This is a genomic window from Streptomyces sp. FIT100 (assembly GCF_024584805.1).
Lineage (GTDB): Bacteria > Actinomycetota > Actinomycetes > Streptomycetales > Streptomycetaceae > Streptomyces.
In genome coordinates, this window is the sequence record NZ_CP075715.1 from 2,697,692 (window position 1) to 2,755,362 (window position 57,671).

Genomic DNA, 57,671 nt, shown 5'->3' on the forward strand with positions numbered 1-57,671 from the left:
CCCGAACGAGACCCCGGCGGCGCGCAGAATCCGTACGGCCTCGGGCGTGGTGGGCATGTTCGCCCCCTCGGACACGGCCTTGACGCCGTTGCGGACCAGGGTCCGCGCGGCGTCGCCGTCCAGTTCGTTCTGGGTCGCCGAGGGGAGGGCCACATCGGCGGGCACATCCCAGACACTGCCGTCGCGGACGTACCGCGCCGAGGCGCCCCGCCGCTCGGCGTAGTCGCCGACCCGGCCGCGCTCGATCTCCTTGACCTGCTTGAGGAGTTCGAGGTCGATGCCCTTCTCGTCCACTACGTATCCGGAGGAGTCGGACACGGTCACCACATGGGCGCCCAGCGCCTGGGCCTTCTCGATGGAGTGGACGGCCACGTTCCCCGAGCCCGAGACGACGACCTGCCGGCCCTCCAGGCCCTCACCCCGCCGCTTGAGCATTTCGGCGGCGAACAGGACGTTGCCGTATCCGGTCGCCTCGGTCCTGCCCGGGGATCCGCCCCAGCCGACGCCCTTGCCCGTCAGGACGCCCGCCTCCCAGCGGTTGGTGATGCGCCGGTACTGTCCGAAGAGGTAGCCGATCTCGCGGCCGCCCACCCCGATGTCCCCGGCGGGGACATCCGTGTGCTCCCCGAGGTGCCGGTGCAGCTCCGTCATGAACGACTGGCAGAACCGCATCACTTCGGCGTCCGAGCGCCCCCGCGGGTCGAAGTCGCTGCCGCCCTTGCCGCCGCCGATACCGAGACCGGTGAGGGCGTTCTTGAAGATCTGCTCGAAGCCGAGAAACTTCACGATCCCGAGATCGACCGACGGATGGAAGCGCAGCCCGCCCTTGTACGGTCCCAGCACGCTGTTGAACTCGACCCGGAAGCCCCGGTTGACCCGGGTGGCTCCGGAGTCGTCCTGCCAGGGGACGCGGAAGATGATCTGGCGCTCGGGTTCGACGATCCTTTCGAGCACACGGGCTTCGAGGAGTTCGGGGCGTGCGGCCAGCACCGGTCCCAGCGATTCCAGGACCTCGCCGAGCGCCTGGTGGAACTCGGGTTCGCCGGGATTGCGCCGCAGCGCTTCCGTGTACAGGGGTTCGAGCACGGACGGCATGCTGTGGGCGGATGACTGACCGGAGAGCGACGGCATGGGTCTCGTTCCTTTTCAGATGCTGGTCGAAGCCGGGGGCTTCGTGACGGACGGCCGGGCACGGGATGTGCCACCCACGGAGTACGCGGGAGCGGCGCGGATCCTTCAGGTTGCGAACGCGGCCGTCCGCGGCGGGGTTACCGGTCCGGAGGCGTGAAGGGCAGGCCACACGGCGGGCCGGGCCTCGACTACGCGAGGGGAGGCGGCGCGAGGGAGTGGCACGGGGCGGCACAAGGGAGGCGCCCCGAGGGAGATGGGACGGAGGGGGAGGCGGCCCGGGGGAAAGGATCCCGTCACGGATCGCCACAGTGTCACCGCCCGCCACAGCGGGTAGTAGCATCCCTGGCTCCGATGGCACGCCGAGGATCGCGTGGGGATCGACCCAGGAGGAACCGCATGGCACCCCCTTCCGATTCGGCCCCCGGCATGTCCGACTCGGCCCGCGGCGTGCTCGCGCGGCTCGCCGAGCTGAGCCAGGATCTCTCCGACGAGCAGGGCGGCGCGCTCTGGCGCCTCGCACAGCGCAGTCGCCAACTCGACGCCAACGTCGTCCGCCTGCCGCCCGACGTCCGTATCGCCGAGCACATCGAGCCGGATCTGGACGTTCTGCTCTACGCCATCGACGGCGGCGGACTGCTCCACGTCGACGGCGTGGAGCAGGACGTCACCGCCGGCTCCGTCGTGTGGCTGCCGCGCGGCAGCCGCCGGGCCCTGCGCGCGGGCCCCGACGGTCTCGTCCAACTCAGCGTCCACCGGCGGCGGCCCGGGCTGGCCATCCGGACCACCGGCGGTGAGCCCGCCTGTCTGCTCGACCGGGTCTGCCCGGAATGCGGCCGCCTCGCGACGGAGCCGGACGCCCGCTTCTGCGCCCGCTGCGGCGAGAGCCTCCCGGACGGCGGCGTCTGAGCCGCCGCGCCGTCACACCACCGCGGCCCAGACGAGCAGCGCGAACGAGGCCAGGATCAGGACGGTACGAACGGCGTGGAGCCGGTTCCACCGCCCTTCGAAGGCCGCGCGGACCTCTGTGTCGGGCGAACTCACGGACGACGCCAGCGCGTTGTTCAGGGGTATGTTCCCGGCGATGGTGACCAGATGGTTGAGCACCGCGCACACGAGCCCGGCAAGGACCAGCCATATCTGCCTGTCCGAACGGTCCTCGCCAGGAACGGCGAGCGCCGCCGCCGGAAACGCGACGACGGCCAGGAAGACCACCAGGAACACGGCCCGCGGCACCGTTTCGTTGATGCGCCGCATGGCCGGGACGAACTGGTCGTCGGAGAGCCGTGCCAGCGCGGGCATGATCCCGGTCTGGAAGATCAGCATGAAGCCGGCATACAGCCCGGTGGAGACAACGGCGAGAGCGAGCAACAGGTGTGCGGCCATGCGTTCATGATGGCCCGAGACAGGGCCCGTGCGCAGCAGGTGCACCGGGCCCTGTGGACAACTCGGCGGATCCTCAGCGGAGCATCCCCTCCGCCTGGCCGATCGACTTCGCCAGCTGGCCGACGGACGCGTCCTCCGTGCGCCGTGCCAGTGCGCCGGTCCGCTCACCGAGTTCGCCCAGTCCGGGTGCGCCCGGGGTCTCGGCCCCGCGCAGCGCCTGCGCGAAGTACGCGGCGGCGGCGCTGACCTGGAGCCCGGGCGCGGTCCCGGCGGACCAGAGGTCGCGGTCGAGAGCGGCCGCCTCGACCACGGCGGACGCCTCGTGCGGGGCGCGGCTGCGCGGGTCGAGCCAGCGCACCGTCGCCGTCGCCACATGCCCGCTCGCCCCCTCGCGCAGTCGCACGGCGTAGAGCGCGGTCACGGTGTGGCCGGGGCCGACCTCGCCGCCGTCCACCCGGTCGTCGCGGAAGTCCTCGTCGGCGACGGCCCTGTTCTCGTACCCGATGAGCCGGAACTCCTCGACGTTCTGCGGGTCGAAGGCGACCTGTGCCTTCGCGTCGCGGGCGCGCAGCTCCACATGGGCGGGGAGCTGGTCGACGAACACCTTGCGGGCCTGCGTCGAGGTCGAGACGTACGTGGTGTGACCGTCGCCGCGGTTGGTGAGACGTTCCATCAGCTGGTCGCCGTACTCGCTGCCGACCCCGACGCCGAAGAGGGTGATGCCGTACTCGCGGCGGGAGCTCGCGATCCGCTCCAGGATGGCGTCGGCGTCGGTCTCGCCGGTGTTGGCGAGGGCGTCCGACAGGAGCACGACCCGGTTGTTGGCGCCGGGCCTGTGGCCCTCGACGGCGACGTCGTAACCGGTCCGCACGCCCGCCGCCACGTTGGTGGAGTCGGTCGGTTCCAGTGAGTCGACGATGTCGTGGATGCGGTTGCGGTTGCCGTCGAGCCGGGTCATCGGCAGCCGGGTCTCGGCCTCGCCGCTGAAGGTGACGAGGGCGAGGGAGTCGTCGTCGCGCAGTTCGTTGGTGAGGATGCCGAGGGACTCCTTGACGAGGTCGAGGCGGCCCGGCTCGTCCATGGACCCCGAGATGTCGATGACGAACGTCAGCGCGGCCGGGGGCCGTTCCGCGCTCTTCGTGGACGCACGGGTCGCCAGGCCCACGCGCATCAGCGACCAGTCCTCGCCTCCCCGCCCGCCCGGGCGGGCACCGTCCACGGTCACCGTGAAGCCGTCGCCCTCCGGCCGCGGATAGTCCTGGCGGAAGCTGTTGACGAACTCCTCCGGCCGTACGGAGTCCGGCTCCGGCAGCCTTCCCTCGGCGAGGGCGCGCCTCGCGTACCCGTACGAGGCCGTGTCCACGTCCAGCGCGAAGGTGGACAGATGGTCGGCGGGCGGCGCATCGCGCTGTGCGTCGCCGTCCTGCTCCCCCTCACGCACGCTCCCGCTGCCGCCGTCGGGCGCGCCACCGCCGTCGGGCGGCATCGGCGCCTGCTGCCTGCCGTCGCCGCTCGATGCGCGGTCGGCCGACCCGCCCCCCGCGCAGCCGGTCAGCAGCACCGCACCGGCCAGCAGCGCGACGAGCGCTCCCCGTGTCCTTGCCGAGACATTCATCTTCCGCCCCCTGGATCCGCTGGATCGTCAGCACTTGTGAATGTGACGTCCGAGACGGCCCGAGGGAGCAGTCGAAGGGGTTGCGGATGGATCTCAATGCGACAACGGCGGCCGGGGCAACCTCCTTACGACACGATGTCCTTGCGGGCGAAGCCCCGGAAGGCGAGGGCGAAGAGGATCAGCGCGTAGGTCACCGACACCGCCGCACCCTTCAGCATCCCGCCCCACTCCAGTTGCGGCTGGAGTGCGTCCGCCCAAGCGAACTGCCAGTGCGCGGGCAGGTACTCGCGCCAGGAGCCGAGCGCCGTCACCGCGTCCAGGACGTTCCCGACGATGGTCAGCCCCACCGCGCCGCCGACCGCGCCCAGCGGTGCGTCGGTCCTGGTCGACAGCCAGAACGCCAACCCGGCGGTGACGAGCTGGGAGACGAAGATGAACGCGACGACCAGCCCGAGCCGCGGCAGGGTGTCCGCGGCCGCCAGGGCCCCTCCGGCGGGCAGCTCCAGCGGCCCCCAGCCGTAGGCCACCGTGCCCGCCGCGAGGGCGACCAGCGGCAGCAGCAGCATCGCCGCCGCACTGAAGCCGAGCGCCACGGCCAGCTTCGACCACAGCAACCGGGCCCGGGGGACCGGTGCGGCCAGCAGGTAGCGCAGCGACGACCAGCTCGCCTCGGACGCCACGGTGTCCCCGCAGAACAGCGCCACCGGCACCACCAGTAGGAACCCGGCCGACACGAACAGGCAGGTGGCGGCGAAGTTCGCGCCGGACGCGGTCGCCGTGTCCATCAGGTTGATGCGGTTGCCGCCGCCTCCCCCGCCGCCTCCGTCGTTCCCGCCCGGTGTGCCGCCGATGGCGAAGGCCACGATCAGCACGAACGGCAGTGCGGCCAGGATCGCGCCCATCACGAGCGTCCGCCGCCGCTTGAGCTGGCGGACGGCCTCCACGCGCAGCGGCAGGGTGTGCCCCGCCCGGTAGCCGTGGGCCACAGTCACCGTACTCATGAGGATGCTCCTCCGATCTCTCCTCCGATGAGGGTGAGGAACGCGTCCTCCAGGCGACGGTGCGGGCCCACGCCGGTCACCGGCACGTCCAGCCGCACGAGTTCGGCGACGAGCGCGGACGCGGTGGCGCCGTCCAGCCGGACGAGCAGAGCGCCGCCGTCGCCGGTGCGGACGGCGGAGCCGATGCCGGGCAGGGCCCCGACCTTCTCCGCCAGCTGCTCCGGCACCTCGCCCGCGGTCGTCACCAGCAGCACCTCGCCGGCGCCGGTGATCTCCGCGACCGGGCCCGCCTGCACGAGCCGCCCGCGGTCCATGACGACGAGGTCGGTGCAGGACTGCTCGACCTCCGAGAGGAGGTGGCTGGAGACGATGACGGTCCGGCCACCGGCCGCGTACCGGATCATCACGTCCCGCATCTCGCGGATCTGCGGCGGGTCGAGTCCGTTGGTCGGCTCGTCGAGGATGAGCAGGTCCGGCAGTCCGAGCATGGCCTGCGCGATGGCGAGGCGCTGGCGCATGCCCTGCGAGTACGTGCGGACCGCGCGCGCGAGGGCGTCGCCGAGGCCGGCGATCTCCAGGGCCTCTTCGATCTGGGAGTCCTCGGCGGGGCGGCCGGTGGCCCGCCAGTACAGTTCGAGGTTCTCGCGCCCCGAGAGATGCGGAAGGAAGCCCGCGCCCTCGACGAACGCGCCGACCCTGGAGAGGACGGGCGCGCCCGGCCTGACGGCGTGTCCGAAGACCCGGATCTCGCCGTCGTCGGGCGTGATCAGGCCCATCAGCATGCGCAGGGTCGTGGTCTTGCCCGCACCGTTCGGTCCGAGGAGCCCGAGCACCTGGCCCTTCTCGACGCGGAAGGACAGGTCCTGCACGGCGTACCGGTCGCCGGACTTCGCGTACCGCTTGGTCAGCCCGGTGATCTGGAGGGGTACGTCGGCCAGTTCCGGGTCGGGCGCGGGGGCGATGGTGCGCCGGCGGGCGGTGAGCAGCAGCGCGGCGGCGATCACGGCCCCGGCCGCGGGCAGGCCCCACACCCACCAGGGGAGGGCGGCCGCCTGGGTGGTGACGGCGGGCGCGGTCGGGACCGTCAGCTGTCCGGCGAGGCCGACGGTGTAGGAGGCGGGGGCGGCCGGGGAGGCGTAGCCGAGGTCGGTGGCGGCGAGGACGAGGCTGAGCCGGTGGCCTGCCTCGATCTCGTGGTCCACGGCGGGCAGGGTCAGTTCGACGGTCTTGGCGGTCTCGGCGCCCTCGATCCGCACGGGGGCGACGAGCTGGGCGGGCAGGACCTGTCCGCGGCCGTCGGGCCCGACGTCGTACACCTTGCCGAAGAGGACCGCTTCGCCGCTGTCGGAGGCCACGGTGACGCGGACGGTGGGCGAGCCGGTGATCCGCATCGGCCCGTCCAGCGGCCGGGAGTCGAAGCGGGCGTACTGGCCGGGGAAGTCGAGGGAGAGGCCGAGCCCGAGCGAGGAGAGCTGGGAGAGCCCGCCGCCGACGCCGGGCACGGCGGAGATCCCCGGCGGGTTCGCACCGGCCGGGTTGCGGAAGGACTGGGTCCGGCCGGTGAGTTCGACCGTACGGGCGCCGGCGCGCAGCCCGGGGTAGGCGGCCGCGGTCGCGCCGCGCAGGGTGGCCCGGCCGTCGGTGGAGTCGACCCCTCCGGCCCTGCTGACCCGGAAGGCGGGGCCGGTACCGGCCGCCTCGTCCCCGTTCAGATAGCGGTCGAACCAGGCGGAGACCCGGCCCTGGATCCGCTCGGCCTCGGGGTCCCCGCCGTCGTGGCCGCCCGCGATCCAGTCCACGGCGACGGGCGCGCCGTTGCCCTTGATCGCCTCGGCCATCGCGTCGGCGTGCGAGAGCGGGAACAGCGAGTCGGACTGCCCCTGCACGATGAGCGCGGGCACCTTGATGCGGTCGGCGACGGCGGACGGGCTGCGCGCCTCCAGCAGTGCGCGGGCCTCGGCGTCGGGCCTGCCGCTGGTGGCGACGCGCTCGTACATGGCGCAGAGGGTGGGCTGGAACCGTCCGCACGCGGATGCTTCGGGCCCGGCGGCGGCGTTCCGGCCCGGTGCCCCGGTCATGGGTCCTGCGGTGCTCGCCGAACCGGTCGTGAAGAAGATCCCGGCCCAGAGCTTCTTGAAGACCCCGTCGGGGAAGAGCGCGTCCGCGAGGTTCCAGTACGTGATCTCGGGGGCGATCGCGTCGACCCGGCTGTCGTGGCCCGCCGCGAGCAGGGAGATCGCGCCGCCGTACGACGCGCCGCTCACGCCCACGCGCGGATCGCCGTCCGCGTCAAGCCGTACCTCCGGACGCCCGGCCAGCCAGTCGATCAGCCGACTGACGTCCTTGACCTCGTGGGCGGGGTCGTTGAGGCCGATCTGCCCGGTCGACGCACCGAAGCCGCGTGCGGACCAGGTCAGGACCGCGTACCCGTCGCGCGCGAGCGCTTCCGCCTGGGTGCGGACCGACTCCTTGCTGCCGCCGAAGCCATGGGCGAGCAGCACGGCCGGCCGGCGCCCGGTGCCACCGCCGGAGATGAAGTACGAGGTGTCGATCCGCGCCCCGGGCATCGTCAGCGCCCGGTCCTCGCGGTGCACCGCGGGCACGTCGTCCGAAGCGGCGGCCGTCCAGGTGCCGGCGCCGGCGAGCACGGCGAGCGCGGCGAGGCCCGCGAGCCATCGCCCGCGGCGCCGGGACACGGCGGCCCGCCCGGGAAGTCGGATCTTCATGCTTGAAACCTTAAGCGAGTGGTCGCTCCCGCCGCGGCTGCCACCGGTCGGAACTCACCGACCTCCTGGGGTATTACGCGGCGCCGCCCGCGTACACCAGCCGCGGTACGCGGGGCGTGCGGCGCGGGTGGCGAGGCGCGCGCCGCGGGTGGCGAGGCGTGCGCCGCGGGTGGCCGGCCCTGTGCGCCGCAGGTGGCGGGCCGTGTGCGGGGCCACTGTCCGCGATGTCCGCCAAATTCCGCATCCCGTCCGGGCCTTGATCTGAAACCAGCGGTAACACCCCCTTGTGCCGCCCGATCAGCGCACGAGACGCTGTCCCGCACATCCGCACCGCCAGGCGGATGTTTTTGTCGTGTTCCGATCACAGAGAGAGGTCAGGTGCACGAGATGAGATTCACTGCCCGCCGCTCCATACGTCTGGGCGCGCTGCTCCCCGCAGTCGCCCTCGCGGCCGGTCTCCAGTTCGCCGTCACCCCCACCGCGCAGAGCGCGTCACTCGGCGATCTCCGTCTCGCCCCCACTGCAACCGCTATAGAGAACAGCTGGATCGTCGTCCTCAAGGACGGCAGTACCCGTGCCACCGATCTCGCCGCAGACCAAGGCGTGACTCCCAAGCACACCTTCCGCTCGGTCCTCAAGGGCTTCTCCGCGTCGATGTCCCGGGCGAAGGCCCAGCGGCTCGCCGCGGATCCGCGCGTCGCGTACGTCGAGCAGAACAGCGTCGTCCGGGTCAATGACACCCAGGCGAACGCGACCTGGGGCCTCGACCGCGTCGACCAGCGCGATCTGCCGCTGTCGACGACGTACACGTACGACACCGCCGCGTCGAACGTGAACGCGTACATCATCGACACCGGCATCCGCACCTCGCACAGCGAGTTCGGCGGCCGCGCGAGGGTCGGCTTCGACGCCGTCGACGACGGCCAGAACGGGCAGGACTGCCAGGGCCACGGCACCCATGTCGCGGGCACGGTCGGCGGCGAGACGTACGGCGTCGCCAAGGGCGTCAACCTGATCGCCGTACGCGTCCTGGGCTGCGACGGCTCCGGTACGACGGTCGGCGTCATCGCCGGCGTCGACTGGGTCACGGCCAACGCCGCCAAGCCCGCCGTCGCCAACATGAGCCTCGGCGGCAGCGCCAGTACCACCCTGGACAACGCGGTGAAGCGGTCCATCGCGGCGGGCGTCAGCTACTCGGTCGCGGCGGGCAACGGGCTCCCCATCATCGGCCTCCCCGCCAACGCCTGCAACTACTCGCCGGCCCGCGTCCCCGAGGCGATCACGGTCGGCGCGACGGACAACACGGACCGGCGCGCGTCGTTCTCCAACTACGGCAGCTGCCTCGACCTCTTCGCCCCGGGCGTGGACATCACGTCGGCGTGGATGGGCAGCGACAGCGCGACGAACACCATCTCCGGTACGTCGATGGCCACCCCCCACACCGCGGGCGTCGCCGCGCTCTACCTGGCGGACCATCCCTCGGCCACCCCGGCCCAGGTGCGCGACGCCCTGGTGAACAACGCGACGAACGGCAAGGTCACGAACCCGCTCTCGGGCTCCCCGAACAAGCTGCTGCACTCGCTGTTCTGACCCCGTCGGACACCCGGACACCCGGATGCCCGGTTGCCCGAGGAGCCCCTACCCCACCGGGTAGGGGCTCCTCGGGCATCAGCCTGCTCGTGTCGCCCTCCATCGGTCAGGCGACCGTCCATTAGGCTCGCTTCGCCCATAAAAGCCCCGATCGCCATGAAGGGCAGGACGACGGGTATCAATCGAGAACGCCTCGTCAGAACACTGACGTTCTGGCTGCGGCCCGCCTTCGCGTTGCGGGTGGTCAACCGGTTCCAGAAGATCGTGGGTTTCGACCGTTCGATGGCCCTCGCGTCCAGCGCCCTGACGGCATTGGTCCCGCTCTCCATCCTTCTTGCCGCCGTCTTCGCGCAGTACGACGCCGCAGAGCGGATCATCAGGCGCTACCACCTCACCGGAGCAGGCGCCACGGCAGTCAGTTCGCTGTTCTCACCCGCCGAAGGGACCAGTGTCAGCTTCGGCATCTTCGGGGTCGTGTTCCTGACGATCTCGGTGCTGAGTTTCGCGCGAGCCGCGCAGCGACTCTTCGAACAGACATGGGAACTCAAGCCCCTCAGCGTGCGCAACACGCGCAACGGCATGTGGTGGATCCTCACGCTCGCCGGCTACGCGGCGGTCACCGCATTGCTCTCCGCCCTCCTCGGCGGTTACGCGCTGGGCCTGGTCGCCCTGGCGTGCGAGGTGCCGGTGACCGCCGCATTCCTCGTCTGGAGCGGCTGGATCCTGTCGGCGAAGCGCATCAGCCGGCCGGACCTGCTCCCCTTCGGCGTCACCGGCGCCGTTCTGACGGCGGCCTATTCAGTGGGCGCAACCATCTGGATGCCGCGGCTCTTCGACTCCTCCGCAGCACGCTACGGGGTGGTCGGTGCCGTCTTCGCGATGATCTCCGCGCTCTTCGCAGCCATGTTCGTCCTGGTGGCATCGGCGGCGCTGGGACGAGAAGTCCGGGACGAACTCAGCCGGATCCGTGTGGGCCGCCGCCCCTCCGACCGCGAGGTCCGCCGACAGTGGGACAAGGTGGTCGAGCAGACCCGGTCACAGTGGCGCACGGCACGGGAACAGATCTCTCACCGTCAGACCAAGGGCTCGAACCACTGACGGGCCCCGGCCGGAGCCTTCGACGGCGGTCCGGGCCGTCCGGCCACGACCGCGTCGCGGTCCCGCAGCCGCCGTTGGTCATGTCGCGCTTGTAGCGGGCGAGACCTTCCCCGGGGGGCGGGAGCGGACGCTGCGAGCACGAGCGCGCGGCCCGTACGGAGCCTTCTCCGTACGGGCCGCGTGCTTCGGCCGAGGGCGGTCGGCGTCAGTGGTTGCGGGGGAAGCCGAGGTCGACGCCGGCGGGGGCCTCGGAGGGGTCGGGCCAGCGGGTGGTGACGACCTTGCCCCGGGTGTAGAACTGCACGCCGTCGTTGCCGTAGATGTGCAGGTCGCCGAAGAGCGAGTCCTTCCAGCCGCCGAAGGAGTGGTAGCCCACCGGCACCGGGATCGGCACGTTCACACCGACCATGCCGGCCTGGATCTCCATCTGGAAGCGGCGGGCGGCGCCGCCGTCGCGGGTGAAGATCGCGGTGCCGTTGCCGAACGGCGAGGCGTTGATGAGCGCGACGCCCTCCTCGTAGGTCTCGGCGCGCAGCACGCACAGCACGGGGCCGAAGATCTCGTCCCGGTAGGCGTCGGAGTCGGTGGAGACGTTGTCGAGCAGGGACAGGCCGATCCAGTGGCCGTCCTCGAAGCCGTCCACCGTGTAGCCCGTGCCGTCGAGGACGACGTCGGCGCCCTGGTCCGCCGCGCCGTGGACGTAGGAGGCGACCTTGTCGCGGTGGACCTTGGTGATGAGCGGGCCCATCTCGGAGGCCGGGTCGTTGCCGGGGCCGATCTTGATCTTCTCGGCGCGCTCGCGGATCTTGTCCACGAGCTGGTCGCCGATCGCGCCGACGGCGACGACCGCCGAGATCGCCATGCAGCGCTCGCCGGCCGAGCCGTACGCCGCGGAGACCGCGGCGTCCGCGGCCGCGTCCAGGTCCGCGTCCGGCAGCACCAGCATGTGGTTCTTGGCGCCGCCGAGCGCCTGGACGCGCTTGCCGTTGGCGGAGGCGGTGGTGTGGATGTGCCGGGCGATCGGCGTCGAGCCGACGAAGGAGATCGCGGCGACGTCCGGGTGCTCCAGAAGACGGTCGACCGCGACCCTGTCGCCCTGGAGGACGTTGAAGACGCCGTCCGGCAGGCCCGCCTCGGCGAGCAGCTCGGCGAGCTTCAGCGACGCCGACGGGTCCTTCTCGCTCGGCTTGAGGATGAAGGTGTTTCCGCAGGCGATGGCGAGCGGGAACATCCACATCGGCACCATCGCCGGGAAGTTGAACGGCGTGATGCCCGCGACGACGCCGACCGGCTGGCGGATGGCGGCCACGTCCACCCGGTTCGACACCTGGGTGGACAGCTCGCCCTTCAGCTGGGTGGTGATACCGCAGGCCAGGTCCACGATCTCCAGACCGCGGGCCACCTCGCCGAGCGCGTCCGAGTGGACCTTGCCGTGCTCGGCGGTGATCAGCTCGGCGATCGCGTCGCGGTTGGCGTCCAGCAGCGCGCGGAAGCGGAAGAGGATCGTGGTGCGCTGGGCGAGGGACGCCGTGCCCCAGGTCTCGTACGCGGCCTTCGCGGCGGCGACCGCCGCGTCGACCTCGTCGACGGAGGCGAGCGCGACCTGCGTGGTCACGGCCCCGGTCGCCGGGTCGGTGACCGGTCCCCAGTTGCCGGACGCGCCCTCGACGGTCTTGCCACCGATCCAGTGGTTGACGGTCTTCGTCATGACGGAAAGCTCCTTCGGGTCCCTCAGAGATGGCGGCGTCGGGCTGCGACTTGCCGGTCGTACTCCCCCCGTGCCTTGACCGCCGACGGGCGGGTCGCGGTCTCGGCCACAGGAACATCCCACCACGCCTGTGCCGGGGGCGCGCCCGACACAGTGTCTGCCGTTTCGGTCTCGGTGTAGACACATGTGGGGCCGTCCGCGGTGCGCGCCTCGGCGAGGGCTTCACGCAGGTCACGCACGGTCCTGGCGCGGATCACGTGCATTCCGAGGGACGCGGCGTTGGCCGCGAGGTCGACCGGCAGCGGGGGTCCCGTGTACGTGCCGCCGGCCTCCCGGTAGCGGTAGGCCGTGCCGAACCGCTCGCCGCCGACCGACTCAGACAGACCGCCGATCGACGCGTACCCGTGGTTCTGGAGGACGACCACCTTGATCGGGATGTTCTCCTGTACCGCCGTGACGATTTCGGTGGGATTCATCAGGTACGTACCGTCACCGACCAGTGCCCATACGGGACGGCCGGGCGCGGCCATCGCGACGCCGATCGCCGCCGGGATCTCGTATCCCATGCAGGAGTACCCGTACTCGACGTGGTACTGGTCGTGGGAGCGGGCCCGCCACAGCTTGTGGAGATCGCCGGGGAGGGAGCCCGCCGCGTTGATCACGATGTCGTCGTCGCCGACCACCGCGTCGAGTGCGCCGACGACCTGCGGCTGGGTGGGGCGTCCGTCCTCGTCGGACGCCCTGAACGCCGCCTCGACCCGACGCTCCCAGCTCTCCTTGCCTCGCGTGTACTCCACCTCGTAGCCATGGTCCACGTGGTGGCCGCGAAGGGCCGCGGTGAGGGCTTCGAGGCCGGACCGGGCGTCGGCCACCAGGGGGAGCGCGGCGAGCTTGTGGGCGTCGAAGGCGGTGATGTTGAGGTTGAGGAAGCGGACGTCGGGGCGGGTGAAGAGGGTGCCGGACGCGGTGGTGAAGTCGGTGTAGCGGGTGCCGACGCCGATGACCAGATCGGCGGCCCGGGCGAGTTCGTCCGCGGCCGCGGTGCCGGTGTGGCCGATGCCCCCGACGTCCGCGGGATGGTCGTGGCGCAGGGCGCCCTTGCCCGCCTGGGTCGAGGCGACGGGGACACCGGTCGCGTCGGCGAAGGACTTCAGGGCGGCCTCCGCAGCGCTGTGGTGCACGCCGCCGCCCGCGACGACCAGTGGCCGCCGTGCCGACCGCACCGCCCGCACCGCCGCGGCCAGCTCGTCCGGGTCGGGCTGCGGCCTGCGTACGTGCCAGACGCGCTCGGCGAAGAACTCCTCCGGCCAGTCGTACGCCTCCGCCTGCACGTCCTGCGGGAGCGCGAGCGTGACCGCGCCGGTGTCGGCGGGGTCGGTGAGCACCCGCATGGCGGCGAGGACGGCCGGGACGAGGGCTTCGGGGCGGGTGATCCGGTCGAAGTACCTCGACACCGGGCGCAGGCAGTCGTTGACGGAGACGTCCCCCGCGTAGGGGACTTCGAGCTGCTGGAGGACGGGGTCGGCGGGGCGGCCCGCGAAGGTGTCGCCCGGCAGGAGGAGGACGGGGAGCCGGTTGATGGTCGCGAGGGCGGCGCCGGTGACGAGGTTGGTGGCGCCGGGGCCGATGGAGGTGGTGACGGCGTGGGTGGAGAGACGCCCGGACTGGCGGGCGTGGCCGACGGCCGCGTGGACCATCGCCTGTTCGTTGCGCCCTTGGTAGTACGGCATGTCGGGGCCGCTCTCCAGCAGCGCCTGGCCGATCCCGGCGACGTTTCCGTGGCCGAAGATGCCCCAGGTCGCGCCGATCAGCCGCTGCCGCCGGCCGTCGCGCTCGGTGTACTGGCGGGCGAGGAAGGCGATGAGGGCCTGTGCGGTGGTGAGGCGGCGGGCGCCGCGGCGCAAGTCCGGCGTCGTGCCCGGTCCTGTGCCGGGCGCCGTGCCCGGCGTCGTGCCCGGTCCGGTGCTCATCGGTAGCCCTCCGTGTGGTCGGGGTGGAAGCAGATGCGCCATTCCCGCTCGGGGCCCGGGCCCGCCATGACGTTCAGGTAGTACATGTCGTGGCCGGGCGCGGCGATGGACGGGCCGTGCCAGCCGTCCGGGACGAGGACGGCGTCTCCGCTGCGGACCTCGGCGAGCAGGTCGGTACCGCCGGGGCGGGACGGCGAGACCCGCTGGTAGCCGAAGCCGTGGTCGCCGTCGATCTCGAAGTAGTAGATCTCCTCCAGCCTGGCCTCCTCGCCGGGCCGGTGCTCGTCGTGCTTGTGCGGCGGGTACGACGACCAGTTGCCGCCGGGCGTGAGCACCTCGACGGCGATCAGGCGGTCGCAGTCGAAGGTGCCCGCGGCGGCGAAGTTGTGCACCCGGCGGGCGCAGCTGCCCGTGCCGCGATGCTCGACCGGGACCTCCGGCGCGGGACCGTAGCGAGCGGGGAGTCGTCGCTCGCACTTCGCTCCTGCCAGGGCGAAGCGGCCTCCTGCGCCGGAGGCGATCTGCGCGTGGGCGTCGCGCGGCACGTACGCGAAGTCGGTGACTCCGGCGAACACGCTTTCCCTGCCCCGCAGTTCGATGACCTCGCCGTCGCTCTGCACCGTACAGCCGCCGCTGAGCGGAAGCACGATCCACTCACTGTCCCCGGCGCCCAGCAGATGGGAGCCGCCCGGGCGCAGCTCCAGGATCCGGAGCGCGGAGTAGCCCCAGCCGGCCGTCTTGGGGTCGATGTCGAGCGTGTACGGCCCGTCGGAGGCCGTGCCCGCCCGTAGATGCCTGTGGTCGTCCATGAGTTCTCCGTACCCGCTAGAGGAGTCCTACGGCCGTGTCGACCGCTCCCGCGACATCGCCGTCGACCGGATAGAGCAGTGAACGCCCTACCACCAGACCCTGGACGGTGGGAAGTTGCAGGGCGCCGCGCCACTTCTCGTACGCGCGCGCCGTTTCCTCGGCGGAGGCTCCGACCTCGCCCCCGAGCAGGACGGCGGGGAGCGTGGAGGTCTCCATGACACGGGGCATGTCGTCCGGGTCGTCGGTCACCGGGATCTTCAGCCAGGTGTACGCCGAGGTGCCCGCGAGCCCGGAGGCGATGGCGATGGAGCGGGTGACGGCTTCGGCGGACAGGTCGGTGACGAGCCGTCCGCCGGCGCGGCGGCAGATGAACGGCTCGACGAAGACCGGCAGCCGGTGCGCGGCCATGTCGTCGATGGCCCGGGCGGTGGCGTGGAGGGTGTCGAGGGAGCCCGGGTCGTCGTAGTCGATACGGAGCAGCAGCTTGCCGGCGTCGAAGCCGAGCCTTGCCAGGTCCTGTGCCCGGTGCCCGGTGAAGCGGTCGTCGAGCTCGAAGGCGGCCCCGGCGAGTCCGCCCCGGTTCATGGAGCCCATGACGACCTTGTCGTCGAGGACGCCGAGGAGGAGCAGGTCCTCCAGAATGTCCGCGGTGGCCAGGACCCCGTCGACGCCGGGCCGTTCGAGCGCGACGCAGAGCCGCTCCAGCAGATCGATGCGGTTGGCCATGGCGAGCCGCTGGTCGCCGACCGCGAGGGCGCCGCGGGCGGGATGGTCGGCGGCGATGATCATCAGACGGCCGCGGTCGTCGACCAGGGGCCGCCTGCGGCGCCCGGCGGCGGCTTCCGCGACGGCCTCGGGACGGCGGGTCCTGACCCTGACGAGGTCGGCGACATCGACGCGGGTCATGACGCCGCTCCGGGCGCCCGGCCGTCCAGCAGCGCTTCCACCTCGGCGGGGTAGGGCATGGCGGAGGAGCAGGCGAGGCGGGCGGCGACGATCGCACCCGCCGCGTTCGCGAACCGCATGACCCGCTCAAGCTCCCAGCCGGCCAGCAGTCCGTGCACCATCGCCCCGCCGAACGCGTCCCCCGCGCCGAGCCCGTTGACCACCTCGACCTCCACCGGCGGGACTTCGGCGGTGGTGCCGCCGCGGTCCATGGCCAGCACCCCCTTGGGGCCCTGCTTGACCACGGCCAGTTCGACCCCGGCGCCGAGCAGCGCGCGGGCGGCGGCGTACGGTTCGCGCTCCCCCGTCGCGATCTCGCACTCGTCGAGGTTGCCGACCGCGACGGTGGCACGGGTGAGGGCCTGCGCGTAGAGGGACCGTGCCTGGCCGGGGTCGCCCCAGAACATCGGCCGCCAGTCCAGGTCGAAGACCGTGGTCCCGGACTTCGCCCGGTGCTCCAGGGCCGCGAGCGTCGCGCTTCTGCTCGGTTCCGCGCACAGCCCCGTTCCGGTCGTCCAGAAGACCCGTGTCGCGGCGATCGCGGCCAAGTCCAGTTCGTCCGTATGCAGTTCGAGATCGGGGGCCTTCGGCTGCCGGTAGAAGTACAGCGGGAAGTGGTCCGGCGGGAAGATCTCGCAGAAGGTCACCGGCGTGGGCAGCTCCGGCACGGCCGTGACCCAGCGGTCGTCGACCTCGAACTCCCGCAGCGCCTCGTGGAGATACTCCCCGAATGCGTCCTGCCCGGTGCGGGTGATCACCGCGGCGCGCTGGCCCAGCCGGGCCGCCGCGACCGCCACATTGCTGGCGGAGCCGCCGAGGAACTTCCCGAAGGTCTCCACCCTCGCCAGCGGAACCCCGGTCTGCAGCGGGTACAGGTCCACCCCGATCCGGCCCATCGTGATCACGTCGTACCGCTGGGACGGCCGAGACAGCGGCTCGGACGGCCGAGACGGCGGGGATGGCTGAGACGGCGGCTCAGACGGCGGGGATGGCGGGGATGGCGGGGATGGCGGGGATGGTTGGGACGACTGAGACGGCTGAGGCATACGTGTCCTTTCGGTTCCACGCCCGGCTGTTCCCTGGTCTAGCCCGCCCACCTGAACACTGTCAACGTTTTGTCCTTACATTCGGACGAAAGCTTGACACCTTTCTCGGGCGGCCGGAAAGCTGGCCGCCATGACCTCCTCCACACCCTTGCTCGACCGCATCCGGATCGGGTCGGCCCCCGACTCCTGGGGCGTGTGGTTCCCCGACGACCCGCAGCAGGTCCCCTGGCAGCGCTTCCTCGACGAGGTCGCACGGGCGGGATACGAGTGGATCGAACTCGGCCCGTACGGCTACCTCCCGACCGACCCCGCCCGGCTCACCGAGGAGACCGCGGCCCGCGGGCTGAAGGTCTCGGCCGGAACGGTCTTCACCGCACTGCACCACGGACCCGCCGTCTGGGAGAAGACCTGGGCCCATGTCGCCGACATCGCCGCGCTCACCCGGGCGATGGGCGCGGACCACCTCGTCGTCATCCCCTCGTTCTGGCGCGACGACAAGACGGGCGAGGTGCTGGAGGACCGCACACTCACGGCCGAGCAGTGGAGCCACCTCACCACCCAGACCGAGCGCCTCGGCCGGGAGGTCGGCGACCGGTTCGGGCTGCGGATCGTCGTCCATCCGCACGCGGACACCCACATCGACAGCGAGGCGAACGTCGGCCGCTTCCTCGACGCGACCGACCCGGCCCTGGTCTCGCTCTGCCTGGACACCGGGCACTACGCCTACTGCGGCGGCGACAGCGTCAAACTCATCGAGACCTACGGCGAGCGGATCGGCTATCTCCACCTCAAGCAGGTCGATCCGGAGATCCTCGCCGAAGTGGTCGCGGACGAGGTGCCGTTCGGCCCTGCCGTGGCACGCGGTGTGATGTGCGAGCCGCCCGCAGGCGTACCCGCGCTGGAGCCGGTGCTGGCCGCGGCACAGAGACTGGACGCCGAGCTCTTCGCCATCGTCGAGCAGGACATGTATCCGTGCCCTCCGGACAGGCCCTTCCCGATCGCCGAACGCACCCGCCGGTTCCTCCGCTCCTGCGGGGCGTGACGGACCGCCAGGCCGCCGGCGCCCCGGAGGGCCGGCCTCCTCGTCGCCGCCCCTGCGCCGCTCTCCTCACGTGACAGCAGTCGCCTCCCCGTCACACTTGTCACGATTACGCGGGACTTCCGTCACAGGCCCTCGACAGCCCCTCGCTCTCGTCACTCTGCGTCGTTCACCGGACACAGGCTCAGTGATCGCCAGCGTCCGCGCAGCAGCTCCCCCGACGGCCCCCCGGCCGCCGCTGCGGCGCGCGCAGGGAGGTGCCACGGATGACGGACAGAAGGCTCTGGTCGTACAAGGACATCGCCGCACACATCAGGGTGCAGCCGGACACGGTCAGGTCCTATCGCAAGCACGGCCTCCTTCCCCCGCCCGACCACGTGGAGGCAGGAAAGCCCTACTGGTACGCCGACACGATCCGCCGCTGGGTGGCCAACCGCCCGAGCAACAGGGGGCGCAGGGAATGAGACCGGCCGCCCCGGCATCCAGGCGGGTACGGGTCGCGGCGCCCGCACCGTGGACCTGCCGCCGGGCCCGGCCGGCGCCCGGGAACGCTCAGCCGCGGGCCGGCTCGACACCGCGGGCCGGCTCGATGATCGTCACGCCCGCACCCGGCGCGGTACCCATGGCCGCGAGGGCGGCCGGGGCGGCGTCCAGCGGGATCACCGACGTCACCAGCAGGTCGGGCCTCAGCACTCCGGCGCGGACCATGTCCAGCATCGGACCGTAGGCGTGGGCGGGCATCCCGTGGCTGCCGAGGATCTCCAACTCCTCCCCGATGACACGCCCCATGGGCACCACGGGGTCTCCCGCGGCCGTGGGCAGGAGGCCCACCTGCACATGCCGTCCCCGGCGGCGCAGGCTCTGCACCGAGGAGGCGCAGGTGGCCGGGGAACCGAGCGCGTCGAGCGAGAGATGGGCGCCGCCGCCCGTCAGTTCGCGCACCGCCCCGGCGACATCGCCGCCCGTGTCTGTCAGCCCGCCGGCGTCGACGCACTCCGCCGCGCCGAACTTCCGTGCCAGCTCCAGCGCCTGCGGTGAGACGTCGACCGCGACCACCCGCGCTCCGCAGGCCGCCGCGATCATCACCGCCGACAGCCCGACCCCGCCGCAGCCGTGCACCGCGACCCACTCCCCGGGCGCCAGCCGCCCCTGGGCCACCACGGCCCGGAAGGCGGTCGCGAACCGGCATCCGAGCCCCGCCGCAGTCGCGAACGACAGCTCTTCGGGCACGGCCACCAGATTCACGTCGGCGTGCTCCAGCGCCACGTACTCGGCGAAGGAGCCCCAGTGGGTGAACCCCGGCTGGGTCTGGTGCTCGCAGACCTGCTGGTCCCCGGCCGCGCAGGCGGCGCAGCGGCCGCAGGCGCAGACGAAGGGGACGGTGACCCGGTCCCCGGGCCGCCAGTTGGCGACGCCCGGGCCGACCGCCTCGACGACTCCGGCGAGCTCGTGCCCGGGAACGTGCGGAAGGCTGATGTCCGGGTCGTGGCCCATCCAGCCGTGCCAGTCGCTGCGGCACAGTCCGGTGGCCTCGACGCGCACGACCACGCCGTGCTCGGACGGCACGGGGTCACGGACCTCGCGCACCTCGGCGACCCGCCCGTACCCCTCGAACACCACGGCCCTCATCGTCCCGCCTCTCCCCGCCCGGCCGGTTTCCCCGGCCGCCCTGGCTGCCCCGGCCCCCGGCTGCCCCGACTCCCGCTGGGGTCGGGTCGGGTCGGGGCTCGAACCTATCCGCCCGCGGCGGGGCCTGTCGCGATCCGGCCCTCAGCCATCGGCCTGACCTCCCCGACACGCCACTCCAGACTGGAGTTCATACCCCCTAGGGGTATAACCTGGCGAGAGTGGAGCAGTCCCGGTGTTCCCAGGACTCTCCTGCTGTATCACGAGTACGTTCCGCGAAGTGACCGCGAAGCGCAGCGCCACACGCCCCGAAGTGGAGAATCGCCATGACCACCGAGACGAAGACCGAGATCCCCCAGGCCACCGGAGCCTGCTGCTCCCCCTCCGGCTCCTGCCACGGCGGCGGCGCGGCCGACGTGCAGCTGGGCGGCGCCACGGCGGTGTACGAGGTGAAGGGCATGACCTGCGGTCACTGCGAGGGCGCGGTGACGAGCGAGATCGCCGCGATCGCGGGCGTCACCTCCGTCACGGCGGTCGCCGCCACCGGACAGGTCACCGTGGTCTCCGACGCCCCGCTGGACGAGGCGACCGTGCGCGCCGCGATCGACGAGGCGGGCTACGAGCTCGTCACGCGAGCCTGACAACCCGGTCACGCGAGCCTGACACACCCGCTTCCGGCCGGGCCGCACCCCACACGGCCGACGGCCCGGCCCTCGGTCCCGCCCCCCTGCCCTGCCCTGCCCCGTCCCGTCCCGTACCGTCCCCGGCCGGCCCTGCCCGCCCCGCTCCTGGAACCTGCCCCATGACCACCACCGCCACCGAGTCCCCGGACGCCGACGCCTCCCGTATCGAGCTCCTGATCGGCGGAATGACCTGCGCCGCGTGCGCGGCCCGCGTCGAGAAGAAGCTCAACCGCATGGACGGGGTCACGGCGACCGTGAACTACGCGACCGAGAAGGCCCGTGTCGTCCATGGCGCGGGCACGGACGTCGCCGACCTCATCGCCGTGGTGGAGAAGACGGGGTACACGGCAAGCCGTCCGCCGAGCGGAGCGGCCGCCGCCTCCCAGGGCGCCCACGACGCGGCTGCCGGCGCGAGTGCTGCCCCCGCACCACTGAGCGCCCCCGCACCGCGCCCCGGGAGCAGTCTCCCGCCCCGTACCGGCTCCGAGCCCGAGCCCCGCACCGCCACGGTGCCCGAGGCCAGGACCGAGCCCGAGCCCGAAGCCGAGACCGCAGCGCGGACCGGGACCGGGACCGAGGCGGCGGCGGGGACCGGCTCCGGGGCGGAGCAGCCGATTCGCCCCGACCCCGTGGCCGGGCTGCGCCGACGGCTGGCCGTCTCCGCGGTGCTCACCGCCCCCGTCGTACTGCCGGCCATGATCCCGGCGCTCCAGTTCGAGAACTGGCAGTGGCTCTCCCTCGCCCTCACCACGCCCGTCGTGCTCTGGGGCGGGCTGCCCTTCCACCGCGCCACGTGGACCAACCTCCGGCACGGCGCGGCCACCATGGACACCCTCGTCTCACTGGGCACTCTGGCCGCCTTCGGCTGGTCCCTGTGGGCCCTGTTCTTCGGGCACGCCGGTACGGCAGGCATGCGTCACGGCTTCGCCTTCACCGTCGACCCCGTGGCCGCCCGCGCCGACGGCGCCTCCGCCATCTACCTCGAGGTCGCCGCAGGCGTCATCACCTTCCTCCTTCTCGGCCGCTGCCTGGAGGCGCACGCCAAGCGGAAGGCGGGCGCCGCCCTGCGCACCCTGCTGGAGCTGGGCGCCAAGGACGTGGCCGTCCTCAGAGGCGGCACGGAGGTACGCGTTCCGGCCGCCCGGCTCTCCGTCGGCGACGTCTTCGTCGTGCGCCCCGGGGAGAAGATCGCCACCGACGGCACCGTCATCGAGGGCGCCTCCGCCGTGGACGCGTCGATGCTGACCGGCGAGTCCGTACCCGTGGACGTGACCCCCGGCGACAGCGTCACCGGGGCGACCGTCAACACGACGGGCAGGCTGGTGGTGGAGGCGACCCGGGTCGGCGCCGGCACCCAGCTGGCCCGGATGGCCCGGATGGTCGAGGACGCCCAGAACGGAAAGGCCCGGGCGCAGCGCCTGGCGGACCGCATCTCGGCCGTCTTCGTCCCCGTCGTCCTGCTGGTCGCACTCGGCACGCTGACCACCTGGCTGCTGGTCACGGGGGACGCGACCGCCGCGTTCACCGCGGCCGTCGCAGTGCTGATCGTGGCCTGCCCGTGCGCGCTGGGCCTGGCCACCCCGACCGCCCTTCTGGTGGGTACGGGACGCGGTGCGCAGCTCGGCATCCTCATCAAGGGCCCCGAGGTCCTGGAGTCGACCCGGAGAGTCGACACCGTCGTCCTCGACAAGACCGGGACGGTCACCACGGGCCGGATGCGCCTGCAGGACGTGTACGTCACCGGCGACACCTCCGAGGAGGAGCTACTGAGGCTCGCGGGCGCCATCGAGCACGCCTCCGAGCACCCTGTCGCCAGGGCCGTCGCGGACGGCGCCGCGGCCAGGGTCGGCCCGCTCCCGGTCCCCGAAGCCTTCGAGAACGTGCCCGGCCTCGGTGTACGCGGCACGGTCGAGGGGCGCACCGTGCTCGTCGGGCGCGCACGCCTGCTGGAGGAGGCCGGTGTGGAGCCGCCGTCCGAGCTCGCGGGGATCCTTGGCCGTACCGCCGTCGCGGTCGCCTGGGACGGCAAGGCGCGTGGCGTGCTGACCGTCGCCGACGCGGTCAAGGAGGGCAGCGCCGAGGCGGTTGCCCGGCTGCGCGGGCTGGGGCTGAGGCCGGTCCTGCTGACGGGTGACGACCGTGCGGTCGCCGAGGCGGTCGCGGCCGAGGTCGGCATCGAGGAGATCCACGCCGGCGTACTGCCGCAGGACAAGGTGGCGACGGTACGGCGGCTTCAGGCCGAGGGCCGCAGGGTCGCCATGGTCGGCGACGGGGTGAACGACGCGGCCGCACTGGCCACCGCCGACCTCGGTCTGGCCATGGGCACCGGCACGGACGCCGCCATCGAGGCCGGGGACCTCACGCTCGTACGGGGCGATCTGCGGGTGGCCGCCGACGCCGTCCGGCTGTCGCGACGGACCCTCGCCATCATCAAGGGGAACCTCTTCTGGGCCTTCGGCTACAACGTCGCGGCCCTGCCGCTGGCCGCCGCGGGACTGCTGAATCCCATGATCGCCGGATTCGCCATGGCTTTCTCATCCGTTTTCGTGGTCAGCAACAGCCTTCGTCTGCGATCCTTCACGTGATACACAGGACCTTCACAAAGAGATCCAGATCACAGATAGTTGTGGGTAACCATTCGGGCTCTTCGCGAGTCTAAGTGGGCGATGCCAGAACGTCTTGGGGGACGTTCACGGGATGTCTTGGGGGACGTCCCAGGCAAGCGTTGGCCGGGGCACGTAGACCGGGGAGCTTTGAGCGGCCCTCCCGTACATACGTACCCCGGCAGACCGCGCGAAGAGGCTGCTGCTGAGTTTCAGCAGACGCCCGGGCCGGATCCCGTGGGGGGAATCCGCACCGGGATATGGGAAGCGCCCCGCTCGCCGACCCGTGGGGGGATCGGCAGCGGGGCGCTTCTCTCTATCGTCTGCGGCGCCTTGCGCCTTGTACATGGCCAGGAGCCTCACGGCCGGGCCCGGGGACGGCACGGAACCCGGCTCCTGACTCCCAGCTCCCGGGCTCGCGGCCCTGGAGGAAGACTCAGCGCGCCTCGACCGGGACGAAGTCCCGGAGCACCTCGCCGGTGTAGATCTGGCGCGGGCGGCCGATGCGGGAACCCGGCTCCTTGATCATCTCGTGCCACTGGGCGATCCAGCCGGGCAGCCGGCCGAGCGCGAAGAGCACGGTGAACATCTCGGTCGGGAAGCCCATGGCCCGGTAGATCAGGCCGGTGTAGAAGTCGACGTTCGGGTAGAGCTTGCGCTCGACGAAGTAGTCGTCCGAGAGCGCGTGCTCCTCCAGCTTGAGGGCGATGTCGAGCAGCTCGTCCGACTTGCCGAGCGCGGAGAGCACATCGTGGGCAGCGGCCTTGATGATCTTGGCGCGCGGGTCGAAGTTCTTGTAGACCCGGTGGCCGAAGCCCATCAGGCGGACGCCGTCCTCCTTGTTCTTCACCTTGCGGATGAAGGTGTCGACGTCGCCGCCGCTGGCCGCGATGCCCTCGAGCATCTCCAGCACCGACTGGTTGGCACCGCCGTGCAGGGGACCCCACAGCGCGGAGATACCGGCCGAGATGGAGGCGAACATGTTCGCCTGCGAGGAGCCGACCAGGCGGACGGTGGAGGTCGAGCAGTTCTGCTCGTGGTCCGCGTGCAGGATGAGCAGCTTGTCGAGGGCGGCGACCACGACCGGGTCGAGCTCGTACTCCTGCGCCGGGACCGAGAAGGTCATCCGCAGGAAGTTCTCCACGTACCCGAGGTCGTTGCGCGGGTAGACGAAGGGGTGGCCGATCGACTTCTTGTACGCGTACGCCGCGATCGTCGGCAGCTTGGCGAGCAGCCGGATGGTGGAGAGGTGGCGCTGCTTCTCGTCGAACGGGTTGTGGCTGTCCTGGTAGAACGTCGACAGGGCGCTGACCACGGACGACAGCATCGCCATCGGGTGCGCGTCGCGCGGGAAGCCGTCGAAGAACCGCTTGACGTCCTCGTGCAGCAGGGTGTGCTGGGTGATCTCGCCCCGGAAGGCGGCCAGCTCGTCGACCGTCGGGAGCTCACCGTTGATCAGCAGGTACGCCACCTCGAGGAAGGAGGAGCGCTCGGCCAGCTGCTCGATCGGGTAGCCGCGGTAACGCAGGATGCCCTGCTCGCCGTCGAGGTAGGTGATCGCGGATTTATAGGCGGCCGTGTTGCCGTAACCACTGTCCAGGGTCACCAGACCGGTCTGCGCCCGGAGCTTCCCGATGTCGAAGCCCTTGTCACCGACGGTGCTCTCGACCACCGGGTAGGTGTATTCACCGTCCGCGTACCGCAGTACTACAGAGTTGTCGCTCACGTCATCCCTCACCGACGTAGTGCCTCTTCTTCGAGGTGCCCTGACTGTCTCTACCATCCCCCATTTGGCTGAGGAGAGTGCACTCGGGGTCGACCATTGGGTCATTTGGCGGCACTCAGTGCCGTCAACCTGCTCATCGTGCCCCCTTCGCCCCGGTTCCGGAAGCCTTAGGTGATCCTTCCCACGATCCCTTCACCTGCCAGCCGGTGGTCAAGTGCGGTAAAGCGCCTGCCTGCGGAAACGGTGCGCACCGCCTGCCCTATGGCCTTGCGGGAACCGACGAGGACGACGAGCCTCTTCGCGCGGGTCACGGCCGTGTAGAGGAGGTTCCGCTGGAGCATCATCCAGGCGCCCGTGGTGACCGGGATCACGACCGCCGGATACTCGCTGCCCTGGGAACGGTGGATCGTCACGGCGTACGCGTGCGCGAGCTCGTCCAGCTCGTCGAAGTCGTACGGCACCTCCTCGTCCTCGTCCGTCAGCACCGTCAGCCGCTGATCGTCCGCGTTCAGTGAGGTCACCACGCCGACCGTGCCGTTGAAGACTCCGTTCTTCCCCTTCTCGTAATTGTTGCGAATCTGGGTGACCTTGTCGCCGACGCGGAAGACCCTTCCGCCGAAGCGCTTCTCCGGAAGATCGGGGCGGGCGGGCGTGATCGCCTGCTGCAGCAGCCCGTTGAGGGTGCCCGCACCGGCCGGCCCCCGGTGCATCGGGGCGAGGACCTGGACGTCCCGCCGCGGGTCCAGGCCGAAGCGGGCGGGGAGCCGCCGGGCCGCGACATCCACGGTGAGCCGCCCCGCCTCCTCGGTGTCGTCCTCGACAAAGAGGAAGAAGTCGTCGAGGCCCTGGGTGAGGGGCTGCGCTCCGGAGTTGATGCGGTGGGCGTTGGTGACGACACCGGACTGCTGGGCCTGGCGGAAGATGCGGGTGAGACGCACGGAGGGGACCGGGCTGCCGTCCGAGAGGAGGTCGCTGAGGACCTCGCCCGCGCCGACGCTCGGCAGCTGGTCCACGTCCCCGACGAGCAGCAGATGCGCGCCGGGCGCGACGGCCTTCACCAGCTTGTTGGCGAGGAGCAGATCGAGCATGGACGCCTCGTCGACGACGACCAGGTCGGCGTCGAGCGGCCGGTCCCGGTCGTAGGCCGCGTCGCCACCGGGCTTGAGCTCCAGCAGCCGGTGCACGGTGGACGCCTCGGCTCCGGTGAGCTCGGCGAGCCGCTTGGCGGCACGCCCCGTCGGCGCGGCGAGCACCACCTTGGCCTTCTTGGCCCGGGCCAGCTCGACGATCGAGCGGACCGTGAAGGACTTGCCGCAGCCCGGTCCGCCGGTGAGGACGGCGACCTTGCGGGTGAGGGCGAGGCGGACGGCCTGCTCCTGCTCGGGCGCCAGCTCCGCGCCCGTACGGTCCGCGAGCCAGGCCAGCGCCTTGTCCCAGGCGACGTCCTGGAACGCCGGCATCCGGTCCTCGTCCGTGCGCAGCAGCCGGGTCAGCTGCGCGGAGAGGGACAGCTCGGCACGGTGGAACGGCACCAGATAGACCGCGGTCAGCGGATCGCCCCCCTCCGGGTCCGGGACCCGCTCCCGTACGACGCCTTCCTCGTCGGCCGCGAGCTCGGCGAGGCAGTCGATGACCAGACCCGTGTCGACCTGGAGGAGCTTCACGGCGTCGGCGATGAGCTTCTCCTGGGGGAGGAAGCAGTGGCCCTGGTCCGTGGACTGCGACAGTGCGTACTGCAGGCCGGCCTTGACCCGGTCGGGGCTGTCGTGGGGGATGCCGACGGCCTGGGCGATGCGGTCGGCGGTGAGGAAGCCGATGCCCCAGACGTCCGCCGCGAGGCGGTACGGCTGGTTCTTCACGACGGAGATCGAGGCGTCCCCGTACTTCTTGTAGATCCGCACGGCGATGGAGGTGGAGACGCCCACTCCCTGGAGGAAGACCATGACCTCCTTGATCGCCTTCTGCTCCTCCCAGGCGGCGCCGATCATCTTCGTCCGCTTCGGGCCGAGGCCGGGGACCTCGATGAGCTTCCTGGGCTCGCGCTCGATGATGTCGAGGGTGTCGGCCCCGAAGTGGTCGACGATCCGCTCGGCGATTCTGGGGCCGATGCCCTTGATCAGGCCGGAGCCGAGATAGCGCCGGATGCCCTGGACGGTGGCGGGGAGGACCGTCGTGTAGTTCTCGACGGTGAACTGCTTGCCGTACTGCGGGTGGGAGCCCCAGCGGCCCTCCATGCGCAGCGATTCGCCCGGCTGCGCGCCGAGGAGGGAGCCGACCACCGTGAGGAGCTCGCCGGCGCCGCGGCCGGTGTCGACGCGGGCGACCGTGTACCCGTTCTCCTCGTTGGCGTAGGTGATCCGCTCCAGGACCCCTTCGAGCACTGCCAGATTGGACATGATCCGACGCTACCGTCCGGCTCGGACAGCCCACCGGGCCTGTGGAGAACTCCGCACGCCGACCGAATCCCGACCGACACCCAGACCGGCCGTCGGCCGCACGCCGACCGGCCGCCGACCGTCGACCGGCCGCCGACCGTCGACCGGCCGTCGACCGGCCGTCGACCGTCCGTCGACCCGACCGCGACCGCCTGCCCAGCCACGCGCCGGACAGCTCAAGGGGCCCGGTCACACGACCGGGCCCCGCTCACTCCCCCACCGGCAGAGCTCCCCGATCCCCCCAGATCCCTCCCCGGGAGCCCTGACGCCACATACGACTCCCCTCACGCCAGAAGGGTTGCGCGATTGCGGGCAGTTATTTTCGCGGAATCTCGAAATGCCGACATACCGGGGCAGCCTTAGCGTTTTCGCCATGAGCGACGATTCGTTTCAGCAGGACGTTCTGAACGAGCTGGGCGACGACCGGCTCACCGAGATCGCCGGACTGCTCGGTACGGATGCGGCCGGGGCCACGACCGTCGTCGACAGCTCGGTCTCGGAGCTGTCCGGCGGACTGCGGGAGGCCGCGGCGACACCGGACCAGGCGGAGGAGGTCCGGCAGGCCGTCGCCGAGGTGTCCGAGCCGCCTCTGGAGGGCGTGGCGACCCTCGGCGGCGGACTGCTGGGCGGCGGCTTGATGGCAAGCGTGCTCTCTCGGCTGGCCCGGCCCGCCGCGACGGCGGTCGCCAAACGGACGGGGCTTCCCGTCGCCACGGTCAGCCGCGTGCTCGAACTGCTGATCCCCGTGGTGGTGACCGTCCTGACGAAGCGTGCAGCAAGGGGCCGCTCCGGCGGCGCCGCCTCCGGGGGTACCCCCGCGACCCGCGGAGGGGCTCCCGGAGCAGCGCCGTCGCCCGGCGCCTCCGGCAGCGGCATGGGCGAGGTGCTCGGCGGACTGCTGGGCGGCGAGCCGAAGAAGCACTGAGCCGCCCCGCAACGCTCGTCCGGGCATCTACAGCACGTGCTGGGCGTAGCGCGCCGCCGTCTCCGACAGCACCTCCACGCCGTCACGCGCCCACAGCGCGTCGTTGAAGAGCTCCACCTCGATGGGGCCGGTGTAGCCCGCCGCGTCGACCCGTTCGCGCCAGGCGCGCAGGTCGACGGCCCCGTCGCCCAGCTGCCCGCGGCCGTTGAGCACGCCGGCCGGCAGCGGGGTGGTCCAGTCGGCCAATTGGAACGAGTGGATCCGCCCGCCCTCCCCCGCGCGTACGACCGCCGCCGGAGCCTGGTCGTCCCACCAGATGTGGTAGGTGTCCACGACGACGCCAACCTGCTCCGCGGGGAAGCGCTCGGCGATGTCGAGGGCCTGGGTGAGCGTGGAGACGGCGCAGCGGTCCGCCGCGTACATCGGGTGCAGCGGTTCGATCGCGAGGCGCACCCCCCGCTCGCCCGCGTACGGGGCGAGTTCACCCAGCGCGTCCGCGATGCGTTCGCGTGCGGCGGGCAGGTCCTTGCTGCCCGCCGGCAAGCCGCCCGAGACGAGGACGAGGGTGTCGGTGCCCAGCGTCACCGCCTCGTCGACGGCCGCGCGATTGTCTGCCAGGGCCTGCGCCCGCTCCACTCTGTCGATGGCGGTGAAGAAGCCGCCACGGCACAGAGTGGTGACCGCGAGCCCCGCGTCCCGTACGAGCTTGGCCGCGGCCTCGGCCCCGTACTCACGCACGGGTTCGCGCCAGAGCCCCACTCCGGGGACGCCGAGCGCCACGCAGGCTTGCGTGAGCTCGGGCAGGGTGAGCTGCTTGACGGTCATCTGGTTGATGCTGAAGCGGGCGAGGTCGTGCGTCACTGGGCCACTCCGTACACCGTGAGCAGGGACTTCATCCTGGCCTCCGCCAGTGCCGGGTCCGGGAACAGCCCGAGACCGTCGGCGAGTTCGTAGGCGCGCGCGAGATGCGGCAGCGACCGCGCGGACTGCAGGCCGCCGACCATCGTGAAGTGCGACTGGTGGCCGGCCAGCCACGCGAGGAACACCACTCCCGTCTTGTAGAAGCGGGTGGGCGCCTCGAACAGATGGCGGGAGAGCGCGACCGTCGGATCGAGGGTCGCGCGGAACCCGTTGGTGTCACCCGTGTCCAGGACGCGCACCGCTTCGGCCGCCAGCGGCCCCAGGGGGTCGAAGATGCCCAGCAGCGCGTGGCTGAAGCCCTGGTCGTCACCCGCGATGAGCTCGGGGTAGTTGAAGTCGTCGCCCGTGTAGCAGCGCACGCCTTCGGGGAGCCGGCGGCGCAGGTCGATCTCGCGCTGGGCGTCCAGCAGCGAGACCTTGATGCCGTCGACCTTGTCGGGGTGTTCGGTGATGACCTTGAGGAAGGTCTCGGTGGCCGCGTCGAGGTCCGTGCTGCCCCAGTAGCCCTCCAGCGCCGGGTCGAACATCGGTCCGAGCCAGTGGAGGATGACGGGCTCGCTCGCCTGCCGCAGCAGCCGGCCGTACACCTCGAAGTAGTCCTCAGGGCCGCGTGCCGCCCCGACGAGCGCCCTGGAGGCCATGAGGATCGCCTGCGCCCCGCAGTCCTCCACGTGCGCGAGCTGCTCCTCATACGCCGCTCCCACGGCTTCGAGGTCCGCCCCGGGCTGCGTGAGCTGGTCGGTGCCGGCACCGCAGGCGATGCGGCCGCCGACAGCCCTCGCCTCCCCGGCCGAGCGGCGGATCAGCTCCGCGGCGCCCGCCCAGTCCAGGCCCATGCCGCGCTGCGCCGTGTCCATGGCCTCGGCCACCCCGAGCCCGTGCGCCCACAGATGACGCCGGAAGGCGAGCGTCGCCTCCCAGTCGACGGCGGCAAGGCCGTCAGGGGTGGTGTCGGCGTACGGGTCGGCGACGACGTGCGCGGCCGAGAAGACCGTGCGGGAGACGAGTGGGGAACCGCCTGCCGGGTGGGCAGTCCCTTCGACCCGCGGTTCGTACGTGCGGAGCGTCCCGCCGACGCCTGGCAGCCGGATCGTCACAGCGTCAGCTCCGGCACGTCGAAGCGGCGTCCCTCGGCCGACGATTTCAGTCCGAGTTCGGCAAGCTGCACCCCGCGCGCGCCCGCGAGCAGGTCCCAGTGGTACGGCTCCCCGAGGGCGACATGGCGCAGGAAGAGCTCCCACTGCGCCTTGAATCCGTTGTCGAACTCCATGTTGTCCGGCACCTCCTGCCACTGGTCGCGGAAGGACTCGGTGGCGGGCAGGTCCGGGTTCCATACGGGCTTCGGCGTGGCGCTGCGGTGCTGTACGCGGCAGCGGCGCAGTCCGGCGACGGCCGAGCCGTGCGTGCCGTCGACCTGGAACTCGACCAGTTCGTCGCGGTTCACACGGACCGCCCAGGAGGAGTTGATCTGGGCGACGGCGCCGCCCTCCAGCTGGAAGACGGCGTACGCGGCGTCGTCCGCGGTGGCCGCGTACGGCTTGCCGCGCTCGTCCCAGCGCTGCGGGACGTGGGTGACGACCTGCGCCTGAACGCTCGTCACCCGGCCGAACAGCTCGTGGAGCACGTACTCCCAGTGCGGGAACATGTCGACGACGATGCCGCCGCCGTCCTCGGAGCGGTAGTTCCAGGAGGGCCGCTGGGCGTCCTGCCAGTCGCCCTCGAAGACCCAGTAGCCGAACTCCCCCCGGACGGAGAGGATCTCCCCGAAGAAGCCGCCGTCGATGAGGCGCTTCAGCTTCAGCAGCCCGGGCAGGAAGATCTTGTCCTGGACGACACCGTGCCGCACACCGGCGGCCTGGGCGAGCCGGGCGAGTTCGAGGGCGCCGTCGAGGTCGGTCGCGGTGGGCTTCTCGGTGTAGATGTGCTTGCCCGCGGCGATCGCCTTCTTGATCGCCTCGACGCGGGCCGACGTGACCTGGGCGTCGAAGTAGAGGTCGACCGTGTCGTCGGCGAGCACGGCGTCGAGGTCCGTGGACCACTCCGTCAGGCCGTGCCGCTCGGCGAGTTCACGCAGGGCGTGCTCACGGCGGCCGATGAGGACCGGCTCCGGCCAGAGGACCTCGCCGTCGCCGAGGTCGAGACCGCCCTGCTCGCGGAGCGCGAGGATGGAGCGCACCAGGTGCTGCCGGTACCCCATCCGTCCGGTGACGCCGTTCATGGCGATCCGCACTGTCCTGCGTGTCACGAAACTGCCTCCATGTTCCCCGGTTCCCCAGTCCCCGCGATTCCCCAGCGCTCTCGCGTCGTCACGTTCCCGCACCTCACGTCCTCGGTCGGCTGCGAAACGGTGACAGCAAGCGCTTTCTATGCGCTATGACGCTAGCCTGCGCACAGTGGCCCTGCAAGAGCTCGGCCCGATCTCCCCGGAGGAAAGCGATGACAGTCACGCTGGCGGATGTGGCGGCCCGCGCCCGGGTGTCTCCTGCGACCGTCTCCCGGGTGCTCAACGGCAACTACCCGGTCGCCGCGACGACTCGGGAGCGCGTGCTGCGCGCCGTCGACGAGCTCGACTACGTACTCAACGGGCCGGCCAGTTCACTCGCCGCCGCCACCTCCGACCTGGTCGGCATCCTCGTCAACGACATCGCCGACCCGTTCTTCGGGATCATGGCCGGGGCGGCGCAGACCGCCATCGGAGAAGGCGCCTCCGGGCGGGCAGGCGGCGAGAAGCTGGCGGTCGTCTGCAACACGGGCGGCTCGCCGGAGCGCGAACTGACCTACCTCACCCTCCTCCAGCGGCAGCGTGCCGCGGCGGTCGTCCTGACCGGAGGGGCCCTGGAGGACCCGGACCACATCGCAGCGATGTCGGCCAAGCTGGCGAGGCTCGCGAATGCGGGGACGACGGTGGTGCTGTGCGGCCGGCCGCCCGTGCCGGGCGATTCCGTCACGGCCACGCTGACCTTCGACAACCGGGGCGGGGGACGGCGGCTCACCGAGCATCTGCTCGCGCTCGGGCACCGCAGGATCGGGTACGTCGCCGGCCCGGCCGAGCGCACGACGACGCGCCACCGCCTGGAAGGCCACCGTGCGGCACTGGCCGCGGCGGGGATCGACGAGGACCAGGAACGGCTCACCGTGCACGGTTCGTACGACCGGCGCTCGGGCTACGACGCGACGCGCGAGCTGCTGCGCCGCGCCCCGGGGCTGACCGCGATCGCGGCAGCCAACGACACGGTGGCGCTCGGCGCCTGCGCGGCACTGCGCGACCAGGGCCTGCGTATCCCCGAGGACGTGTCGGTGGCCGGCTTCGACGATCTGCCGTTCTCGGTGGACGCGGTTCCCGCGCTCACGACGGTACGGCTGCCGCTGCACGAGGCGGGCACGCGCGCGGGGCGGCTCGCGATGGGCAAGGAGACGCCACCGCCGGGGGGTATCGCGACGATCGGCGCGGAGCTGATGGCCCGGGCGTCGACGGCACCGCCGAAGCGGGGGTGAGTCCGGGCTGGGCCTGACCGGATGGACCGGGCCGGGTAGGCCGGGCCGCCCCGGGCCGGGGCCGGGCCGGACCTGACCGGATGGGCGTCGGCGGCCTGATCAGGGGCGTGGGCGAAAGTTGTCCACAGGGCTTGCCGGACGTCGGCGCACGAACCTAGCCTTGACTCAGTCAAAGGAAAGGTCGGTGTGGATCATGGCCGTTCACGAGATCCGCGCTTTCAACCGCTTTTACACGAACCTCATCGGCGCGCTCGACTACAGCAAGCATCTGTACACGCCGTACACGCTGACGGAGTCCCGCGTGCTGTACGAGCTCGCGCATGCCCCGCGCACGGATGCGGCCGACCTCCGGATGGAGCTCTCGCTGGACGCGGGATACCTGAGCCGACTGCTCGGCAAGTTCGAGCGCGACGGGCTGGTCGAGCGGGCGCCGTCGGAGGCGGACTCGCGACGGCAGCGCATCACGCTCACGCAGCGCGGGCGGGAGGCGACCGCACTGCTGGACGAGCGGTCGCGGGAAGCCGTCGGCAAGCTGCTGTCGGCCGTGCCGACGGACGACCGCCCCCGTCTTGCGGACGCGATGCGCACGGTGCGGGACATACTGGGCGAGGCCCGCCCCGACCAGGACAGGCATCATGAGGGACCCGTGCTGCGGGAGCCCGCCCCCGGCGACCTGGGCTGGATAGTCCAGCGCCACGGCGCGCTCTACGCCGCGGAGTTCGGGTGGAACACCGACTTCGAGGGTCTTGTCGCCCGCATCGTCGCGGACTTCGCCCAGGACCACGACCCGCATCTGGAGCGGGTGTGGATGGCCGAGCTGGACGGCCGGCCGGTCGGCTCGGTGATGTGCGTGCGGGACGAGGCGCCGGCCACCGCCCGGCTGCGGCTGCTGCTGGTCGAGACCGATGCGCGCGGGCACGGTCTCGGGGACCGGCTGGTGCGGACCGTCGTGGACTTCGCCCGCGAGGTCGGCTACCGGGAGCTGGTGCTGTGGACCAACGACGTGCTCACCGCCGCCCGCACGATCTACCAGCGCGCCGGGTTCACCCTCGTCGCGGAGAAGCCCCACCGCTCGTACGGTGCCGACCTGGTCGGCCAGGACTGGCGGCTCCCGCTCCAGGAAGGTCCGGCCCGGTGAAGCTCGCGTTCTCAACGCTGGGTGTGCCCAGGATGCCCATGCCGGAGGTGGCCGCCCTCGCCGCATCGGCCGGCTATCGGGGAGTGGAGCTGCGGGCGCACCCCGAGGAGCCGGTCCACCCTGGAATCGGCCGGCGCGAACGGGCTGCGGTGAAGGCGGAGTTCACGGGATCCGGCGTGGAGATCCTCACGGTCGCGGGGTATGCGCGGGTGGCGGCAGCGGGCGCCGACGAGGCCGTCCGCGAGGAGTTCGCCGAACTGCTCACGCTGGCGCACGACTTGGGCGCTCCCTACGTGCGGGTCTTCCCCGGTGGCGGCGACCAGGATCCGGCGGGGGCCGACGCCACGGCCGCCCGCCGGCTGGCCGCGGCCGCGGAGACGGCGGCGGAGCTGGGCGTGCGGATCCTGCTGGAGACCCATGACTCGCACCGCACGGGCGCGGCGGTGTCCCGAGTCCTGGGGCCGGTCGGCCATCGCCATGCGGGCGCGCTGTGGGACGTGATGCACCCCTGGCTGGACGGCGAGCCGCCGGCCGCCACACATGCCGCGCTCGCCCCGTTCCTCGGCTACGTCCAGGTCAAGGACGTCGCCTCGCCGGAGGACCTCACACCTCTGCCCCTCGGTGCCGGTGCTCTGCCCCTCGCCGAGTGCCTGTCGCTCACGGCCGACGAAGGCTGGGTGTGCTGGGAGTACGAGAAGCGCTGGTATCCGGAAGCGGCGGAGCTGCCGGGGCTGCTGGCAGCGGGGAGGGAGCATCTGGAGTCGCTTTGCGCGCCAGTGAGGTGAGGGCGACTCCGCCGACGAGCAGGGCCGCCGTGCACCAGCGCAGCGGGCTGACGGGCTCGCCGAGGAAAAGGGCCGCGGAGGACATGCCGAAGACCGGGACGAGGAGGGAGAAGGGGGCCACGGAGGAGGCCGGGTGGTTGCGCAGCAGCCAGCCCCAGGCGCCGAAGCCGAAGACGGTGGTGACCCACGCGACGTAGACGATGACGCCGGCGCCCGCCCAGTCGAGTCCGCGCAGTGCGGCGAGGTCCTGCTCCGGGCCTTCGATCAGCAGGGAGAGGACGACCAGGGGGAGGACGGGAACGGTCGAGACCCAGACCATGAAGTTGAGGGCGTCGGGTGGTGATGCCTTGCGGGTCAGGACGTTGGAGACGCCCCAGCAGGCGGCCGCGGCGATCACGAGCGCGAAGCCGATCATCGGGCCCGAGCCGCCTTCGTCGATCGCGGCGACCCCGATTCCCGCCAGGGCGATGAGCATGCCGAGCAACCGCACTCGGCCGGGCCGCTCCCCCAGGGCCAGGAAGGCGAAGGCGGCGGTGAACACCGCCTGGATCTGCAGGATCAGCGAGGACAGTCCGGCCGGGGCGCCCTCGTTCATCCCGGTGAAGAGCAGGCTGAACTTGGCGACGCCCAGGACGAGTCCGACGGCGATGATCCACTTCCAGGCCACCTTGGGGCGGCCGACGAAGAACACCGCCGGAAGGGCTGCGACCAGGAAGCGCAGGGCCGAGAAGAGGAGAGGGGGGAAGTGATCGAGCCCGATCTCGATGACGACGAAGTTCACGCCCCACACAGCGGCGACGAGGGCGGCGAGAGCGATGTGAGCGGGGCGCATGACCACAGGTTCGCGGGTGGCCCCTCGTAGCACCAGTGCGGATTTCTACACGGTGACCGGAAGCAACGCTTAAGCGGCACGGTGGCAGCGCACATCACCCCGGCCGCCCCGGCTCCTTCGGCCGCCCGGAGTTGATCCTCCGCCCGAAGGTGATCCTCGGCCGAGGTGATCCTCCGCCCGAAGGTGATCCTCCAGCAGCACGGATGCCGTTCGCACTCCTCGGCGACCACATCCCTTGACTGGCAGTTACTTTCCAGATATCCGTGGCACCTTGGAAGTTTCCTTCATGGGAGGAGCACCAGTGCAGGACCGGACGACCCCCTCCAGACGTACTCTCCTCACCGCAACCGCCGCCGGAGCCGCGGCCGTCGCTCTTGCCGCAGGCCCCGCGAGCGCCCACAGCGACGCCCGGGCCCAGGCCGCCACTCGTGACCGCCTCAAGCGGCTCATCTCCCGGATGAGTCTGGAGGAGAAGGTCGGGCAGCTCTTCGTCATGCGGGTGTACGGCCACTCGGCCACCGCCCCCGACCAGGCCGATATCGACGCCAACCTCACGGAGATCGGCGTCCGGACGGCCGCCGAGCTGATCGAGCGTTACCACGTCGGCGGAATCATCTACTTCGTCTGGGCCCACAACACCCGCGACCCCCACCAGATCGCCGATCTCTCCAACGGCATCCAGCAGGCGGGCCTCGCCCAGCCCACGCCCATCCCCCTGCTGATCTCCACCGACCAGGAGCACGGCATCGTCGCCCGCGTCGGCAAGCCCGCGACCCTCGTGCCCGGTGCGATGGCGCTCGGCGCGGGCGGTTCGCGGTCGGACGCCCGGGAGGCGGCGCGGATCGCCGGTGCCGAGCTCGCCGCGATGGGCATCGTGCAGAACTACGCGCCGGTCGCCGATGTGAACGTGAACCCGGCCAACCCCGTCATCGGCGTACGGTCCTTCGGTGCCGATCCGCAGTCCGTGGCCGGGCTCGTCGCCGCCCAGGTGCGCGGGTACCAGAGCGCGGGCGTCGCCGCGACGTCCAAGCACTTCCCGGGCCACGGCGACACCAAGGACGACAGCCACTACGCCCTCCCCACCATCCACCACACCCGCGAGCAGTGGGGCGAGCTGGACGCACCGCCGTTCCAGGCCGCCATCGCCGCCGGGATCGACTCGATCATGACCGCGCACATCGTGGTCCCCGCGCTCGACCCCAGCGAGGACCCCGCGACCCTCTCCCGCCCCATCCTGACGGGCATACTGCGCGAGCAGCTCGGCTACGACGGGGTCGTGGTCACCGACTCGCTCGGCATGGCGGGCGTGCGGCAGAAGTACGGCGACGAGCGCGTCCCCGTGCTGGCGCTGAAGGCGGGCTGCGACCAGCTGCTCAACCCGCCGAGCCTGCCCCTCGCCTGGAACGCCGTCCTCGATGCCGTCAAGACCGGCGAGCTGACCGAGCAGCGCCTCGAAGAGTCCATCCTGCGCATCCTCCTGCTGAAGACGAAACTCGGGCTGTTCCGCGGCCCGTTCGTCACCCATGAGGGAGTGGACCGCATGGTCGGCACCCGGTCGCATCTGAAGGCCGCGGACCGGATCGCCGAGGAGACGACGACCCTGCTGGCCAACGAGGGCGGCCTGCTGCCGCTTTCCCCCCGCCGGCACGCCGACGTCCTGGTCGTCGGCGCCGATCCGGCCTCGCCCTCCGGGACGACCGGCCCTCCCACCACCACCCTCGCCACGGCCTTCACCGAACTCGGGTTTGCGGCGACCGTGGTGTCCACCGGCATCACCCCGACCGCCGCGAAGATCGACGAGGCGGTGGCGGCCGCGGCCGGTAGGGACGTCGTCGTCGTCGGCACGTACAACGTCTCGGCGACCAGCCCCCAGCGCACGCTGGTGGCCCGGCTCGCCGCGACGGGCGTGCCCGTGGTCACGGTCGCCATCCGCAATCCGTACGACATCGCACAGCTGACGGGCATGGGCGCCGCGGCCTCGCTCGCCGCGTACAGCTGGACGGACGTCGAACTGAGCGCGGCCGTCAGGGTGATCGCGGGCCGCGCCGAGCCGTCGGGGAGGCTCCCCGTGCCGGTGCAGCGGGCGGACGATCCCGCCCAGGTGCTGTACCCGGTGGGATACGGACTGACCTATTAGGTAGTAGCGCGGTGTGGGCCGCGCCGTCGGCGCACCACCCTCACACGGCGCAAAGTCCCTCTGCTCCCCCGGCGTGCACCCGGGCCCGCGGGTCACGCCGGGCGGAGCGATCGGGGGATGCATGCACGCGGGACGTCTGCCGGGCGTGGGCGTGGTCTGCGCACTCATGGTCGCCTGCCATCCGTCACCGGGAGGCGGCAGCCGTGGCGTCACCGGTGCGCGCGAGGCGGCGTGCACGAGCGAGAGGGCGGTGGCCCGAGTTCACGGTGGTGTCCGCCATGGAGGAGCGGGCGCAGTGCCCGTCCTCGGCCGATCCGTACGTCCGGCTGCCGTTCGGGGAAGACCCGGTGGGCTGCGCCCGTCGCCTGTGGCACACGGTCGACGGACGCAGCCCGGGTGATCACGGGCGCAGCGTCGGCTCCCGCTCGATGTCCTGCTTGTCGAGCTTCGCGTCGGGCTTCGTCAGCCGCTTCGCCTTCGCCGGGTCCTCCTGGACCGCGGTCGGGGCGACGCCCGCCCACTCCAGGATCCGCGCAGTGGCCTGCGCCTTCTGGTCGGGGTTCAGACCGGCCACGTTGGCGCCGTGGTTGGCGCCGGGGGCGGTGAAGACATAGCTGTCGCGCGCGCCCTTGCCGAGCCTGAACGGTTCAGCACCCCACGGGTCGTTCTCGCCGTAGACGAAGAGCATCTGCCGGGCATGGTGGCGGACCCAGCCGTCCACGTCGTCCATCACCCACGGCTTGAAGTGCATCGGGATGTCCCGCGGCACGAAGTTCCGCGGCGGCTGGTAGCCGTAGCGGCTCAGTCCCTTGAGGTGCGGCAACGTGATGGTGGGCGCGCCCAGCTCGGTGCCCGCCTGGTAGTAGTACGGGGTGTACGGCTCCAGGCCCTGGTCGGTGTAGAAGGAGAAGCCGGAGATCGCGTCGACGCTGTCCCAGATCTCCTGGTCCGTGGCGGTCGCCGCGACCGGGACCGCGTCGCAGTCGGCGGCCAGGCTGTACTGCCAGAACGCCCAGGTGTAGTCGAGGACGACGGCCTCGAAGGCCCTGTCGAGCGAGCCGACGGTCTTGAAGGTGTAGCCGTTGTCGGCCGCGTACGTGGTGTAGAGGGCCTCCAGCGGCTCACGGCGTACGAGCGCCTCGCGCTGCACCGCGTTCAGCTTGTCGCGGCACTCCTTGGTGCCGACCTTCTCGAAGAACCGGTCGTAGGCCGCGTCCTCCTTGTTGTCCACGTCGTTGGGCGCGACGTACGCGACGACACCGTCCATGTCCCGCGGGTAGAAGCGCTCGTAGTACGTTGCGGTCATGCCGCCCTTCGAGCCGCCGGTGGAGATCCACTTCTTGTCGTAGATCTTCTTCAGCGCGCCGAAGACACGGTGCTGGTCGCTCGCGGCCTGCCAGATGTCGAGCTTGGACCAGTCGGCGGGCTGGGGCCGGGACGGGGTGAAGTAGCGGTACTCCAGGTCGACCTGGTTGCCGTCCACGATCTGGGTGGGCTCGCGGCGGCGGGGGCTCGTGCCCACGTTGTAGCCGCTGGTGTAGAAGACGGTCGGGCGGGCCGTGTCCTTGTGCAGCACGGTGATCCGCTGCTGGAACGTGCCCTTGGAAGGCCGGCGGTGGTCGACCGGCTGGGTGTAGTTCAGGACGAAGTAGCGGTAGCCGGGGTACGGCTTCTCCTCGATCAGGCTCATCCCGGGGATCGCGAGGATCCGGTCCTTGATGTCGGCTTCCGTGCCGGTGTCGGCAACGGTGCCGGCGGACGCTCCCGGTGAGCCCGTGACGGCCGGATCGGCGGCGGTGGCCGCGCTCGCCGTCGCACCTGCCGTGCCTATGAGCACGGTCAGCGACAGCAGCCATCTCAGCGCCTTGCGCATGCAGCACCCTCCCCTTGGTTCACATTGGTCGCGGTGAACCTAGCGGGGGCAACACCCACATCGCCAGACCCAGTTGTCGTGGCGAATTCCGGTCAACGGTGCGTCAGTACAGGATTCGACAACGGAATCGGCAACGGAATCGGCACTGGATTCAGCACAGGATCCAGCCGGTCGAGGCGCTGTGCCCGGCGATGGCGCCCGAGACGCGGACGCAGCGGTTGAGCGCGTGCACGGTGACCGGGCCCGCCTGCCGGGTGAAGCGGCCCCTGTCCACGGCGGCGTGGCCGCCGCGGGGCTGGAGGGACACCGACATCTCCCGCCGGGCGCCGGGCTTTCTGGCGACGGCGAGGGCGCACACGTACTGGCGGGTCTTGTGGATGCGCAGCTCGCCCGTCGCGAACAGCACCGTCTTCGCCGGGCGTCCGGAGCACACGGACACGGCCGCCGCCTGCTGTCTCCCGGAACCGGCCGCGGACAGCGTCATGACGACGGCGAGCACCACGACGGTATGCACCACCAGTCTTCCGAACACCCTTGCTCCCCTCATGCACCAAGCCGTACTGACGTACGACGCAACACGGGCCCGGGCGGTTGCCGAAACCGGCAACTCACCCGGGCCCGCTGGGCGGGGGTTCAGGGCCTCAGGCCGGCGTGGGCGCCTCCTCCGTGGGCGCCTCCTCGCCGATGAACGTCCGCCACAGCCGCGCGTACCGCCCGTCCTCGGCCAGGAGTTCGTCGTGCGTACCGTCCTCGACGACCCGGCCGCGGTCCATGACGACCACCCGGTCGGCGCGGGCGGCGGTGGTCAGCCGGTGGGCGACGACGAGCGTCGTGCGGCGTCCGGTGAGACGGTCGGTGGCCTGGTTGACCTGGGCCTCGGTGGCCAGGTCCAGCGCGGCGGTCGCCTCGTCGAGCAGGAGCACGTCCGGGTCGACGAGCTCCGCCCGGGCGAGCGCGACGAGCTGGCGCTGGCCCGCCGAGAGGTTCCGGCCGCGCTCGGCGACCTCATGCAGATAGCCGCCGTCCAGCATGGCGATCATGTCGTGGGCGCCGACGGCACGGGCCGCCGCCTCCACCTCGGCGTCGGTCGCCTCCGGACGCCCGTACGCGATGGCGTCGCGCACCGTGCCGGGGAAGAGGTACGCCTCCTGCGGGACGACACCGAGCCGGTGCCGGTACGCGGTGAGGTCGAGGTCGCGCAGATCGGCGCCGTCGGCCGTGACCCGCCCGCTGCTCGGGTCGTAGAACCGGGCCACCAGCTTGACCAGCGTCGACTTGCCCGCGCCGGTCTCGCCGACGAAGGCGACCGTCTGCCCGGCCGGGATCCGCAGGTCGACGCCGCTGAGCGCTTCTTCGTCGTCGCCGTAGGCGAACGACACGTCCTCGAAGGCGATCTCGCCGCGCAGCGACAGCACGTCGAGCGGCTCCCGGGCCTCGGCCGTCGACGTCGGCTCGCGCAGCAGCTCCTGGATGCGGCCCAGCGACACGGTCGCCTGCTGATAGCCGTCGAAGACCTGCGACAGCTGCTGCACGGGCGCGAAGAACAGATCGATGTACAGCAGATACGCGACCAGCGCACCCGTCGTGAGCGTGCCCGCCTCGATCCGTCCCGCGCCGACGATCAGCACGGCCGCGGCCGCCACCGACGCCAGCAGCTGGACGAACGGGAAGTACACGGAGATCAGCCACTGGCCGCGCACCCGCGCCTCGCGGTAGCTCTCGCTGCGCTCCACGAACCGCCGGTTCCCGGAGCGCTCGCGGCGGAACGCCTGCACGATCCGCAGCCCGCTGACCGACTCCTGGAGGTCGGCGTTGACGACGCCGATGCGCTCGCGCGCGAGTTCGTACGCCCTCACCGACCGGCGCCGGAAGAAGAAGGTGCCCACGACCAGCACCGGCAGCGTCGCGAAGACCACCAGCGCCAGCTGCACGTCGATCACCACCAGCACGGCCATGATGCCGAAGAAGGTGACGACCGAGACGAAGGCGGTGACCAGACCGGTCTGGAGGAACGTGGACAGGGCATCCACGTCCGTCGTCATCCGGGTCATGATCCGGCCGGTCAGCTCGCGTTCGTAGTAGTCGAGGCCGAGCCGCTGCAACTGCGCGAAGATCTTCAGCCGGAGCGCGTAGAGGATCCGCTCGCCGGTGCGCCCCGTCATCCGGGTCTCGCCGATCTGCGCCGCCCACTGCACGACCACGGTGACGAGCGCCAGCGCGGACGCCGCCCACACCGCGGCCATCGCCGCCTTCTCGACACCGTCGTCGATGCCGTGCCGGATCAGCACCGGCAGCAGCAGGCCCATGCCCGCGTCCATCGCGACCAGCACCAGGCTGAACAGCAGCGGGAGACCGAAACCGCGCAGCAGCCTGCGCAGTCCGTACGACACCTCGGGCGTCACCGCCCGCACCTCGTCGACGTCGGGCGTCTCGGTGGCCGGGGGCAGCGCCGCGACCTGGGCGAGCAGCTCGGGCGTGGCCCCGGTGACCGCGTCCTCCTCCGCCTCCTCCTTGCGCACCCACAGCGGCGGCGTGATGCCCCGCTCGGCGTCGAACCCGGCGTCGAGCTCGGCCAGGACGGTGCGGTCCTCGGGCAGCTCGACGGTGACGGTGTGCCCCGGCGAGACCCCGCCCATCTCGTCCGGGTCGGTGAGCAGCCGCCGGTACAGCGCGGAGCGCTCCTGGAGCTCCTCGTGGGTGCCGATGTCGGCGAGCCGGCCGCCGTCGAGTACGGCGATGCGGTCGGCGAGGCCGAGCGTGGAGCGGCGGTGGGCGATGAGCAGCGTCGTCCGCCCGGCCATCACGCCGCGCAGCGCCTCGTGGATCTCGTGCTCGACACGCGCGTCCACGGCGGAGGTGGCGTCGTCGAGGAGCAGCAGCCGGGGGTCGGCGAGGATCGCGCGGGCGAGGGCGATGCGCTGGCGCTGGCCCCCGGAGAGGGTGAGGCCGTGCTCACCGACCGTGGTGGCGTACCCGTCGGGCAGCTCGTCGATGAAACGGTCCGCCTGCGCCGTGCGCGCGGCCTGGACGATCTCCTCGTCCGTCGCGTCGGGCTTTCCGTACGCGATGTTGGCGCGGACGGTGTCGGAGAAGAGGAAGCTGTCCTCCGGGACGAGGCCGATGGCGGCGCGCAGCGAGTCGAGGGTCAGCTCGCGCACGTCGTGGCCGCCGACGAGGACGGCGCCGTGCGTGACGTCGTAGAAGCGCGGCAGCAGCAGCGAGACGGTGGACTTCCCGCTGCCCGACGAGCCGACGACGGCCACGGTCTCACCGGGCCTGATCTCCAGCGAGAAACCGTCGAGCACGGGCCGCCCCGCCTCGCCGGCGGAGCCGTACGCGAAGCCGACGTCGTCGAACTCGACGGTCGCCGGGGCGTCGGGCGGCAGCTCCTTCGTGCCCTCCTGCAGCGACGGCCGGGTGTCGATCAGCTCCAGCACCCGCTCGACCCCGGCCCGGGCCTGCTGGCCGACGGTGAGCACCATGGCGAGCATCCGCACCGGCCCGACGAGCTGGGCGAGATAGGTCGAGAAGGCGACAAAGGTACCCAGGGTGATCTGGCCGCGGGTCGCCAGCCAGCCACCCAGCGCCAGCATCGCGACCTGTCCGAACGCGGGCACGGCCTGAAGGGCGGGGGTGTAGCGGGCGTTGAGCCGGATCGTGCGCAGCCGGCCCGCGTAGAGCCTGCGGCCGACCTCCCTGAGCTTTCCGGTCTCCTGCTCCTCCTGGCCGAAACCCTTGACGACCCGGACACCGGAGACGGCCCCGTCGACCACGCCGGCGACGTCGGCGGCCTGCTGCTGGGCGTACCAGGTGGCGGGGTGCAGCTTGACCCGGCTGCGCTTGGCGATGAACCAGAGGGCGGGGCCGACGGCGAGCGCGACCAGGGTGAGCGGCAGCGACAGCCAGGCCATGACGGCGAGGGAGATGACGAAGAGGAGGACGTTCCCGATCGTCATCGGGAGCATGAAGAGCAGCCCCTGGATGAGCTGGAGGTCGCTGGTCGCCCGTCCGACGACCTGTCCCGTGGAGAGCTCGTCCTGGCGCCGGCCGTCGAGCCGGGTGATCGTCGCGTACATCTCGGTACGGAGATCGTGCTGGACGTCGAGGGCGAGGCGGCCACCGTAGTAGCGGCGGATGTAGGTGAAGACGTAGACGACGACCGCGGCGCCGATCAGCAGACCGGTCCAGACCGCCAGTGACCGTGTGTGATCGCCGATGACGTCGTCGATGACGACCTTGGTGATCAGGGGGACGACGGCCATCACGGCCATGCCGGCGAGCGAGGACCCGAGGGCGAGCACGACGTTCAGCCGGTACCGCCAGGCGTACCCGGCCAGCCGCCGTGCCCACGAATGCTCTGCCGCCGCCGTCACCAGTGCCTCCCGATGTCCTGTTCTGCCGGAAGGCACCAACACGGGCCGCGGCGGATTTCATCCCGCGGCAACGTGCCGCAACAAAAGTACGGTCCCTGGTCCTAGGACCAGGGACCGTTCCCGGGAGCCGTACGGAGTACATGAGGCAGCCGAACGGGAGAGCGGCTAGGTCGTGTCTGACACATGGCGCCGTCCGCCCGCAGGGCGGCGTGCGCGGCATCCGGTACGTGCCATCGCAAGGCAGAGGACCATCCTCGTACCGGACGCACTCGGATGACTCCGACAACGCAGCGTCGGGGCACCTCCCGTGCCCGAAGGGCTACGGAGGAGTGCGTGCCGGGCATCGCGCACCAGGCGGGACTTGTCAGACACGGCCTAGCGCAGCGCCGGGTCCGCCTGTACGGCGTCCTGCGCCGGGCGGCCCGGAACCGCCGGGACGGCCTCCTCCGGAGTGGCCGTCGGCGTGTAGCCCAGGCGGGTGGGCGCGGTGGGGTTGAGGTCCTTGTGGACCGCGCGCGCGACGGCCTGGATCGTGTTGATGCCGTCGTTCATGGTCTTGTTGTCGTACGTGAGCACGGTGATCTGGTAGTCGTGCCCGCCACCGGTGAAGGCGGCCGTCGAGTGCACCCGCCAGCCGTGCGTGGACCGCGACAGCCAGCCGTTCTTCACGTGGATCCTGGCGGTGGCGGGGGCGCCCGCCGGGGCGCCCCAGCGCTGGGACGAGACGACCTGGTTCATCAGCTGGAGGATGTAGCTGCGCGAGGCATCCGTCAGCAGGCCGTTCTTCACCGTGATCCGCGACAGCAGCTTCTGCTGGTCGTAGGCGGTGATCTGGGTGAGCCCCCAGTAGCCGCCGGAGCCCGGGACGGTCTTGGTCATGCCCGCGGCGCGGAGGAAGTTCTGGATCTTGGTCGGTCCGAGCTGGCGCCACAGCGCGCTGGTCGAGTCGTTGTCCGACTGGGTGATCATGGCCTTGGCGCGGGACTTCTCGGTGGCCGTCAGCGCACGGCCGCTCTTCTGGGCATCCCATAGGAGAGCGGCGAGCACCGTCACCTTGACCACGCTGGCCGAGTCGAACCGCTGCTCGTGGCGCAGGGTGCAGCTCGTCCGGCTGATCCGGTCGTTGACGAAGATCGCCGTCGTCGACGCACGGCCCGCGAGGGCGCCGTTGATGTCCTTGGCCAGCTTGGCGGCCAGGCCCGGGGTGAGCGAGGTGCAGGTCGCGGCGGGTGCAGCGGCAGCGGCCGGCGTGGCGGTCGCCACCGTCGCGACGGCCGGCAGGAGCACGCCGAGCGCGACCGTCGCGCACAGGGCCGCACGTCTGCGGCGGATGATGAGGTGTGGGTTCACGCCTCACTTGACTCGACAGCGGACGAAAGGTTGTACGCGTGAGGCCCTGTCGTTCGACAGGGCCTCACGCGCGGATCCTGCGAGCGGAGCTCAGAGGTGCGTCGGCGCGAACATCCTCAGCAGCGCCGGCAGCACCACCACCGAAGGACCGGGCTCGGCCAGCGACTTGGCCAGGTCCTCGCGGAGCGACTCGGGCGTCGTACGCACCGCGGGCACCCCGAACGACTCGGCGAGCGCGACGAAGTCCGGGCGGGACAGCTCGGTCGCGGTCGCCTCGCCGAAGGCGTCGGTCATGTACTCGCGCAGGATGCCGTAGCCGCCGTCGTCGACGATCAGCCAGGTCACCGGCAGGTTGTACTGCCTCGCCGTCGCCAGCTCCGCGATCGAGTACATCGCGCCGCCGTCGCCGGAGACCGCGAGCACCGGACGGCTCGGCTCCGCGGCGGCCGCGCCGAGCGCGGCGGGGAAGCCGTAGCCGAGGCCGCCTGCGCCCTGGGCGGAGTGCATCGTGTTCGGCTGCCGGGCGTCGAAGGCGGACCAGGCCCAGTACGCCAGGATCGTCATGTCCCAGAAGCTCGGGGAGTCGTCCGGCAGGGCTTCGCGGACCGCGGCGAGCACCTGCTGCTCCAGGGTCAGCTCCTGGTCGGCGATCCGCTCGCGCACCTTCGCCAGCAGGGTGGACACCCGCTCGGCGGCGGCCGGGTCGCGGCGCTCCTCCACGGTCTCCAGCAGTACGGCCAGGGCCGTCCGGGCGTCGGCGTGGATGCCGAGCGCCGGGTGGTTGGACTCCAGCTTGCCGAGGTCCGCCTCGATCTGGATGACGCGGCCGCGCGGGGCGAACGTGTGGTAGTTCGAGGACAGTTCGCCGAGGCCCGAGCCGACGACCAGCAGGACGTCGGCGTCCTCCAGGAAGTCGGTGGTGTGCCGGTCCTCCAGCCAGGACCGCATCGACAGCGGGTGCTCCCACGGGAAGGCGCCCTTGCCGCCGAAGGTCGTGACGACCGGCGCGTCCAGCTTCTCGGCGAGCGCCAGCAGCTTGCCGGACGCGTCGGAGCGTACGACTCCGCCGCCCGCGATGATCGCCGGGCGCTCCGCGTTCCGCAGCAGGTCCGCGGCGACGGCGGTCAGTTCGGGGCGCGGCACGAGGTCGTGCGGGGTCGCGTCCATGGCGGAGACGACCGGCAGGGTCACCTCGGCGAGCAGCACGTCCTGCGGGATCTCCACCCAGACCGGGCCGTGCGGGGCGCTCAGCGCGGACTCCCAGGCGGCGGCGACGGCCGACGGGATCTGGGAGGCGTGGCGGACGGTGTGCACGGACTTGACGATGTCGCGGAACGACGCCTTCTGGTCGCGCAGTTCGTGCAGATAGCCGTGGCGCCCGCCGCCGAGGCCCGCGGTGGGGATCTGGCTGGAGATCGCCAGCACCGGGGCGCTGGCCGCGGCGGCCTCCTGGAGCGCGGCGAGCGAGGTCAGCGCGCCGGGTCCGGTGGACAGCAGCAGCGGCGCGACCTGCCCGGTGACCCGACCGTACGCGTCGGCCGCGAAGCCCGCGTTGTTCTCGACGCGCAGTCCGATGTACGCGAGATCGGAGCGGCGCAGCGCGTCGAACATGCCGAGCGCGTGCTGCCCGGGCAGCCCGAAGACGGTGGTCGCGCCGAGCCCGGCGAGGGTCTCGACGACGAGGTCACCGCCGTTCCGCCGATCAGACACGTGGCGCGTAGCGCCCCCTTGAGGGGTGGTGGCCGGGTGACGGGCGGGAGGGTTGAGCGCGGCCGCGGTCTGCGCCGCGGTGGGGCGCAGTACGAGGTCGTGGTCGTGGGTCACTTGGCGTCCTCTGCGTCGCGGTCGTTCTGCGTCCGGCGCGCCGGTGCTCCGGCCGCCGGGCCCCGGCCGGCCCGGCGCGAGCTCCTGGTGGCGCCGGGGCCGGTCGGGGTGGGGGTCACTTCGCGGCTTCCGCCGCGCCCGCGGCGCGGTTCGCCGCGATCTGGCGGGACATGATCGTGGTCAGCTCGTACGCGGTGTGGGAGGCCGCGACCGAGGTGATCTCGGCGTGGTCGTAGGCCGGGGAGACCTCGACGACGTCGGCGGAGACCAGGTTGCAGGAGGCGAGGCCGCGGAGGATCTCCAGGAGCTCGCGGGAGGTCATGCCGCCGGCCTCGGGGGTGCCGGTGCCGGGGGCGTGCGCCGGGTCGAGGCAGTCGATGTCGATGGAGATGTAGAGCGGGCGGTCGCCGATGCGCTGGCGGAGCTGGTCGGCGACCTCGTCGGCGCCGCGCCGGTAGACGTCGGACGAGGTGACGATGCCGAAGCCCATCTTCTCGTCGTCGGTGAGGTCCTGCTTGCCGTACAGCGGGCCGCGGATGCCGACGTGGGAGAGCGCCTCGGTGTCGAGGATGCCCTCCTCGACGGCACGGCGGAACGGGGTGCCGTGCGTGTACTCGGCGCCGAAGTAGGTGTCCCAGGTGTCCAGGTGCGCGTCGAAGTGCAGCAGCGCCACAGGGCCGTGCTTCTTGGCGACCGAGCGCAGCAGCGGCAGCGCGATGGTGTGGTCGCCGCCGAGGGTCATCATCCGGGCGCCGGTGCCCAGCAGGTCGTCGGCCGCTGCCTCGATGGTCTCGACGGCCTCGTTGATGTTGAACGGGTTGGCGGCGATGTCGCCCGCGTCCGCGACCTGCGCGAGCGCGAAGGGCGAGGCGTCCTGCGCCGGGTTGTACGGCCGCAGGAGCCTCGACGCCTCCCGGATGGCGTTGCCGCCGAAGCGCGCGCCGGGGCGGTACGAGACCCCGGCGTCGAAGGGCACGCCGACGACGGCGACATCGGTGGTACCGACCTCGTCGAGCCGGGGCAGCCGGGCGAACGTCGCGGGTCCGGCGTACCGCGGGATGCGGGACGAGTCGATGGGGCCGCGCGGCGTCTCGTTGCTGCTCATGACCATGCCTATTTCCTACGCTTTTCCTATGGTTCGCAGTCGTATGACTGTAACGGGGTTCAGGGGGTGGCCGGGACGGCCGGCTCCGCGGCCGCCTCCGCGGTGTCCGAGGGGCCGCCGCGGCCCGCGAGGCGCTCGCGCCAGTGGGCCAGGACCGCCGCGTCGGTCGGCGGGGTCGCCAGCGAGACGGCGACGTACGTGGCGAGCGAGGCGAGCAGGCCGTAGTAGACGGGCTCGTTGGCGAGGATGCCGTAGTGCCACATCAGGCCGATGACCGCGAGGCCGCCGACGACGACCGAGGAGAGCGCGCCGTGGACGGTGCCGCGCTTCCACAGCAGACCGCCGAGGATCGGGACCAGGAGTCCGCCGACGAGCAGGTTGTACGCGACCGTGAGCGCCTCGATCACGTTGTTCAGCGCGATGGCGATGACGATCACCGCGACGCCCATGGCCAGGATGAACAGCCGGTTGCCCTTGACCTCGTCGTGCGGTTCGCCGTCGGTGCCCCGGCGGGTGACGGCGCCGCGCAGCCGCTGCCAGATGTCGTTGTTGGCGACGGTGGCGCAGGCGATCAGCGCGCCGGACGAGGTGGACATCACGGCGGCGAGCGCGGCGGCGAGCACCAGGCCCCGCACACCGAGGGGGAGTTCGTCCTTGACGATGGTGGCGAAGGCGTCGTCGGCGTTGGCGAGGTTGGGGTAGAGCACCTTGGCGGCGGTGCCGATGACGGCGCCGGCGAGGGCGTAGACCAGGCAGTACGTGCCGGCGACGGTGCCGCCCCAGCGGGCGACCTTGTCGTTGCGGGCGGTGAAGACGCGCTGCCAGATGTCCTGGCCGATCAGCATGCCGAAGGTGTAGATCAGCACGTAGGTGAAGATCGTCTCGCCGCCGATGCCGAGCGGTGCGAAGTAGTCGGTGGGCAGCTGGGCCTTCATCTCCGCGAAGCCGCCGGCCTTGATCACCGCGATGGGCAGCAGCAGGAGCAGCACACCGATGGTCTTGACGACGAACTGCACCATGTCGGTGAGCGTGATCGACCACATGCCGCCGAGCGTGGAGTAGGCGACGACGATCGAGCCGCCGAGGATGATCGCGAGCGTCCGGTTCATGTCGAAGAGGACGTCGAAGATCGTGGCGTAGGCGATGGTCGAGGTGACCGCGAGCATCAGCGTGTACGCCCACATCACGACGCCGGTGATGAGCCCGGCGCGGCCGCCGTAGCGCAGGTCGAGCATCTCGGAGACGGTGTAGACCTTCAGCCGGGCGATGCGCGCGGAGAAGAAGACCGAGAGGGCGAGGAGGCCGAGGCCGATGGTGAAGACCATCCAGGCGCCGGAGAGCCCGTACTTGTAGCCGAGACCGACGCCGCCGATGGTGGAGGCGCCGCCGAGGACGATGGCGGCCATCGTGCCGGAGTACATCCAGGGGCCGAGCCTGCGGCCCGCCACCAGGAACTCGCTCTTGGACTTGGCGCGGCGCATGCCCCACCAGCCCATGGCCAGCATGCCGGCCAGATAGACGACGATCACTGCGTAGTCGACGGCCATGGGGCCCTCCTTCGCTCACCTCGGTGGCGTGTCGTGCAATGGATGTGAGGGGACGCGGCGGCTCTTGCGCGGGGACATCCGCCCGTACCCGCGGCCGCCGGACACCACGACGGTAAGTGGCCGGTAAGCGACGATGAAGTGTACGTTTCCTCCATTCTCGAAGACGCCGTCGGATGGAACGTCCACCATGCCGGATCCTGCGCCATACCCGTCCGCCCCAGCGGCCCCACCGGCCCCACCGATCCCGCTGGCCGCACTGCTGGCCCGTGAGGACCTGGGGCTGCGGCTCGTCGCGGGCCCCGAGGACGCCGAGATCCAGTGGGTGCACACCTCGGAGATGGCCGATCCGTACCCCTATCTGCTCGGCGGCGAGCTGCTGCTCACGGCGGGCGTGCTGCTGAAGGACCCGGAGACGTACGCCGCCCGGGTCGCCGAGGCGGGCGGCGCGGCGATCGGCTTCGGGGTCGCTCCCGTGTACGACACCGTGCCGCCGGCGCTCGTCGAGGCGTGCGAGCGGCGCGGGCTGCCGCTGGTCGAGGTGCCGCCGCAGACCCCGTTCACGGCGATCGCCCGTGCGGTCTGGCGGCTCATGGCCCAGGTCCGCCACCAGGAGCTCCGCCGGGTCAGCGAGGCCCAGCAGGGCCTGGCCACCGCCGCCGCCCGGCCCGACCCGGTCCTCGCCGTGCTCCAGCAGCTGGCGTCCCGCCTCGGCGGCTGGGCGGTGCTGCTCGCGCCGGACGGCTCCGTCCTCCAGTCGTCGGGGCGTCCGCCGTCGCGCGAGGCACGGGAGGCGCTGGGGCGGCTGGCGCGGGTGGTGAGCCCGGCGGCGGACGACGAGACCGGGTCCGGTTCGGGAGCGGGGCCGGGAACGGGAACGGGGCCGGGATCAAGATCAGGGTCAGGAGCGGGATCGGGGACGGGGACGGGGCCGGGGTCCGGGGACAGCGGCGCCGGGACCGGCGGGCCGGGCGACGGCGCCACACGCCGTGCTCCCGCGTCCGCGACCGACTCCGTCGCGGGCACGCACCTCGCCGCATACGCCCTCGGCGGCGGCGAGGCGCTCGCCCTCGGGATCGCGACCGAGGGGCGCGAGCCCGGCGGCCACACCGTCGCCGGCATGGCCGTCGTCCTGCTGTCGCTGCTCACGGCCCCGCACCAGGGCACCGACGCCACCGGCCGGTCCGCGGCCCTCGTACGGCTGCTGCTGGGTGCCGCGCCCGCCGACGTGGCGCCCACGCTCGGGCCGGGCCCCTGGGCCGTGGTCCACGCCACGCGCCCGGGCGAGCCGCCCGACCGGATCGCGGCGTCGGCGCTCGGTGCGGCGCTGGGCAGCGCGCTGGTGGACGCGGACGGCGCGACCGTACGGATCGTGCTCTCCGGTGAGCGCCGGATCGAGCCGCAGCCGGGCTGGACGCTCGGGGTCAGCGCCCCGGCCGACCCCGCCGAGCTGTCCGCCGCCGACACCGCGGCGGCGCGGGCTCTGCGCCGGGCCGAGGCGACCCGGGAGCCGCTGGCCCGCCAGCGCGACGCGGGCCTCGCGGAGCTGGTCGCCCCGGGCGAGGCCGCCGTCCACGCCCGGGGCCTCCTCGCGCCGATCGCGGGCACCCCGGCGCTCACCGAGACACTGCGCGTCTGGCTCTCGCTGCACGGCAGCTGGGACCGCACGGCGATCGCCCTCGGCGTCCACCGCAACACCGTGCGCCAGCGCATCGCCCGCTGTGCGGCGCTGCTCGGGGCGGACCTGGACGACGCGGACGTGCGGATGGAGCTGTGGTTCGCGCTGCGCTACGTGTGACGGGGCGCGTCACCGCATGCGGCGCGGGACGTGTCACCGCATGCGGGGCGGGGCGCGTCACCGCATGCGGGACTGGGCGCCTCGCCGCACGTGTGACGGGCCGCGTCGCCGCGGTTCCGTGGGAAGCCCACGACTCTCGCGCCCGAAGGCTGTCGGCACGACCCAAGTCCCGTGTGCCACAGCCGTGTTGGAATACGCCCATGGCCTCTCCCGCCGATGGAATCACGACCCTGGACCCGGACGAGCCCGAGCGCCGTCTGCGCACCGAGATCGAGCGGCTGCGGGAGGAGGCGGTGCGCCAGAAGGCACTCGCCCACCGGCGAGCCGAGTTCTGGGCCAAGGCCGATGTCGCCCTCGGCTTCCCCGCGGCCCTCCTCGCCGGCACGGCGGGAGCGGCGGGCCTGGCCACGGCGGACGCGCGGATCCCCGCGGCGCTGCTCGCCCTGGCCTCCGCCGGGTTCGCGGCCGGGGCCGGCTTCCTCCGCAGCGCCACCAGGTGCCGGGCCAACAAGCGCGCCCGCCGCGCATGGGCCGAGGTGGAGGGCAGGGCCGCGGTGAAGCTGACCCTGCACCGCCTGACCCCCGAGGACCTCGGCGAACTCCTCGAACTGCGCCAGGCCGCACTGGACTCCTACGACGGCGAGGACCCGCAGTCGGGAACGCCCACCCTCCCCCAGGGCTGAACGGGGAGGCGCGCGCCTCGACAGCGGACCGATCGGCGGGGGTGCCGCATCTCACTCTGGACAGGCTTGCGAACCGCCGGGTAACTTACCCTGAGCAAGCGCTTAGACATGTCGTACCCAGGGGCACCCCGGGACCAGCACGAGGAGGCGTCCGTGCGTCGGACCGTATTCAACGAGGACCACGAGGCGTTCCGCGAGACGATCCGCGCCTTCATCGAGGCCGAGGTCGTCCCCGTCTACGACGAGTGGTTCGCCGCGGGCCAGGCGCCGCGCGACTTCTACGACAAGCTCGGCGAGCTGGGCATCTTCGGCATCAACGTCCCCGAGGAGTTCGGCGGCGCGGGCCTGGACACCCACAAGTTCGAGGCGGTGCTGTACGAGGAGACCGCGCGCGCGGGCGTCCAGTTCGGCGGCTCCGGAGTGCACGTCCTGCTCGCCCTGCCGTACATCAAGATGCTCGCCGACGACGAGCAGAAGAAGCGCTTCCTGCCGAAGTTCGTCACCGGCGAGGAGATGTGGGCGCTGGCCATGACCGAGCCGGGCACCGGCTCCGACGTCGCCGGCATGAAGACCACCGCCAAACTCTCCGAGGACGGCACGCACTACGTCCTCAACGGCGCCAAGACGTTCATCACCGGTGGCGTGCACGCCGACCGCGTGATCGTGTGCGCCCGCACCTCCGCCCCGCGCGAGGACGACCGCCGCTTCGGCATCTCGCTCTTCGCCGTGGACACCAAGGCGGAGGGCTACTCCATCGGCCGCAAGCTGGACAAGCTCGGCCTGCGCACCTCCGACACGGCCGAGCTGGCCTTCGTCGACGTCAAGGTCCCCGTCGAGGACCTGCTCGGCGAGGAGAACAAGGGCTTCCACTACCTCGGCCAGAACCTGCCCTCCGAGCGCTGGGGCATCGCCTTCGGCGCGTACGCCCAGGCCAAGGCCGCCGTCCGGTTCGCCCAGCAGTACGTGCAGGAGCGCACGGTCTTCGGCAAGACGGTCGCGTCCTTCCAGAACACCAAGTTCGAACTGGCCGCCTGCCAGGCCGAGGTGGACGCCGCCGAGGCCGTCGCCGACCGCGCCCTGGAGGCGCTGGACGCGGGCGAGCTGACCGCCGCCGAGGCCGCCTCCGCGAAGCTCTTCTGCACCGAGGTCGCCCACCGCGTCATCGACCGCTGCCTCCAGCTGCACGGCGGCTACGGCTACATGAACGAGTACCCGATCGCCCGCCTGTACGCCGACAACCGCGTCAACCGCATCTACGGCGGCACCAGCGAGGTCATGAAGTCGATCATCGCCAAGTCGATGGGCCTGTGACCCTGTGAGCGAAGGCGCACAGCCGCTTGACGAACTGCTCGATCTGCTCGACCTGGAGCAGATCGAGCAGGACTTCTTCCGGGGCCGCTCGCGCTCGGCGATCGTGCCCCGCGTCTTCGGCGGTCAGGTCGCGGCCCAGGCGCTGGTCGCCGCGGGCCGCACCGTCCCCGACGACCGCACCGCGCACTCCCTGCACGCGTACTTCCTGCGCCCCGGCGACCCGGGCGCCCCCATCGTCTACACGGTCGACCGGATCCGCGACGGCCGCTCCTTCACGACCCGCCGGGTCGTCGCCGTGCAGCACGGGCAGCCGATCTTCCACCTCTCGGCGTCCTTCCAGACCTACGAGGAAGGGCTCGACCACCAGGCGGCCATGCCTCCGGCGCCGGACCCCGAGACCCTGCCCACGGCCGCCGAGGCGCTGCCCCGCCATCTGCCGCCGCACATCGCCGAGCGCTTGGTCCAGGCGCGTGCGGCGGTCGACCTTCGCTACGTCGGCGCGACGCCGTGGGCCAGCGTCGGAGAGCCGCGCGAACCGCGCTCGCAGGTGTGGTTCCGCACGAACGGCAAGCTCGACGCGTACACGGCCGACCCGCTGCTGCACGTCTGCCTCGCCACGTACGTCTCCGACATGACACTGCTCGACTCCGTCCTGCTCGCACACGGGCGGGGCGGCTGGGCGGTCGGGGACGTCGTCGGCGCCTCGCTGGACCACGCCATGTGGTTCCACCGGCCGTTCCGGGCCGACGAGTGGCTCCTGTACGACCAGGAGTCGCCGAGCGCGCACGGCGGACGGGGGCTCGGCCAGGCCCGTATCTACACGCGGGAGGGGCAGTTGGCGATCTCGGTGATCCAGGAGGGCGTGGTCCGCGTTCCGCGCGACTAGGTCGTGTCTTCACCGGTTGCGCGGTCACTCGCCCCGCAACCAGTCCGGCGCCGCACGGGTCGGACCGCGATGCGGCCGCACAACGGACATACCCTCCCTTCATGGCGAGCGAGGAGATCACGGGCGGAGGCCACGGCTCCGGCGGGCAGGCCGACGAGCCCGTACCGCCCCCGGAGCGCATCGAGCAGGGTGAGACGCCGGAGAGCACCGTCACCGTGATCGTCGCGGCGCTGGCGAACCTCGGCATCGCGGTGGCGAAGGCCGTGGCCGGAGTCATCAGCGGATCGAGCGCGATGCTCTCCGAGGCCGCCCATTCGGTCGCCGACACCGTCACCGAGGTGATGCTGCTCACCGCTCTGCGGCGGAGCGTGAGACCGGCGGACGAGGAGCATCCGCTCGGCTACGGCCCCGAGCGGTACATCTGGGCGATGCTCGCCTCCGTCGCCACCTTCGTCGGCGGCGCCGTCTTCTCCCTGTACGACGGCATCCACACGCTCGCGCACGGCGAGGAGTTGGGCAACCCGCTGCCGTCGTACATCGTGCTCGCCGTCGCCGCCGTGCTGGAGGGCTTCTCACTGCGGACCGGCATCCGCCAGATCCGCGGCGAGGCGGCACGCTTCGGCACGCCCGCCCGCCGCTATCTGCGCTACACCCCCGACACCGCCGTCAAGGCCGTGGTGATGGAGGACTCCGCGGCCCTGAGCGGCCTCCTGCTCGCGGCGGGCGGCCTTGCGGGCGCCCAGCTCACCGGCTCCTCCGTCTGGGACGGCGTCGCCTCGATCCTTATCGGCCTGCTACTGGTGTACGTGGCCTGGGTGCTGGGCCACAGCAACGCCGAGCTGCTGATCGGGCGGCCACTGCCGCCTACGATGCGGGACTCGGTCCACGAGGAGCTCCTCACCGTCCCGCACATCGTCGGCGTGCTGGAACTGACGACACTCATCCAGGGCCCCACCGAGATCCTGATCGCCGCGAAGGTGAACTTCCGGGACGTGGCGTCGGCCGAACAGGTCGAGTGGGCCTGCGAGGACGCCGAGGAGCAACTGCGTCAGCGCTTCCCGGCGATCCGCCGGGTGTACCTGGACCCGACCCCGGGGGTGCATCAGGTGCGGCCGGGCGGCACCGGCCCGACGAGCCCGCGCTGAGGCCCGCAGGTCACCGGCCGGCCGGCCGACCGCCGACCGCCCGGTCAGAGCAGCCCCGACGCCTCCAGCAGATACGCCGTCATCGGCTCGTAGAAGCGCGGGTCCGTGACGTGGTCGTCCAGCGGGACGGTGACCTGGAGCGTGCCCTCGGCCTCGCCGATGAAGAGCGCCGGGTCGTTGCAGTCGGCGTAGCCGACCGCGTCGATCCCGCGCTGACCCGCGCAGCCGGCCCAGCCGTGGTCGGCGACGACGAGATCCGGCAGCGGGCGCCCATCGCGCTCCAGGCCGTCCAGGATCGCGGCCATCGGCTCGGGTGAGTGGGTGTGCCACAGGGTCGCCCCGCGCTCCAGCATCGCCACGTCGGCGAACTGGTAGACCATGCCCTCGTCGGCCATGAGCCCGGACGGGATCCGTACGATCTCGCAGCCGGCGGATCTCAGCGCGTCCGCGGTCTGCCGGTGCACGTCGAGCAGCCCGCCGGGGTGGCCGGTCGCGAAGAGCACCGCTTCCCGTCCGGCGGCGGCCTGCTTCAGCCGGGCGGCCATCCGGTCCAGCGCGTCGACGGTCAGCTCCGGGTCGATGGTGTCCTGCCCGAACCGGTACTGCGGGTCGTCGTTGACGCCGCAGCGCTCCGCCATCACGGCCAGCACGTCCTGCTCGTCGGTCCAGCGGTCGCCGAGCTCCAGGCCCAGCCAGTAGTGGCGGTCTCCGTTGGAGAGCTTGCGGTAGTGGGAGAGGTTGTTGTCGCGGGGGGTGGCGACGGCTCCGGCGATACGCGTGCGGACGAGGTGGTCGACAAGGGCGGCGCGGTTCGGTATCGGCATGCGCCCATTGTGCCGCCAGGTGTGCGGAGCGTGCTTGGCGTCCCGCTGGCTGGACGCCTCCGGCAGGGCCGAGAGCGGCGCCGGGCCGAGAGCGGCGGCGCCGGGCCGACGGCGGCGCCGGGCCGACGGTGGCGGCGTCAGGCCGACAGCGAGGCGAACGCGCCGTGCGCCAGTTTGCGCAGCAGCGCCTCCATGGCGGCGCGGCCGGGCAGTCCGCCCGCGCCCCGGCCGAGGTGCGGGGTGGAGTTCAGCAGGCCGAACACGGCATGGACGGCCGCCCGCGCCTGGCCCTCGGGGATCTCCGGGTGCAGTGTGCGGACCACGTCCACCCACAGCTCGACGTACTGCCGCTGGAGCTGGCGCACCAGCTTGCGGTCGCTGTCGCGGAGCCGGTCCAGCTCGCGGTCGTGGAGGGTGATCAGGGGGCGGTCGTCGAGGGCGAAGTCGATGTGCCCGTCGATCAGCGAGGCCAGCACCTGCTCGGGGACGCCGTCCGCCTCGGCGACCCGGCGCCTGCCGCCGTCCAGCAGCCGGCCGGAGATGCCGACCAGCAGCTCGGCCAGCATCGCGTCCTTGCCCGGGAAGTGGCGGTAGAGGCCGGGGCCGCTGATCCCCACGGCCGCGCCTATCTCGTCGACGCCGACGCCGTGGAACCCGCGCTCGGCGAAGAGGCGTGCGGCCTCCTTGAGGATCTGCTCGCGCCGGGTCAGGGCGTCGGTCCTGGTGGTCATGGCATCGATTCTAGACAAGGCAGTTAGCGCTCGTTAACCTGGAGGACATGGGTTAACGCTCATTAACACGAAGGGAGCCCGCCGGATGCAGCAGGCACCTGTGCTGGCGAGTGCGGCGGATCCCGCATCCGCGGCCTGGCAGGCGAACGAGGAGGCGCACCGCGCCCTCGTCGACACGCTGCGCGCAAAGCTGGCCGCGGCCAGGCTGGGCGGGGGTGAGAAGGCCCGCGCCCGGCACACCGCGCGCGGGAAGCTGCTGCCCCGCGACCGGGTGGACACCCTCCTGGACCCCGGTTCGCCGTTCCTGGAGCTGGCGCCGCTCGCGGCCGAGGGGATGTACGAGGGACAGGCACCGGCCGCCGGGGTGATCGCCGGAATCGGCCGGGTCAGCGGCCGCGAGGTGGTGGTCGTCGCCAACGACGCCACGGTCAAGGGCGGCACCTACTACCCGATGACGGTGAAGAAGCACCTCCGCGCCCAGGAGGTGGCGCTGGAGAACGGGCTGCCGTGCGTCTACCTCGTCGACTCGGGCGGCGCCTTCCTGCCGATGCAGGACGAGGTCTTCCCGGACCGCGAGCACTTCGGCCGGATCTTCTACAACCAGGCGCGGCTGTCCGGCGCCCGCATCCCGCAGATCGCTGCCGTGCTCGGCTCCTGCACGGCCGGCGGGGCGTATGTGCCGGCGATGAGCGACGAGGCCGTGATCGTGCGGGACCAGGGGACGATCTTCCTCGGCGGCCCGCCCCTGGTGAAGGCCGCGACGGGCGAGGTGGTCACGGCCGAGGAGCTCGGCGGCGGCGAGGTGCACTCGCGGGTCTCCGGCGTCACCGACCATCTGGCGGAGGACGACGCGCAC

43 protein-coding genes and 1 pseudogene (2 of these 44 running past the window's edge) are annotated in these 57,671 nt (G+C 71.9%); 18 read left to right on the top strand and 26 right to left on the bottom strand.

The genetic code is table 11. The annotated features are described in order from the left end of the window. On the bottom strand, positions 1–1,095 hold the 5' portion of the coding sequence (gene gdhA, locus KK483_RS11695) for an NADP-specific glutamate dehydrogenase (RefSeq protein ID WP_262009444.1). 246 nt of this gene lie to the left of the window's left edge; only the first 1,095 of its 1,341 coding nucleotides appear in the window; its start codon is at positions 1,093–1,095; the stop codon falls past the left edge of the window. A gap of 432 nt (positions 1,096–1,527) precedes the next feature. Here gdhA and KK483_RS11700 point away from each other — a divergent pair, with 432 nt between their 5' ends. Continuing rightward, positions 1,528–2,037, top strand: a complete 510-nt coding sequence (locus KK483_RS11700; RefSeq protein WP_399013905.1) for a hypothetical protein — start codon at positions 1,528–1,530, stop codon at positions 2,035–2,037. Between the two features lie 12 nt (positions 2,038–2,049). Here the strand turns inward: KK483_RS11700 and KK483_RS11705 are convergent, their stop codons facing one another. From KK483_RS11705 to KK483_RS11720, 4 genes are all read right to left on the bottom strand, one after another. Next, positions 2,050–2,514 (bottom strand): DUF1772 domain-containing protein, encoded by a 465-nt coding sequence (locus tag KK483_RS11705; RefSeq protein ID WP_262005167.1) that lies wholly within the window; start codon positions 2,512–2,514, stop codon positions 2,050–2,052. A 73-nt stretch (positions 2,515–2,587) separates the two neighbouring features. Next, a complete protein-coding gene (locus KK483_RS11710) occupies positions 2,588–4,129 on the bottom strand; it encodes a VWA domain-containing protein (RefSeq protein WP_262005168.1) in 1,542 nt (513 codons plus the stop codon). A 125-nt stretch (positions 4,130–4,254) separates the two neighbouring features. Further along, positions 4,255–5,130 carry an ABC transporter permease gene (locus KK483_RS11715; protein ID WP_262005169.1) on the bottom strand — a complete coding sequence of 292 codons (876 nt, stop codon included), beginning with the start codon at positions 5,128–5,130 and terminating at the stop codon, positions 4,255–4,257. Continuing rightward, the gene (locus KK483_RS11720; protein ID WP_262005170.1) at positions 5,127–7,856 is read right to left on the bottom strand and encodes an alpha/beta fold hydrolase; all 2,730 of its coding nucleotides are present in this window, start codon (positions 7,854–7,856) and stop codon (positions 5,127–5,129) included. The genes KK483_RS11715 and KK483_RS11720 overlap by 4 nt, the downstream gene beginning before the upstream one ends. Positions 7,857–8,243: 387 nt before the next feature. Here KK483_RS11720 and KK483_RS11725 point away from each other — a divergent pair, with 387 nt between their 5' ends. Together KK483_RS11725 and KK483_RS11730 are read left to right on the top strand one after the other, a co-directional pair. Continuing rightward, positions 8,244–9,446 (top strand): S8 family peptidase, encoded by a 1,203-nt coding sequence (locus KK483_RS11725; RefSeq protein ID WP_262005171.1) that lies wholly within the window; start codon positions 8,244–8,246, stop codon positions 9,444–9,446. 156 nt (positions 9,447–9,602) lie between these two features. Then, on the top strand, positions 9,603–10,544 hold the full coding sequence (locus tag KK483_RS11730) for a hypothetical protein (RefSeq protein ID WP_262005172.1): 942 nt from the start codon (positions 9,603–9,605) through the stop codon (positions 10,542–10,544). A gap of 205 nt (positions 10,545–10,749) precedes the next feature. Here the strand turns inward: KK483_RS11730 and mmsA are convergent, their stop codons facing one another. Genes mmsA through iolC form a run of 5 tightly spaced genes read right to left on the bottom strand, consistent with a single transcriptional unit; the run spans position 10,750 to position 16,873 of the window. Next, positions 10,750–12,252, bottom strand: coding sequence for a CoA-acylating methylmalonate-semialdehyde dehydrogenase (mmsA, locus tag KK483_RS11735; protein WP_262005173.1), 1,503 nt, complete (start codon positions 12,250–12,252; stop codon positions 10,750–10,752). A gap of 23 nt (positions 12,253–12,275) precedes the next feature. Then, on the bottom strand, positions 12,276–14,222 hold the full coding sequence (iolD, locus tag KK483_RS11740) for a 3D-(3,5/4)-trihydroxycyclohexane-1,2-dione acylhydrolase (decyclizing) (RefSeq protein WP_262005174.1): 1,947 nt from the start codon (positions 14,220–14,222) through the stop codon (positions 12,276–12,278). Next, positions 14,219–15,031 (bottom strand): 5-deoxy-glucuronate isomerase, encoded by an 813-nt coding sequence (gene iolB, locus KK483_RS11745; RefSeq protein ID WP_262005175.1) that lies wholly within the window; start codon positions 15,029–15,031, stop codon positions 14,219–14,221. The genes iolD and iolB overlap by 4 nt, the downstream gene beginning before the upstream one ends. 16 nt (positions 15,032–15,047) lie before the next feature. Continuing rightward, positions 15,048–15,938: a deoxyribose-phosphate aldolase gene (locus KK483_RS11750; RefSeq protein ID WP_262005176.1), complete on the bottom strand. Its 891-nt coding sequence runs from the start codon at positions 15,936–15,938 to the stop codon at positions 15,048–15,050. Then, the gene (gene iolC, locus KK483_RS11755; protein ID WP_262009446.1) at positions 15,935–16,873 is read right to left on the bottom strand and encodes a 5-dehydro-2-deoxygluconokinase; all 939 of its coding nucleotides are present in this window, start codon (positions 16,871–16,873) and stop codon (positions 15,935–15,937) included. Before iolC ends, KK483_RS11750 begins: the two co-directional genes overlap by 4 nt. Positions 16,874–17,153: 280 nt before the next feature. Between iolC and KK483_RS11760 the strand changes: the two genes are divergently transcribed. Together KK483_RS11760 and KK483_RS11765 are read left to right on the top strand one after the other, a co-directional pair. Beyond that, positions 17,154–18,065: a sugar phosphate isomerase/epimerase gene (locus KK483_RS11760; RefSeq protein WP_262005177.1), complete on the top strand. Its 912-nt coding sequence runs from the start codon at positions 17,154–17,156 to the stop codon at positions 18,063–18,065. A 263-nt stretch (positions 18,066–18,328) separates the two neighbouring features. Next, positions 18,329–18,526 carry an AlpA family transcriptional regulator gene (locus KK483_RS11765; RefSeq protein WP_242336581.1) on the top strand — a complete coding sequence of 66 codons (198 nt, stop codon included), beginning with the start codon at positions 18,329–18,331 and terminating at the stop codon, positions 18,524–18,526. A gap of 88 nt (positions 18,527–18,614) precedes the next feature. Here the strand turns inward: KK483_RS11765 and KK483_RS11770 are convergent, their stop codons facing one another. Then, positions 18,615–19,691 carry a zinc-dependent alcohol dehydrogenase family protein gene (locus KK483_RS11770; protein WP_262005178.1) on the bottom strand — a complete coding sequence of 359 codons (1,077 nt, stop codon included), beginning with the start codon at positions 19,689–19,691 and terminating at the stop codon, positions 18,615–18,617. 323 nt (positions 19,692–20,014) lie between these two features. On the opposite strand from KK483_RS11770, the gene KK483_RS11775 reads away from it, so the two are divergent. Further along, positions 20,015–20,329, top strand: coding sequence for a heavy-metal-associated domain-containing protein (locus tag KK483_RS11775; protein ID WP_262005179.1), 315 nt, complete (start codon positions 20,015–20,017; stop codon positions 20,327–20,329). A gap of 161 nt (positions 20,330–20,490) precedes the next feature. Further along, positions 20,491–22,956, top strand: a complete 2,466-nt coding sequence (locus KK483_RS11780) for a cation-translocating P-type ATPase (RefSeq protein ID WP_262005180.1) — start codon at positions 20,491–20,493, stop codon at positions 22,954–22,956. A 454-nt stretch (positions 22,957–23,410) separates the two neighbouring features. Here KK483_RS11780 and KK483_RS11785 read toward each other — a convergent pair whose 3' ends face one another. Beyond that, positions 23,411–24,700: a citrate synthase gene (locus KK483_RS11785; protein WP_262005181.1), complete on the bottom strand. Its 1,290-nt coding sequence runs from the start codon at positions 24,698–24,700 to the stop codon at positions 23,411–23,413. A 167-nt stretch (positions 24,701–24,867) separates the two neighbouring features. Then, entirely contained in the window at positions 24,868–27,096 is a 2,229-nt protein-coding gene (locus tag KK483_RS11790; protein WP_262005182.1) for an ATP-dependent RecD-like DNA helicase, read from the bottom strand. Positions 27,097–27,508: 412 nt separating this feature from the next. Between KK483_RS11790 and KK483_RS11795 the strand changes: the two genes are divergently transcribed. Beyond that, positions 27,509–28,060 (top strand): DUF937 domain-containing protein, encoded by a 552-nt coding sequence (locus KK483_RS11795; protein ID WP_262005183.1) that lies wholly within the window; start codon positions 27,509–27,511, stop codon positions 28,058–28,060. 27 nt (positions 28,061–28,087) lie between these two features. On the opposite strand, the gene KK483_RS11800 is transcribed toward KK483_RS11795, so the two are convergent. The 3 genes from KK483_RS11800 to KK483_RS11810 are packed head-to-tail and all read right to left on the bottom strand — an operon-like array spanning position 28,088 to position 31,226. Next, positions 28,088–28,885: a sugar phosphate isomerase/epimerase gene (locus KK483_RS11800; RefSeq protein WP_262009448.1), complete on the bottom strand. Its 798-nt coding sequence runs from the start codon at positions 28,883–28,885 to the stop codon at positions 28,088–28,090. Between the two features lie 32 nt (positions 28,886–28,917). After that, positions 28,918–30,078, bottom strand: a complete 1,161-nt coding sequence (locus KK483_RS11805; RefSeq protein WP_262005184.1) for a dihydrodipicolinate synthase family protein — start codon at positions 30,076–30,078, stop codon at positions 28,918–28,920. Beyond that, the gene (locus KK483_RS11810; protein ID WP_262005185.1) at positions 30,075–31,226 is read right to left on the bottom strand and encodes a Gfo/Idh/MocA family protein; all 1,152 of its coding nucleotides are present in this window, start codon (positions 31,224–31,226) and stop codon (positions 30,075–30,077) included. Before KK483_RS11810 ends, KK483_RS11805 begins: the two co-directional genes overlap by 4 nt. 191 nt (positions 31,227–31,417) lie before the next feature. On the opposite strand from KK483_RS11810, the gene KK483_RS11815 reads away from it, so the two are divergent. The 3 genes and pseudogenes from KK483_RS11815 to KK483_RS11825 form a co-directional block, all read left to right on the top strand. Continuing rightward, positions 31,418–32,476, top strand: coding sequence for a LacI family DNA-binding transcriptional regulator (locus tag KK483_RS11815; RefSeq protein ID WP_262005186.1), 1,059 nt, complete (start codon positions 31,418–31,420; stop codon positions 32,474–32,476). 193 nt (positions 32,477–32,669) lie between these two features. Continuing rightward, positions 32,670–33,614 carry a helix-turn-helix domain-containing GNAT family N-acetyltransferase gene (locus KK483_RS11820; protein ID WP_262005187.1) on the top strand — a complete coding sequence of 315 codons (945 nt, stop codon included), beginning with the start codon at positions 32,670–32,672 and terminating at the stop codon, positions 33,612–33,614. Further along, positions 33,611–34,390, top strand: a pseudogene (locus tag KK483_RS11825) (sugar phosphate isomerase/epimerase family protein); the annotation flags it as partial. The gene KK483_RS11820 and the pseudogene KK483_RS11825, both read left to right, overlap by 4 nt. Here KK483_RS11825 and KK483_RS11830 read toward each other — a convergent pair. Continuing rightward, the gene (locus KK483_RS11830) at positions 34,272–35,231 is read right to left on the bottom strand and encodes an EamA family transporter (RefSeq protein ID WP_313878807.1); all 960 of its coding nucleotides are present in this window, start codon (positions 35,229–35,231) and stop codon (positions 34,272–34,274) included. The pseudogene KK483_RS11825 and the gene KK483_RS11830 overlap by 119 nt on opposite strands. Before the next feature lie 286 nt (positions 35,232–35,517). Here KK483_RS11830 and KK483_RS11835 point away from each other — a divergent pair, with 286 nt between their 5' ends. Beyond that, positions 35,518–37,368: a glycoside hydrolase family 3 protein gene (locus KK483_RS11835; protein ID WP_399013914.1), complete on the top strand. Its 1,851-nt coding sequence runs from the start codon at positions 35,518–35,520 to the stop codon at positions 37,366–37,368. A 400-nt stretch (positions 37,369–37,768) separates the two neighbouring features. On the opposite strand, the gene KK483_RS11840 is transcribed toward KK483_RS11835, so the two are convergent. From KK483_RS11840 to KK483_RS11870, 7 genes are all read right to left on the bottom strand, one after another. Beyond that, complete coding sequence (locus KK483_RS11840; RefSeq protein WP_262005190.1) at positions 37,769–39,241, bottom strand: S28 family serine protease; 1,473 nt, start codon at positions 39,239–39,241, stop codon at positions 37,769–37,771. Positions 39,242–39,392: 151 nt separating this feature from the next. Further along, the gene (locus KK483_RS11845) at positions 39,393–39,773 is read right to left on the bottom strand and encodes a hypothetical protein (protein ID WP_399013916.1); all 381 of its coding nucleotides are present in this window, start codon (positions 39,771–39,773) and stop codon (positions 39,393–39,395) included. 109 nt (positions 39,774–39,882) lie between these two features. Next, positions 39,883–43,614, bottom strand: coding sequence for an ABC transporter ATP-binding protein (locus KK483_RS11850; RefSeq protein ID WP_262005191.1), 3,732 nt, complete (start codon positions 43,612–43,614; stop codon positions 39,883–39,885). A gap of 375 nt (positions 43,615–43,989) precedes the next feature. Next, positions 43,990–44,895, bottom strand: coding sequence for a serine hydrolase (locus KK483_RS11855; RefSeq protein WP_399016031.1), 906 nt, complete (start codon positions 44,893–44,895; stop codon positions 43,990–43,992). A gap of 159 nt (positions 44,896–45,054) precedes the next feature. Next, positions 45,055–46,788, bottom strand: coding sequence for a thiamine pyrophosphate-binding protein (locus KK483_RS11860; RefSeq protein WP_262005192.1), 1,734 nt, complete (start codon positions 46,786–46,788; stop codon positions 45,055–45,057). A gap of 115 nt (positions 46,789–46,903) precedes the next feature. Further along, positions 46,904–47,893 (bottom strand): agmatinase, encoded by a 990-nt coding sequence (gene speB, locus KK483_RS11865; RefSeq protein WP_262005193.1) that lies wholly within the window; start codon positions 47,891–47,893, stop codon positions 46,904–46,906. A 59-nt stretch (positions 47,894–47,952) separates the two neighbouring features. After that, the gene (locus tag KK483_RS11870) at positions 47,953–49,440 is read right to left on the bottom strand and encodes a sodium:solute symporter (RefSeq protein ID WP_262005194.1); all 1,488 of its coding nucleotides are present in this window, start codon (positions 49,438–49,440) and stop codon (positions 47,953–47,955) included. A gap of 187 nt (positions 49,441–49,627) precedes the next feature. On the opposite strand from KK483_RS11870, the gene KK483_RS11875 reads away from it, so the two are divergent. The 5 genes from KK483_RS11875 to KK483_RS11895 all read left to right on the top strand — a co-directional run bounded on the left by KK483_RS11875 (position 49,628) and on the right by KK483_RS11895 (position 55,260). Beyond that, entirely contained in the window at positions 49,628–51,235 is a 1,608-nt protein-coding gene (locus tag KK483_RS11875; RefSeq protein WP_262005195.1) for a PucR family transcriptional regulator, read from the top strand. Positions 51,236–51,435: 200 nt separating this feature from the next. Next, positions 51,436–51,918 (top strand): hypothetical protein, encoded by a 483-nt coding sequence (locus KK483_RS11880; protein WP_262005196.1) that lies wholly within the window; start codon positions 51,436–51,438, stop codon positions 51,916–51,918. A 153-nt stretch (positions 51,919–52,071) separates the two neighbouring features. After that, positions 52,072–53,229 (top strand): acyl-CoA dehydrogenase family protein, encoded by a 1,158-nt coding sequence (locus KK483_RS11885; RefSeq protein WP_262005197.1) that lies wholly within the window; start codon positions 52,072–52,074, stop codon positions 53,227–53,229. Between the two features lie 4 nt (positions 53,230–53,233). Beyond that, complete coding sequence (locus tag KK483_RS11890; RefSeq protein ID WP_262005198.1) at positions 53,234–54,115, top strand: acyl-CoA thioesterase II; 882 nt, start codon at positions 53,234–53,236, stop codon at positions 54,113–54,115. A gap of 101 nt (positions 54,116–54,216) precedes the next feature. Further along, positions 54,217–55,260 carry a cation diffusion facilitator family transporter gene (locus KK483_RS11895; protein ID WP_262005199.1) on the top strand — a complete coding sequence of 348 codons (1,044 nt, stop codon included), beginning with the start codon at positions 54,217–54,219 and terminating at the stop codon, positions 55,258–55,260. Between the two features lie 44 nt (positions 55,261–55,304). On the opposite strand, the gene KK483_RS11900 is transcribed toward KK483_RS11895, so the two are convergent. Continuing rightward, positions 55,305–56,084 (bottom strand): phosphatase, encoded by a 780-nt coding sequence (locus KK483_RS11900; protein WP_262005200.1) that lies wholly within the window; start codon positions 56,082–56,084, stop codon positions 55,305–55,307. 137 nt (positions 56,085–56,221) lie between these two features. Further along, entirely contained in the window at positions 56,222–56,815 is a 594-nt protein-coding gene (locus KK483_RS11905; protein WP_262005201.1) for a TetR/AcrR family transcriptional regulator, read from the bottom strand. An 85-nt stretch (positions 56,816–56,900) separates the two neighbouring features. Here KK483_RS11905 and KK483_RS11910 point away from each other — a divergent pair, with 85 nt between their 5' ends. Next, on the top strand, positions 56,901–57,671 hold the start of the coding sequence (locus KK483_RS11910; RefSeq protein WP_262005202.1) for a carboxyl transferase domain-containing protein. Its footprint extends 846 nt past the window's final position; only the first 771 of its 1,617 coding nucleotides appear in the window; the start codon lies at positions 56,901–56,903; its stop codon lies off the right edge, out of view.

Bases quoted from the DNA above. Each gene is read 5' to 3' on its own strand.
- KK483_RS11700 (WP_399013905.1), top strand. From the start codon at position 1,528: ATGGCACCCCCTTCCGATTCGGCCCCCGGCATGTCCGACTCGGCCCGC.
- KK483_RS11705 (WP_262005167.1), bottom strand. From the start codon at position 2,514: ATGGCCGCACACCTGTTGCTCGCTCTCGCCGTTGTCTCCACCGGGCTG.
- KK483_RS11710 (WP_262005168.1), bottom strand. From the start codon at position 4,129: ATGAATGTCTCGGCAAGGACACGGGGAGCGCTCGTCGCGCTGCTGGCC.
- KK483_RS11715 (WP_262005169.1), bottom strand. From the start codon at position 5,130: ATGAGTACGGTGACTGTGGCCCACGGCTACCGGGCGGGGCACACCCTG.
- KK483_RS11720 (WP_262005170.1), bottom strand. From the start codon at position 7,856: ATGAAGATCCGACTTCCCGGGCGGGCCGCCGTGTCCCGGCGCCGCGGG.
- KK483_RS11725 (WP_262005171.1), top strand. From the start codon at position 8,244: ATGAGATTCACTGCCCGCCGCTCCATACGTCTGGGCGCGCTGCTCCCC.
- KK483_RS11730 (WP_262005172.1), top strand. From the start codon at position 9,603: ATGAAGGGCAGGACGACGGGTATCAATCGAGAACGCCTCGTCAGAACA.
- mmsA (WP_262005173.1), bottom strand. From the start codon at position 12,252: ATGACGAAGACCGTCAACCACTGGATCGGTGGCAAGACCGTCGAGGGC.
- iolD (WP_262005174.1), bottom strand. From the start codon at position 14,222: ATGAGCACCGGACCGGGCACGACGCCGGGCACGGCGCCCGGCACAGGA.
- iolB (WP_262005175.1), bottom strand. From the start codon at position 15,031: ATGGACGACCACAGGCATCTACGGGCGGGCACGGCCTCCGACGGGCCG.
- KK483_RS11750 (WP_262005176.1), bottom strand. From the start codon at position 15,938: ATGACCCGCGTCGATGTCGCCGACCTCGTCAGGGTCAGGACCCGCCGT.
- iolC (WP_262009446.1), bottom strand. From the start codon at position 16,873: ATGGGCCGGATCGGGGTGGACCTGTACCCGCTGCAGACCGGGGTTCCG.
- KK483_RS11760 (WP_262005177.1), top strand. From the start codon at position 17,154: ATGACCTCCTCCACACCCTTGCTCGACCGCATCCGGATCGGGTCGGCC.
- KK483_RS11765 (WP_242336581.1), top strand. From the start codon at position 18,329: ATGACGGACAGAAGGCTCTGGTCGTACAAGGACATCGCCGCACACATC.
- KK483_RS11770 (WP_262005178.1), bottom strand. From the start codon at position 19,691: ATGAGGGCCGTGGTGTTCGAGGGGTACGGGCGGGTCGCCGAGGTGCGC.
- KK483_RS11775 (WP_262005179.1), top strand. From the start codon at position 20,015: ATGACCACCGAGACGAAGACCGAGATCCCCCAGGCCACCGGAGCCTGC.
- KK483_RS11780 (WP_262005180.1), top strand. From the start codon at position 20,491: ATGACCACCACCGCCACCGAGTCCCCGGACGCCGACGCCTCCCGTATC.
- KK483_RS11790 (WP_262005182.1), bottom strand. From the start codon at position 27,096: ATGTCCAATCTGGCAGTGCTCGAAGGGGTCCTGGAGCGGATCACCTAC.
- KK483_RS11795 (WP_262005183.1), top strand. From the start codon at position 27,509: ATGAGCGACGATTCGTTTCAGCAGGACGTTCTGAACGAGCTGGGCGAC.
- KK483_RS11800 (WP_262009448.1), bottom strand. From the start codon at position 28,885: ATGACCGTCAAGCAGCTCACCCTGCCCGAGCTCACGCAAGCCTGCGTG.
- KK483_RS11815 (WP_262005186.1), top strand. From the start codon at position 31,418: ATGACAGTCACGCTGGCGGATGTGGCGGCCCGCGCCCGGGTGTCTCCT.
- KK483_RS11820 (WP_262005187.1), top strand. From the start codon at position 32,670: ATGGCCGTTCACGAGATCCGCGCTTTCAACCGCTTTTACACGAACCTC.
- KK483_RS11830 (WP_313878807.1), bottom strand. From the start codon at position 35,231: ATGCGCCCCGCTCACATCGCTCTCGCCGCCCTCGTCGCCGCTGTGTGG.
- KK483_RS11835 (WP_399013914.1), top strand. From the start codon at position 35,518: ATGGGAGGAGCACCAGTGCAGGACCGGACGACCCCCTCCAGACGTACT.
- KK483_RS11840 (WP_262005190.1), bottom strand. From the start codon at position 39,241: ATGCGCAAGGCGCTGAGATGGCTGCTGTCGCTGACCGTGCTCATAGGC.
- speB (WP_262005193.1), bottom strand. From the start codon at position 47,893: ATGAGCAGCAACGAGACGCCGCGCGGCCCCATCGACTCGTCCCGCATC.
- KK483_RS11870 (WP_262005194.1), bottom strand. From the start codon at position 49,440: ATGGCCGTCGACTACGCAGTGATCGTCGTCTATCTGGCCGGCATGCTG.
- KK483_RS11875 (WP_262005195.1), top strand. From the start codon at position 49,628: ATGCCGGATCCTGCGCCATACCCGTCCGCCCCAGCGGCCCCACCGGCC.
- KK483_RS11880 (WP_262005196.1), top strand. From the start codon at position 51,436: ATGGCCTCTCCCGCCGATGGAATCACGACCCTGGACCCGGACGAGCCC.
- KK483_RS11895 (WP_262005199.1), top strand. From the start codon at position 54,217: ATGGCGAGCGAGGAGATCACGGGCGGAGGCCACGGCTCCGGCGGGCAG.
- KK483_RS11900 (WP_262005200.1), bottom strand. From the start codon at position 56,084: ATGCCGATACCGAACCGCGCCGCCCTTGTCGACCACCTCGTCCGCACG.
- KK483_RS11905 (WP_262005201.1), bottom strand. From the start codon at position 56,815: ATGACCACCAGGACCGACGCCCTGACCCGGCGCGAGCAGATCCTCAAG.